The organism is Flavobacterium macrobrachii (assembly GCF_014486675.1).
GTDB lineage: Bacteria > Bacteroidota > Bacteroidia > Flavobacteriales > Flavobacteriaceae > Flavobacterium > Flavobacterium macrobrachii.
Genome location: NZ_JACTAC010000017.1, coordinates 1 through 52,159, shown reverse-complemented (window position 1 = coordinate 52,159; position 52,159 = coordinate 1). Strand labels below are relative to the sequence as shown.

General features: G+C 34.3%; 52 protein-coding genes. 14 read left to right on the top strand and 38 right to left on the bottom strand.

Going from position 1 to position 52,159, the window contains the following annotated elements:
- The first annotated feature begins 130 nt into the window (after positions 1-130).
- From IAI56_RS05945 to IAI56_RS05905, 9 genes are all read left to right on the top strand, one after another.
- Positions 131-394 carry a hypothetical protein gene (locus tag IAI56_RS05945; protein ID WP_187657008.1) on the top strand — a complete coding sequence of 88 codons (264 nt, stop codon included), beginning with the start codon at positions 131-133 and terminating at the stop codon, positions 392-394.
- Between the two features lie 15 nt (positions 395-409).
- Complete coding sequence (gene hemF, locus IAI56_RS05940; RefSeq protein WP_187657007.1) at positions 410-1,312, top strand: oxygen-dependent coproporphyrinogen oxidase; 903 nt, start codon at positions 410-412, stop codon at positions 1,310-1,312.
- A 69-nt stretch (positions 1,313-1,381) separates the two neighbouring features.
- A complete protein-coding gene (gene hemB, locus IAI56_RS05935; RefSeq protein ID WP_187657006.1) occupies positions 1,382-2,380 on the top strand; it encodes a porphobilinogen synthase in 999 nt (332 codons plus the stop codon).
- Positions 2,381-2,506: 126 nt separating this feature from the next.
- A complete protein-coding gene (locus tag IAI56_RS05930; RefSeq protein ID WP_187657005.1) occupies positions 2,507-2,881 on the top strand; it encodes a c-type cytochrome in 375 nt (124 codons plus the stop codon).
- Positions 2,882-2,937: 56 nt separating this feature from the next.
- Positions 2,938-3,408 carry a methylated-DNA--[protein]-cysteine S-methyltransferase gene (locus tag IAI56_RS05925; protein WP_187657004.1) on the top strand — a complete coding sequence of 157 codons (471 nt, stop codon included), beginning with the start codon at positions 2,938-2,940 and terminating at the stop codon, positions 3,406-3,408.
- 65 nt (positions 3,409-3,473) lie between these two features.
- Positions 3,474-4,187 carry a 3'-5' exonuclease gene (locus tag IAI56_RS05920; protein WP_187657003.1) on the top strand — a complete coding sequence of 238 codons (714 nt, stop codon included), beginning with the start codon at positions 3,474-3,476 and terminating at the stop codon, positions 4,185-4,187.
- Between the two features lie 67 nt (positions 4,188-4,254).
- The gene (locus tag IAI56_RS05915; protein ID WP_187657002.1) at positions 4,255-5,694 is read left to right on the top strand and encodes a nucleoside recognition domain-containing protein; all 1,440 of its coding nucleotides are present in this window, start codon (positions 4,255-4,257) and stop codon (positions 5,692-5,694) included.
- Positions 5,695-5,817: 123 nt separating this feature from the next.
- On the top strand, positions 5,818-7,419 hold the full coding sequence (locus tag IAI56_RS05910; RefSeq protein WP_187657001.1) for a fumarate hydratase: 1,602 nt from the start codon (positions 5,818-5,820) through the stop codon (positions 7,417-7,419).
- Between the two features lie 96 nt (positions 7,420-7,515).
- Positions 7,516-7,911 (top strand): hypothetical protein, encoded by a 396-nt coding sequence (locus tag IAI56_RS05905; RefSeq protein ID WP_187657000.1) that lies wholly within the window; start codon positions 7,516-7,518, stop codon positions 7,909-7,911.
- A gap of 43 nt (positions 7,912-7,954) precedes the next feature.
- Here the strand turns inward: IAI56_RS05905 and IAI56_RS05900 are convergent, their stop codons facing one another.
- The 28 genes from IAI56_RS05900 to IAI56_RS05765 form a co-directional block, all read right to left on the bottom strand.
- Positions 7,955-9,121 carry a class I SAM-dependent rRNA methyltransferase gene (locus tag IAI56_RS05900; RefSeq protein WP_187656999.1) on the bottom strand — a complete coding sequence of 389 codons (1,167 nt, stop codon included), beginning with the start codon at positions 9,119-9,121 and terminating at the stop codon, positions 7,955-7,957.
- Between the two features lie 50 nt (positions 9,122-9,171).
- On the bottom strand, positions 9,172-9,828 hold the full coding sequence (locus IAI56_RS05895) for a CoA transferase subunit B (protein ID WP_187656998.1): 657 nt from the start codon (positions 9,826-9,828) through the stop codon (positions 9,172-9,174).
- Between the two features lie 78 nt (positions 9,829-9,906).
- Entirely contained in the window at positions 9,907-10,605 is a 699-nt protein-coding gene (locus IAI56_RS05890) for a CoA transferase subunit A (protein WP_187656997.1), read from the bottom strand.
- A gap of 138 nt (positions 10,606-10,743) precedes the next feature.
- Positions 10,744-13,050 (bottom strand): penicillin-binding protein 1A, encoded by a 2,307-nt coding sequence (locus tag IAI56_RS05885; protein WP_187656996.1) that lies wholly within the window; start codon positions 13,048-13,050, stop codon positions 10,744-10,746.
- Between the two features lie 4 nt (positions 13,051-13,054).
- Complete coding sequence (locus IAI56_RS05880) at positions 13,055-13,540, bottom strand: gliding motility lipoprotein GldH (RefSeq protein WP_187656995.1); 486 nt, start codon at positions 13,538-13,540, stop codon at positions 13,055-13,057.
- Complete coding sequence (locus IAI56_RS05875) at positions 13,524-14,705, bottom strand: PSP1 domain-containing protein (protein ID WP_187656994.1); 1,182 nt, start codon at positions 14,703-14,705, stop codon at positions 13,524-13,526. The genes IAI56_RS05880 and IAI56_RS05875 overlap by 17 nt, the downstream gene beginning before the upstream one ends.
- Positions 14,706-14,878: 173 nt before the next feature.
- Positions 14,879-16,237: an oxygen-dependent tRNA uridine(34) hydroxylase TrhO gene (trhO, locus tag IAI56_RS05870; RefSeq protein ID WP_187656993.1), complete on the bottom strand. Its 1,359-nt coding sequence runs from the start codon at positions 16,235-16,237 to the stop codon at positions 14,879-14,881.
- A 139-nt stretch (positions 16,238-16,376) separates the two neighbouring features.
- Positions 16,377-16,769 carry a hypothetical protein gene (locus IAI56_RS05865; protein WP_187656992.1) on the bottom strand — a complete coding sequence of 131 codons (393 nt, stop codon included), beginning with the start codon at positions 16,767-16,769 and terminating at the stop codon, positions 16,377-16,379.
- A 116-nt stretch (positions 16,770-16,885) separates the two neighbouring features.
- A complete protein-coding gene (locus IAI56_RS05860) occupies positions 16,886-17,296 on the bottom strand; it encodes a BrxA/BrxB family bacilliredoxin (protein ID WP_187656991.1) in 411 nt (136 codons plus the stop codon).
- 104 nt (positions 17,297-17,400) lie between these two features.
- Entirely contained in the window at positions 17,401-18,174 is a 774-nt protein-coding gene (gene trpA / locus IAI56_RS05855; RefSeq protein ID WP_187656990.1) for a tryptophan synthase subunit alpha, read from the bottom strand.
- The gene (trpB, locus tag IAI56_RS05850; protein ID WP_187656989.1) at positions 18,164-19,357 is read right to left on the bottom strand and encodes a tryptophan synthase subunit beta; all 1,194 of its coding nucleotides are present in this window, start codon (positions 19,355-19,357) and stop codon (positions 18,164-18,166) included. Before trpB ends, trpA begins: the two co-directional genes overlap by 11 nt.
- Positions 19,354-19,980 carry a phosphoribosylanthranilate isomerase gene (locus IAI56_RS05845; protein WP_187656988.1) on the bottom strand — a complete coding sequence of 209 codons (627 nt, stop codon included), beginning with the start codon at positions 19,978-19,980 and terminating at the stop codon, positions 19,354-19,356. The genes trpB and IAI56_RS05845 overlap by 4 nt, the downstream gene beginning before the upstream one ends.
- A complete protein-coding gene (gene trpC, locus IAI56_RS05840; RefSeq protein ID WP_187656987.1) occupies positions 19,977-20,765 on the bottom strand; it encodes an indole-3-glycerol phosphate synthase TrpC in 789 nt (262 codons plus the stop codon). The genes IAI56_RS05845 and trpC overlap by 4 nt, the downstream gene beginning before the upstream one ends.
- Positions 20,762-21,754 (bottom strand): anthranilate phosphoribosyltransferase, encoded by a 993-nt coding sequence (gene trpD, locus IAI56_RS05835; protein ID WP_187656986.1) that lies wholly within the window; start codon positions 21,752-21,754, stop codon positions 20,762-20,764. Before trpD ends, trpC begins: the two co-directional genes overlap by 4 nt.
- Positions 21,755-21,756: 2 nt before the next feature.
- Positions 21,757-22,317, bottom strand: coding sequence for an anthranilate synthase component II (locus tag IAI56_RS05830; RefSeq protein ID WP_187656985.1), 561 nt, complete (start codon positions 22,315-22,317; stop codon positions 21,757-21,759).
- Between the two features lie 3 nt (positions 22,318-22,320).
- A complete protein-coding gene (locus IAI56_RS05825; RefSeq protein WP_187656984.1) occupies positions 22,321-23,709 on the bottom strand; it encodes an anthranilate synthase component I family protein in 1,389 nt (462 codons plus the stop codon).
- Positions 23,710-23,943: 234 nt separating this feature from the next.
- Entirely contained in the window at positions 23,944-24,534 is a 591-nt protein-coding gene (gene hisIE, locus IAI56_RS05820; RefSeq protein WP_187656983.1) for a bifunctional phosphoribosyl-AMP cyclohydrolase/phosphoribosyl-ATP diphosphatase HisIE, read from the bottom strand.
- A complete protein-coding gene (gene hisF, locus IAI56_RS05815) occupies positions 24,531-25,283 on the bottom strand; it encodes an imidazole glycerol phosphate synthase subunit HisF (RefSeq protein WP_187656982.1) in 753 nt (250 codons plus the stop codon). The genes hisIE and hisF overlap by 4 nt, the downstream gene beginning before the upstream one ends.
- Positions 25,277-25,990, bottom strand: a complete 714-nt coding sequence (gene hisA / locus IAI56_RS05810; RefSeq protein ID WP_187656981.1) for a 1-(5-phosphoribosyl)-5-[(5-phosphoribosylamino)methylideneamino]imidazole-4-carboxamide isomerase — start codon at positions 25,988-25,990, stop codon at positions 25,277-25,279. Before hisA ends, hisF begins: the two co-directional genes overlap by 7 nt.
- 106 nt (positions 25,991-26,096) lie before the next feature.
- Positions 26,097-26,675, bottom strand: a complete 579-nt coding sequence (gene hisH / locus IAI56_RS05805) for an imidazole glycerol phosphate synthase subunit HisH (RefSeq protein WP_133532213.1) — start codon at positions 26,673-26,675, stop codon at positions 26,097-26,099.
- Positions 26,672-27,763: a bifunctional histidinol-phosphatase/imidazoleglycerol-phosphate dehydratase HisB gene (gene hisB / locus IAI56_RS05800; protein ID WP_187656980.1), complete on the bottom strand. Its 1,092-nt coding sequence runs from the start codon at positions 27,761-27,763 to the stop codon at positions 26,672-26,674. Before hisB ends, hisH begins: the two co-directional genes overlap by 4 nt.
- Positions 27,760-28,773 carry a histidinol-phosphate transaminase gene (gene hisC / locus IAI56_RS05795; protein ID WP_187656979.1) on the bottom strand — a complete coding sequence of 338 codons (1,014 nt, stop codon included), beginning with the start codon at positions 28,771-28,773 and terminating at the stop codon, positions 27,760-27,762. Before hisC ends, hisB begins: the two co-directional genes overlap by 4 nt.
- Positions 28,766-30,055, bottom strand: coding sequence for a histidinol dehydrogenase (gene hisD, locus IAI56_RS05790; RefSeq protein WP_187656978.1), 1,290 nt, complete (start codon positions 30,053-30,055; stop codon positions 28,766-28,768). The genes hisC and hisD overlap by 8 nt, the downstream gene beginning before the upstream one ends.
- 15 nt (positions 30,056-30,070) lie before the next feature.
- Positions 30,071-30,928, bottom strand: coding sequence for an ATP phosphoribosyltransferase (gene hisG / locus IAI56_RS05785; protein ID WP_187656977.1), 858 nt, complete (start codon positions 30,926-30,928; stop codon positions 30,071-30,073).
- A gap of 258 nt (positions 30,929-31,186) precedes the next feature.
- Positions 31,187-32,326, bottom strand: coding sequence for a lycopene cyclase family protein (locus IAI56_RS05780; RefSeq protein WP_187656976.1), 1,140 nt, complete (start codon positions 32,324-32,326; stop codon positions 31,187-31,189).
- Positions 32,327-32,371: 45 nt separating this feature from the next.
- Complete coding sequence (locus IAI56_RS05775; RefSeq protein ID WP_187656975.1) at positions 32,372-34,423, bottom strand: TonB-dependent receptor plug domain-containing protein; 2,052 nt, start codon at positions 34,421-34,423, stop codon at positions 32,372-32,374.
- A 114-nt stretch (positions 34,424-34,537) separates the two neighbouring features.
- Positions 34,538-35,776: a GTP-binding protein gene (locus tag IAI56_RS05770; protein ID WP_187656974.1), complete on the bottom strand. Its 1,239-nt coding sequence runs from the start codon at positions 35,774-35,776 to the stop codon at positions 34,538-34,540.
- On the bottom strand, positions 35,773-36,123 hold the full coding sequence (locus IAI56_RS05765) for a MerC family mercury resistance protein (RefSeq protein WP_187656973.1): 351 nt from the start codon (positions 36,121-36,123) through the stop codon (positions 35,773-35,775). The genes IAI56_RS05770 and IAI56_RS05765 overlap by 4 nt, the downstream gene beginning before the upstream one ends.
- 79 nt (positions 36,124-36,202) lie before the next feature.
- On the opposite strand from IAI56_RS05765, the gene IAI56_RS05760 reads away from it, so the two are divergent.
- The 3 genes from IAI56_RS05760 to IAI56_RS05750 all read left to right on the top strand — a co-directional run bounded on the left by IAI56_RS05760 (position 36,203) and on the right by IAI56_RS05750 (position 38,111).
- On the top strand, positions 36,203-36,577 hold the full coding sequence (locus IAI56_RS05760) for a Fur family transcriptional regulator (RefSeq protein WP_187656972.1): 375 nt from the start codon (positions 36,203-36,205) through the stop codon (positions 36,575-36,577).
- Between the two features lie 65 nt (positions 36,578-36,642).
- Positions 36,643-37,290, top strand: a complete 648-nt coding sequence (locus IAI56_RS05755) for a metal-dependent transcriptional regulator (RefSeq protein WP_187657010.1) — start codon at positions 36,643-36,645, stop codon at positions 37,288-37,290.
- A gap of 2 nt (positions 37,291-37,292) precedes the next feature.
- Positions 37,293-38,111, top strand: coding sequence for a ZIP family metal transporter (locus tag IAI56_RS05750; RefSeq protein ID WP_187656971.1), 819 nt, complete (start codon positions 37,293-37,295; stop codon positions 38,109-38,111).
- Here IAI56_RS05750 and IAI56_RS05745 read toward each other — a convergent pair.
- The 5 genes from IAI56_RS05745 to IAI56_RS05725 all read right to left on the bottom strand — a co-directional run bounded on the left by IAI56_RS05745 (position 38,108) and on the right by IAI56_RS05725 (position 43,637).
- On the bottom strand, positions 38,108-38,233 hold the full coding sequence (locus IAI56_RS05745; protein ID WP_187656970.1) for a FeoB-associated Cys-rich membrane protein: 126 nt from the start codon (positions 38,231-38,233) through the stop codon (positions 38,108-38,110). The two genes, IAI56_RS05750 and IAI56_RS05745, sit on opposite strands and share 4 nt — an antisense overlap.
- Before the next feature lie 46 nt (positions 38,234-38,279).
- On the bottom strand, positions 38,280-40,493 hold the full coding sequence (locus IAI56_RS05740; protein WP_187656969.1) for a TonB-dependent receptor family protein: 2,214 nt from the start codon (positions 40,491-40,493) through the stop codon (positions 38,280-38,282).
- Positions 40,494-40,630: 137 nt separating this feature from the next.
- Positions 40,631-42,658 (bottom strand): ferrous iron transport protein B, encoded by a 2,028-nt coding sequence (gene feoB, locus IAI56_RS05735; RefSeq protein WP_187656968.1) that lies wholly within the window; start codon positions 42,656-42,658, stop codon positions 40,631-40,633.
- Between the two features lies 1 nt (position 42,659).
- The gene (locus IAI56_RS05730; RefSeq protein ID WP_187656967.1) at positions 42,660-42,890 is read right to left on the bottom strand and encodes a FeoA family protein; all 231 of its coding nucleotides are present in this window, start codon (positions 42,888-42,890) and stop codon (positions 42,660-42,662) included.
- Between the two features lie 78 nt (positions 42,891-42,968).
- Positions 42,969-43,637 (bottom strand): SCO family protein, encoded by a 669-nt coding sequence (locus IAI56_RS05725; RefSeq protein WP_187656966.1) that lies wholly within the window; start codon positions 43,635-43,637, stop codon positions 42,969-42,971.
- A 137-nt stretch (positions 43,638-43,774) separates the two neighbouring features.
- On the opposite strand from IAI56_RS05725, the gene IAI56_RS05720 reads away from it, so the two are divergent.
- Entirely contained in the window at positions 43,775-45,823 is a 2,049-nt protein-coding gene (locus IAI56_RS05720; RefSeq protein ID WP_187656965.1) for a M13 family metallopeptidase, read from the top strand.
- Positions 45,824-45,906: 83 nt separating this feature from the next.
- Complete coding sequence (locus tag IAI56_RS05715) at positions 45,907-46,626, top strand: GLPGLI family protein (protein ID WP_187656964.1); 720 nt, start codon at positions 45,907-45,909, stop codon at positions 46,624-46,626.
- A gap of 1 nt (position 46,627) precedes the next feature.
- Here IAI56_RS05715 and IAI56_RS05710 read toward each other — a convergent pair whose 3' ends face one another.
- From IAI56_RS05710 to IAI56_RS05690, 5 genes are all read right to left on the bottom strand, one after another.
- Positions 46,628-47,437: a Rossmann-fold NAD(P)-binding domain-containing protein gene (locus IAI56_RS05710; protein WP_187656963.1), complete on the bottom strand. Its 810-nt coding sequence runs from the start codon at positions 47,435-47,437 to the stop codon at positions 46,628-46,630.
- A gap of 63 nt (positions 47,438-47,500) precedes the next feature.
- A complete protein-coding gene (locus IAI56_RS05705; protein WP_239106979.1) occupies positions 47,501-49,897 on the bottom strand; it encodes a M28 family peptidase in 2,397 nt (798 codons plus the stop codon).
- Positions 49,898-49,907: 10 nt separating this feature from the next.
- Positions 49,908-50,252 (bottom strand): hypothetical protein, encoded by a 345-nt coding sequence (locus tag IAI56_RS05700; RefSeq protein ID WP_133532229.1) that lies wholly within the window; start codon positions 50,250-50,252, stop codon positions 49,908-49,910.
- A gap of 90 nt (positions 50,253-50,342) precedes the next feature.
- On the bottom strand, positions 50,343-50,960 hold the full coding sequence (locus tag IAI56_RS05695) for a DUF998 domain-containing protein (protein ID WP_187656962.1): 618 nt from the start codon (positions 50,958-50,960) through the stop codon (positions 50,343-50,345).
- Between the two features lie 19 nt (positions 50,961-50,979).
- Positions 50,980-51,909, bottom strand: coding sequence for an ion channel (locus tag IAI56_RS05690; RefSeq protein ID WP_187656961.1), 930 nt, complete (start codon positions 51,907-51,909; stop codon positions 50,980-50,982).
- Between the last annotated feature and the right edge of the window lie 250 nt (positions 51,910-52,159).

The window sequence follows — 52,159 nt, the reverse complement described above, 5'->3', positions numbered from 1 at the left end:
AGTTGTTTGATGACAAAGAAAATTTTATTTTTTATCATAAACAAAGAAAAGACAAGTTAACCGAAGAGTACACTTTTGAATAAAACAGTAATACCTACAAGGTTTTAAAAACCTTGCAGGAAACATCAATATGAAAAATAAATTCCTTTCCTATATCCAAAACCATTCTGCGGAAAATCAATTCTTTCCTGCGGAAATTAATTTTTGGTCGAAGGAATCTAATTTTCAACCAACGGAAACTCAATTTTGGTTCACGGAAATTAAATTCAAACCTACGGAAACTGATTTCGCATCTGCGGAAACTAATTTTCAATCGACGGAAGATAAATTCACGCCTACGGAAGAACATTTTTATTCGGCGGAAACTAATTTCGCATCGGCGGAAACCCTATAAACACTGACATTTGAAATGAAAGACAAATTCCTAAAATACATTCAAAACCTCCAAAACCAAATCACTTCCAAACTAGAAGAAGTGGATGGCGTTGCCAAATTCCGCGAAGACAACTGGGAACGACCAGAAGGTGGTGGCGGACGAACACATATCATCGAAAACGGAGAAGTTTTTGAAAAAGGCGGCGTAAACATCTCAGCCGTTCACGGAAAATTACCCGATTCTATGCAAAAGTTATTCAACGTTGGTGAAGCCGATTTCTTTGCTTGTGGATTGAGTTTAGTAATTCATCCTAAAAGTCCGATGGTGCCAACGGTTCATGCCAATTGGAGATATTTTGAAATGTACGATGAAAATGGTGAAATTATAAATTCGTGGTTTGGCGGCGGACAAGATTTAACACCTTATTATTTATTTGAAGAAGACGGAAAGCATTTTCATCAAACGTGTAAAACGGCTTGCGACAAACACAATCCAGAGTTTTATCCAAAATATAAAAAACAATGCGATAACTATTTTTGGAACGCACATAGAAACGAAGCTCGTGGACTTGGCGGATTATTCTTCGATTATTGCAAAGAATCCGAAGAAATGACAATGGAAGATTGGTACAATTTCGTAACCGAAGTTGGTAACAGTTTTCTAGAGGCGTATGTTCCAATTGTAGAAAAAAGAAAAAATTTAGAATACACAGCCGCACAACGTATGTGGCAAGAAATCTGTCGTGGTCGATATGTAGAATTCAATCTAGTTCACGACAAAGGAACTTTATTCGGACTAAAAACCAACGGACGAATTGAAAGCATATTAATGTCTTTGCCACCACATGTACAATGGGTTTACGACCATCATCCAGAAGTTGGCAGCGAAGAAGAAAAATTAATTAAAGTATTAGAATCACCGGTTGACTGGATATAAATTAAATCAGTAAGGTAGTAAGAAAACTTAATGAAACTTAATACCTTAATGGTTCAAAAAACAAAAAATATGTTTCCATTACAAAGAAATCGTCGTTTAAGAGTAAACGAATCCATAAGAAGTTTAGTTCGCGAAACTACATTAAGTCCAAGCGATTTTATGTTTCCAATGTTCATCGCAGAAGGCGAAAATTACAAAGTTGAAATCCCATCAATGCCTGGAATTTTCCGTCGTTCAATAGATTTAACTGTCGAAGAAGTTAAAGAACTTTTCACTTTAGGAATTCGCGCTGTAAACATTTATGTAAAAGTAGATGAAAGCCTAAAAGACAACACCGGAAAAGAAGCTTGGAATCCCAACGGATTGATGCAACGCGCCATCAAAGCAATAAAAACCGCTTGCCCAGAAATGATTGTAATGCCAGATGTTGCTCTTGATCCATATTCCATTTACGGTCACGACGGAATTATAGAAAACGGCGATATTGCTAACGATGCAACCAATGAAGCTTTAGTAAAAATGGCTGTTTCTCACGCACAAGCTGGTGCCGATTTTGTAGCACCAAGCGACATGATGGACGGAAGAGTTTTGCGTTTGCGTCAAGGTCTAGACGCTGCGGGATTTCCAAATGTTGGAATTATGAGCTATTCTGCTAAATACGCTTCGGCATTTTACGGACCATTTCGCGATGCTTTAGATAGCGCGCCAAGAGAAGCCGACGTTGTCGTTCCAAAAGATAAAAAAACCTACCAAATGGATTACGCCAACCGCATTGAAGCCATCAAAGAAGCGCTTTCTGATGTAGAAGAAGGCGCCGATATGGTCATGGTAAAACCAGGAATTGCTTATCTTGACATCGTTCGCGAAGTCAAAAACGCTGTGAATGTTCCCGTTACCGTTTTCCATGTTTCAGGCGAATATGCCATGATTAAAGCCGCTTCTGAAAGAGGTTGGCTCGACCACGACAAAATCATGATGGAACAATTAATGTGCATCAAACGCGCTGGAGCAAGCCTAATATCGACTTATTTTGCCAAAGAAGCCGCCATTTTGTTAAACCAAAAATAGGAGCGAATCGTTCGGGATTTATCAGTAATCCATTTTCCTGCTGCCTTTCCAAAGCTCGCCAAAAAAAGGCGAGGCTTTTCCCTTGCATCAGGGCTAAAAAGTAAAAGAATTGAATTTTTGTAAACTATGAAAAAATACATACTAATCGCTTTAATCACAACATTGGTGTCGTGTAAAAAAGAAACCGAAACCAATTTTGATCAACCAAAACACGATGAAACTTCTGTTGCAGTTTCAGGCGAAGAATTATTTTCAGGCAAAGGAACCTGCACCGCTTGTCACTTACCCGACCAAAAAGTAATTGGTCCAAGCATTACCGAAATTGCTAAAATCTACAAAGAAAAAAACGCCAGCATAGTTTCTTTCCTAAAAGAAGAAGCCGAACCCATCGTTGATCCAAGTCAGTACGAAGTGATGAAAGCTAACTTCGCCATCACCAAGCAAATGAGTGATGAAGAACTAAAAGCATTGGAAGAGTATATGTTAAGTTTTGCAAAATAAATCTTAGCGAACCTTGCGCTTTCTTCGCATACTTTGCGGTAAAAAAATTTTATAGGATGAAAACCTGCTTTATCAATTCACCACTTGGAATTACCAAAATCGTCGGCGATGAAAACGGCATTACAGAAATATCCGTTACATCAGAAGGAGTAATTTCAGAAATAATTCCAACTGAATTACAAGAAGCAGCAGCACAGCTAAGCGACTATTTTGATGGAAAACGTAAACATTTCAACTTCAAATTAAACCCAAAAGGAACCGATTTTCAGCAAAAAGTGTGGCAAGAATTACTCCAAATTCCTTTTGGAAAAACCATTTCATATCTCGATTTATCAAAAAAACTCGGTGGTGTAAAAGCCATTCGTGCTGTTGCTTCTGCTAATGGCAAAAATCCACTTTGGATTGTAGTTCCGTGTCATCGTGTCATTGGAACTGATGGTTCACTTACTGGTTATGCTGGAGGTTTGTGGCGAAAGAAATGGCTCTTGGAACATGAAAACCCATCAACCCAACAATCCTTATTTTAAAAATTTTCTTTCATAATTCAAATAGATTTCCTAATTTTCACTCATTAGTTTTAAAATTAATAGCCATGATTGAAAAAGTAAATCTCAATAATATTCTTTTTCTAGACATAGAAACTGTTCCACAGGAAGAACATTTTAATAGTTTAGATAATGAATTAAAAGAACTTTGGGAACAAAAAACCCAATATCAGCGAAGAGAAGATTTCACTCCTGAAGAGTTTTATGATCGAGCCGGAATTTGGGCAGAATTCGGAAAAATCATCTGTATTTCCGTGGGCTATTTTGTCAACAAAAGTGATATTCGAAACTTTAGAGTTACTTCTTTTTTTGGCGATGAAAAGAAAATTTTAAAAGATTTTTCAAATTTATTAGACACACATTTTAATCAACCACAACACATTTTGTGCGGACATAATGCCAAAGAATTTGATATTCCGTTTATTGCCCGAAGAATGATTATCAACCAAATTGCAATTCCAGCCAAACTGAATTTATTTGGAAAAAAACCTTGGGAAATTCCACATTTGGACACATTAGAATTGTGGAAATTTGGCGATTACAAACATTTTACATCATTGAAATTACTAACCAAAATCCTCGGAATTCCATCTCCAAAAGGAGATATCGATGGAAGTCAAGTGGGTCACGTTTTTTATGTAGAAAAAGATATTGACCGAATTATTACCTACTGCGAAAAAGATACCATTGCCGTGGCACAAATATTTCTTCGTCTTAGAAGAGAAGATTTATTAATTGAAGATGAAATAATTCATGTTTAAATTTTAGACGTGACAGGTTTTTAAAAACCTGTCACGTCTTTTTATTACTTTTACAAAAAAACAAATCATGGTTCTCAGTAGATTTTGGCTCGTAATTTTCATTTCGTCAATTGTTTTTATCGTTTTTGGTTTTTTTATCGGAAACAGTTATTCCGTTGATTATGTGTTAAACGGGAAAAAAGACGATCCCATTTTAATTTCGGAAAAATACTTAAATGAAATTCCTAAATTCATTCAAGATAGTATTCAAAAAAACGAGGAAAAAACATTTGTCATCAATCTTGATACCATTAATGCCGATACAACTTACGTTTATAAAAATCAAACTGTAAAAATTTATAGCGGCGTTCAAAAAACCGATGGTTTACTACCAACATGCAAAAGCAGTTTGTTTGATTTAATCCTACCGTTAATGGCCTATCTTGCCTTTTTCTGTGGATTAATGGAGTTACTGATTATTTCTGGCGCAGCCGAAAAATTAGCCAAAAAACTAAGTCCTGTTTTTGCTCAAGTATTTCCTTCAGTACCAAAAAATCACGAATCAATCTCGTATATGACTCTGAATTTTGCCGCCAATTTCCTTGGATTGGATTCTGCAGCAACTCCATTTGGATTGAAAGCCATGCAAAGTTTACAAGAAATCAATCCCGAAAAAGACAAAGCGAGTGATGCTCAAATCATGTTTATGTGTTTGCACGCTGCGGGTTTAACTTTAATACCTACATCAATTATTGGTTATCGTGCCGCCGAAAATGCCGCCAATCCAGCTGATGTGATGTTACCATGTATCGTTACTTCCTTCATTGGAACAATTGCTGCAATGATAATTGTTGGCATTAGACAAAAAATTAACTTTTTAAGCGCGACATTACTCGTTGCTTTAATGACGGTAATCGCCGCTATTGTTGGATTATTATTTTATATAAACGGATTAGATTTGGTTGGAAAAAACTTTTTTACTGCCAATCTTTCTGGATTAATGTTAGTAGCTATTATAGGTTTTACATTGGTTTTTTCTTTTATCAATGAGAAGAAATTTAGCGAAAAAAGCACAACTGTCTTTGATGCTTTTGTATCTGGAGCCAATAACGGATTGCAAACCGGAGTTAAAATTTTCCCTTATGTAATGGGAATGTTAGTAGCGATTTCATTTTTCAGGAATAGTGGTTTATTTGAAATTATGTCCGATGGAATTTCGTTTGCTTTTTCGAACATTGGCGTAAGCAAACAAATTACAGACTCGCTTCCTGTTGCTATGCTTAGACCATTTAGTTCTGGTGGTTCACGCGGTTTTATGATTGATGCGATGCGAAATTTTGGTCCCGATTCATTCACCGGAAGATTGAGTTGTATTTTCCAATGTAGTGCTGAAACAACCTTTTATGTAATTGCCGTTTATTTTGGTTCAGTAAATATCAAAAACACTCGCTATACATTAGGAACAATGCTTTTGGTAGATTTAATTTGTGTGATTACAGCGATTTTTGTGGCGAGTTGGTTTTTTTAAAACTTTTCTGCATAATCTTTTTTGACTTTGAGGATATAAATGTTAAAACTACGATAAACTAATTCACTAGGTTTTGGAAACCTTGCAGGTTATACTTAACTTTACATTTCAATAAACAAACAAATGGACTTCATATACCAAGAACCTTATCCGATTTTAAAAGACGATACACAGTACAAAAAACTCACTTCCGACTATGTTAAAGTTGAACAACTTGGCGATAGGGAAATACTTACTATTGATCCAAAAGGATTAGAACTTTTGGCACAAGAAGCGATGATTGATGTATCGTTCATGTTGCGAACATCGCATTTAAAAAAATTAGAAAATATTCTTCACGATCCAGAAGCAACGGACAACGACCGATTTGTAGCTTATAATTTGTTGCAAAATGCTGCTGTTGCTGTTGAAGGCGAATTACCTTCTTGTCAAGATACTGGAACTGCAATTGTCATGGCAAAAAAAGGCGAAAATATTTTTACAGGAGTTGATGATGCCGAATGGTTATCCAAAGGGATTTTTAATTCCTACCAAATAAAAAACCTTCGTTATTCGCAAATTGTTCCGATTTCGATGTTTGAAGAGAAAAATTCAGGTTCCAATCTTCCAGCACAAATTGATATTTATGCCAAAAAAGGAAACAGCTATGAGTTTTTATTTTTAGCCAAAGGTGGTGGAAGTGCCAATAAAACATTCTTATACCAAAAAACAAAATCACTTTTAAACGAAAAATCATTAGACGAATTCGTTCGTGAAAAAATTAAAGATCTAGGAACATCGGCTTGTCCGCCATATCATTTGGCGTTAGTAATTGGTGGAACATCTGCTGAAGCCAACCTTGCTGCCGTGAAAAAAGCATCTGCAGGATATTTTGACGAACTTCCAACTACAGGAAATATGGCTGGTCAAGCATTTCGTGATTTAGAATGGGAGAAACGAGTATTACAAATTTGTCAAGAAAGTGCCATTGGAGCACAATTTGGCGGAAAATATTTTGCTCATGATGTTCGCGTAATTCGTTTACCGCGACATGCTGCTTCTTGTCCAGTTGGACTAGGCGTTTCGTGTTCGGCAGATAGAAATATCAAAGGAAAAATCACAAAAGACGGTATCTTTTTGGAACAATTAGAAACCAATCCGAAGCAGTTTTTACCCGAAGTTCCTCCACATTTAGAAGAACCAGTTATTGTAGATTTAAATCGTCCGATGGTTGAAATTTTGGCTGAATTATCAAAATATCCAGTTACCACTCGATTGAAATTAAACGGAACGGTTATTGTAGCAAGAGATATTGCTCATGCTAAAATTAAAGAATTACTTGATTCAGGAAAACCAATGCCAGAGTATTTCAAAAATCATCCTGTATATTATGCTGGACCAGCAAAAACACCAGAAGGAATGCCATCAGGAAGTTTTGGACCAACAACTGCCGGACGAATGGATGTGTATGTGGATGAATTCCAAAGTCATGGCGGAAGCATGATTATGCTTGCCAAAGGAAACCGTACAAAAGAAGTAACTGATGCTTGTAAAAAATACGGCGGATTTTATTTGGGTTCTATCGGTGGACCAGCTGCGATTTTGGCAAAAGAAAATATTCTTGCTGTTGAGGTTGTTGATTTTGAAGAACTTGGAATGGAAGCCGTTCGTAAAATTACTGTGAAAGATTTCCCAGCATTCATTATTACTGACGATAAAGGAAATGATTTCTTTGCTAACTTATAAAATTTAGTTTTCCTGCAAGGTCTTTTTTTGACCTTGTAGGTATATCAAAAAAAACCTACAAGGTTTTGAAAACCTTGCAGGATTAATAACAAAAAAATGCCTTTTAAAGAAACATTTTCAGAGTTTTATTCTAAAGTCAAACTGAGTTTAGAAGATGGAACTTTTGCGAAATTGACATTAGCAAAAACCATTGGAAATACCGATTTGATGAATATTTATGTTCGTCCGATTTTAGATGAAAACACTTTAAAATTGGAATTGAAATTCAAATTTCAGCGAGAAGAGTTATTTGAAATTCACACTATTGACAGTGCTTTTTCTCGATTATTGGAATTTATAAACAATCCTTTTTTATCGGCTATTCTTTTTTCAACCGAGTTTGATTTGACTTATAAATTAAATAAAAAACGAGCGGTTTCAGTAATTGAACAGTTTCCGAGTTTCACTCATGCTTCGCCAGTAATTTTGGAGTATTTGGAGCGTAAAAGTTAAAAAAAGCATGTCAAAGTTTAAAAATGACATGCTTTTTTAGCTTTTATTCCACATATAAAACCAATCCTTTTAAGTAATGACCTTCGGGATGGTAAATATTGGTTGGATGATCTGAACCTTGTTCTAATTTATGTAAAACTCTAATATTTCTACCTGTTTCGATAGCTGCTGCGGCAACAGTGTTGTAAAACAAAACATCATCAATTACTTGCGAACACGAAAAGGTAAACAAAATTCCTTTTGGTGCCAAAGCTTTTAAACCAGCAATATTCAATCGTTTATACGCTTGGGTTGCGGTGTGTTTACTTTTAATACTTTTGGCAAAAGCCGGTGGATCAAGTACAATTACATCATAAATTTGATGATTTTCTTTCATGAAATTAAACACATCATCCGCAATGGCTTTATGATTGGCATTTGGAAAGTTCAATTCCATATTTTTGGCTGCTAAATCCACAGCTTTTTGTGAAATATCAACAGAAGTAACTAATTCGGCTTGTGCTTGCATGGCATAAATAGAAAAACCTCCAGTATAACAAAATGTGTTGAGTACTTTTTTCCCTTTGGAAAATTCGCCTAAGAGTTTTCGGTTGTCTCTTTGGTCAAGAAAGAAACCTGTTTTTTGACCTTCAACCCAATTTACTGAAAATAAAATACCGTTTTCTTTGGCAACTGTTTCTTCATTGGTTCCAAAAAGAAAATAATCAGTTCCTGTATTTGGCAATGTTCCTGAGCTTTTGCAATAAATGGTTTTACAATATTCAGGAAAATTAGTTTGTATGGCTTCGGAAATTTTGTCTATTTGAAGAAAAACACCAGTTGAATGGGCCTGAATTACCCAATTTTTATCATAATAATCTATGATTAAACCCGAAATTCCATCGCCTTCGCCGTGAATTACACGAAACGCATTGGTTTGTTCAAAATCCAATAGTTGCGTTCGTAATTCCCAAGCCGATTGTAATTTTTTTTGCCAAAAAGTAGAATCAAAAATTTCTTGTCCAAAAGTTAAAATTCGAACCACAATACTTCCTTTGTCGCTGAAATATCCTGTTCCTAAATGATTGTTTTTTGAGTCAACAACATCAACCATTTCACCATCATTGATTTCTCGGCTTACGCCAAAAACTGCTCCGCTGAAAACCCAAGGATGTCGACGTTGAATAGATTTTTCTTTTCCTGATTTTAATATAACTTTTGGGAAACTCATTTTTTATTAAATTGAAAAACCTGTCAGGTTTGTGTTGTAATCTGGTTTTATTAATCAATCTTCATTTCAGGAATTTCTCCTTCGATGATTAAGTCAGCTTCAGTTGATTTTATAATTTCTTCTACTGAAATTCCTGGTGCGCGTTCTAATAATTTGAAACCTTTTGGAGTAATTTCCATAACGGCTAATTCTGTTACTACTTTTTTAACACAACCAACACCAGTTAATGGAAGCGTGCATTTTTTTAGAATTTTACTTTCCCCAGCTTTATTGACATGCATCATGGCAACGATAATATTTTCGGCAGAAGCTACTAAATCCATTGCTCCGCCCATTCCTTTAACCATTTTTCCTGGGATTTTCCAGTTGGCAATATCACCATTTTCGGCAACTTCCATTGCGCCAAGAATGGTTAAATCTACTTTTTGAGCACGAATCATTCCGAAACTAAAAGCCGAATCGAAGAAACTTGCGCCAGGTAATGTTGTAATGGTTTGTTTTCCTGCGTTGATAATGTCCGCATCTTCTTCGCCTTCAAATGGAAATGGTCCCATTCCAAGAACGCCATTTTCACTTTGAAATTCTACAGAAATGTCATTGCGAACATAATTGGCAACCAAAGTCGGAATGCCAATTCCTAAATTTACATAATAACCATCTTTTACTTCTTTGGCTATTCGTTTTGCTATATCTTCTTTTGATAACATAATTGACTGTTTTTAATCATTAAGTTATTAAGGTTCACTAAGTTTTATTTTAACTGAACACTTAAAACTGAATACTGATTACTTTTTTCTAACCGTTCTTTGCTCAATTCGTTTTTCAAATTTTTCTCCTTTGAAAATACGTTGAACCATAATTCCAGGAATGTGAACTTCGTTTGGATTTAAGCTTCCAGCTGGAAGTAATTCTTCTACTTCGGCGATGGTTATTTTTCCTGCGCCAGCCATAACTGCGTTGAAATTTCGAGCTGTTCCTTTGAAAATTAGGTTTCCAGCTTCGTCGCCTTTCCATGCTTTTACGATTGAGAAATCAGCTTTATAGGCTAATTCCATTACGTGCATTTTTCCGTTGAACTCACGAGTTTCTTTTCCTTCGGCAACTTCGGTTCCAAATCCTGCTGGTGTGAAGAATGCTGGAATTCCGGCTTGTGCAGCGCGGCATTTTTCGGCCAATGTTCCTTGTGGTGTAAGTTCAACGTCTAGTTCTCCAGAAAGCATTTGGCGTTCGAATTCGGCATTTTCTCCTACGTAGGAGGATATCATTTTTTTGATTTGTCTTTTTTGAAGCAATAATCCCAATCCGAAGTCATCAACTCCAGCATTGTTTGAGATACAGGTTAGATTAGTAACGCCTTTTTTTACTAGTTCGGCGATGCTGTTTTCGGGAATGCCACAAAGTCCGAAACCGCCAAGCATGATGGTCATGTTGTCTTCGATGCCTTGTAGTGCTTCTTGAACAGAGTTTACTTTTTTGTTAATCATATTGTGTTAGTTTGTTTCAGTTTTAGCCCTGATGGAAGCGGCATCCTTTTTTTGTTTTGTTAGAAATTGCCCTTTGACTGCGCTCAGGGTGACAAAACAAAAAAGATATAGCGTACAGCAGGAATCAGCTTCTAAAAATTATAATCCGAATTCGTCGATATCTTGTTCTTCGGTATCAACTGCTGTGGAATCGGTTACTACTTTTCGAGGCGTCCAACAATCTACTTTTATGGATAAATTATCTGGTCGTTCAAATGGATCTTTGGATACTTGTAAATCTTTGTCTTCGTAGCATTTTTTCATGAAATATCCCCAAACTGGTAAAGCTGCTGTTGCGCCTTGACCATAGGTTATGCTTTTGAAACGAGCAGAACGATCTTCGCAGCCAACCCAAACTCCGGTTACGAGATTTGGTACCATTCCGATGAACCAACCATCGGATTGGTTTTGGGAAGTTCCTGTTTTTCCTGCAATTGGATTGGTAAATCCATAAGGGTAACCTGTCCAACGATTGTCGCCACTTCCGCCACCTTCTGTTCGAAGTCGAACTCCTGAACCGCTTTCGGTTACACCTTCTAGAAGTTTTATTACAGCAAAAGCTATGTCTTTGTTTAATACATCTCGAGAATCTGGGATTGTTTCATAAAGAACAACGCCATTTTTATCTTCAATTCTTGAAATAAATTGAGGTTTCATGTAAACGCCTTGATTGGCAAATGTGCTGTATGCAGCAACCATATCTTGAACGGTAATTTCAACTGCTCCAAGCGCAATGGAAGGTTGGTTTGGAATTTCGGAGTTAACTCCTAGTTTTTTGGTTAAAGCTACAACGGCTTCTGGACCAGTTTTGTCGATTAATTTGGCGGAAACGGTATTGATAGAAAGTGCCAGAGCGCGTTTTAGTGTTACCATTCCACGGTATTGTCGGTCGGAATTTTTTGGTTCCCAATCTTCGGTTACGTGATGTCTTCCTTTGTGAATCATAAACGGACTGTCGATGATTGAATCACATGGCGACATTCCTAATTGTTCGATTGCTGTAGCGTAAACAAAGGGTTTGAATGTTGAACCTACTTGTCTCGCGCCTTGACCAACGTGATCGTATTGAAAATATTTGTAATTGATTCCGCCAACCCAAGCTTTGATATGACCAGTTTGTGGTTCCAATGACATTAAACCTGCTTGAAGGAAATGTTTGTAATAACGAATGGAATCCTTTGGAGTCATAACGGTATCGATTTCACCTTTCCATGAAAAGATTTTCATTTTGGTTTTTACATCAAATGAAGCGATGATTTCGTCTTCGGTTTTGTCTAAATCTTTCATCACGCGCCAACGTTCTGAGTTTTTCATAGCATTGGTTATGATGCGATTGGTTTCGGCATCAGTAATGTTGATGAATGGTGCGTTTTTATTGTCTTTTTGCTGATGAAAAAATTCTTGTTGTAGATTTTTCATGTGCTCTTGAACCGCTTCTTCGGCGTGTTCTTGCATTTTGGAATCGATGGTTGTGTAGATTTTTAATCCATCGGTATAGATGTCATAATCTTCGCCGTTTGGTTTTTTGTTTTCTTTTACCCATTTTTTCATGTATTCACGAAGGTATTCGCGGAAATAGGTTGCGATTCCTTCTTTGTGAGTTTGGAGTTTGAAATCCAATTTGATTGGTAAATTGCTCAGTTGTTCTTTTTGTGATTGCGTAATAATTTTTGATTTCAGCATTTGCGAAAGCACCACATTTCGTCTGTTTTTTACACCAACAGGATTTCGAACCGGATTGTAAAGCGAGGAATTTTTGAACATTCCGACTAAAATTGCCGCTTCGTCTATGGTTAAATCTTTGGGTTCTTTTGAAAAATAAGTTTTGGATGCTGAACGAATTCCAATAGCATAATTGTTGAAATCATAGACATTGAAATACATGGCAATGATTTCATTTTTAGTATATTGTCTTTCAAGTTTGATGGCGATAATCCATTCTTTTACTTTTTGAATTATACGAAAAACTTTGAAACTTGAACCTTCGCCGTGAAATAATTGCTTGGCTAACTGTTGCGAAATTGTACTTGCTCCACCATTTGAACCCAATTGAACTGCTGCACCAAAAGTTCTTTTTGCATCAATTCCTGAATGTTCGTAGAAACGTTCGTCTTCGGTTGCGACTAATGCGTTTACTAAATGTGGTGGCAAATCTTCAAACTTGATTGGCGTTCGGTTTTCGTTGTAGAATTTACCAATAGTTACACCATCAGAAGAGATAATTTCTGTGGCTAAATTCGATTCAGGATTTTCTAAATCTTCAAAGGATGGCATTGCGCCAAAAAATCCCCAAGAAGCCAACAAAAAGAATAGAATTACTGCTCCAGAACTATAGAAAAATAGTTTCCAAAATTTCTTTTTGTAGTAGTTTATGTCTTTTACGGTTGTATTATTTTTTTGAGCCATACATTTATTCTTTTGATTCTATTCTAAAACCGACATCGGTAATACCTTCGAGATTTTTTACGCCTTCAATTTTTCCGGTTTGTCTCACGGCGTGTTTGATGGTTACCTTGTAAACGCCTTTTTGGTCAAATTTTTCGTTTGCTTTATAGAATAATTTACTTTCTTTAACATCGGTAAAACCTTCACCAAGAAGTGTGCCGTCAGGATTTGTCATGATGTATTCGAGCGTATCTACTTTAACTTTTCTATTGGGTTGTTCTAATGAAACGATTAGAAATAAATTGCTGAATTGGTAATCATCATTGTTTCTAACGTTTACAAACATATCATAGTTTTTATTACTATCGAGTTGAGGCAATTCAAAAGAAACAATACTGTCTTTATCCCATGATTTTCCAACGGATTTGTATTCGTCAAAAACTCTCTTTTTGTCACAAGAGAATAAAAAACAGCATAATAAAACAAGAATTAAACTATTTTTTTTGTTCATTTCGGTTATTGGTTGATGGCTTTTTATTTTGATTGTTTGGTCTTCTTTTTTTGTTGTTGTTTTTTTTCTTTTTGGGTTGGTCAAAACGAGTAAGACTCTCTTGTCCCATGGCGTTACTAAACGTAGTTTCTGGTTCAATTACAATTTCTTCGGCAAAATCTTCGAGTGCAGAAACTCTAATTTTTTGTTTGTTTTGAGCAATGATTTCTTTTACCTGATCAATTTTTAACACATGCCAATTGGCAAAATTATCGGTATATGCAAACCACATTAACCCTTTGAAAATATCTTGTTTTTGGCAAATAGCATCGCCTTTTTCGGTATAAAGTTTGGTTTCAAAATCGGGAAAATCTTTTAGCGCATCCATGTAAGTGTCTAATTCATAGTTTAGACAGCATTTCAATTTTCCGCATTGACCAGCCAGTTTTTGTGGATTTAGCGAAAGTTGTTGGTAACGCGCTGCTGATGTATTCACGCTTCTAAAATCGGTTAGCCAAGTAGAACAGCATAATTCGCGTCCACAAGAACCAATTCCACCAAGTCGTGCAGCTTCTTGACGAAAACCAACTTGTTTCATCTCGATTCTGATTTTGAAAACTTGAGCAAACTCTTTGATTAATTGTCTAAAATCTACCCTATCTTCGGCGGTGTAGTAAAAAATCGCTTTTGAACCATCACCTTGAAATTCGATGTCGGAGATTTTCATTTGAAGTTTTAAAGCAATAGCAATTTCACGAGCTTTTACCTTCATTGGTTCTTCTTTGTCTCGTGCTTCACTCCAAATATCGATGTCTTTTTGGGATGCTTTTCGGTAGATTTTTTGAATTTCGGCAGAAGTAGGATTTACACCTTTTTTCTTCATTTGGATTTTCACCAATTCACCTGTAAGAGTAACAATACCTATATCGTGTCCTGGCGAAGCTTCAGTAGCAACAATATCGCCAATGCTTAATGTTAATTTTTCTGTGTTTCGATAAAACTCCTTTCTTCCGTTTTTAAAACGTACTTCAACACAGTCAAAAGGTATTTCTCCATTTGAAGGACTCATGTTAGAAAGCCAATCAAAAACTGTTAATTTGTTGCAGCTATCGGTGCCGCAAGTCCCATTATTTTTGCATCCTCTAGGCGAACTGCCATCAGACGTTGAACAACTTGTACATGCCATAATTTGAATATATATTGGTCATCTCGATGTATAACCGAGACTACTTATCATAGATAACGTTAAAAGTGTAAAGATAGTATTTTTAACTGTTAAAAAACAAAACAGAAATCCCAAATTCCAAAACAGTATTTGTATTGAAATCTGGGATTTTGAAAGGTTTAATTTTAAACTATTTATCCTAAAATCTTAAATAATTTATCTGATAATCTTACTCTAAACGGCACTTCGAATGTTATTTTGTCTCCCACTTTTGCAGATGAATTTTCACTTCCGTTGACGAACATTTTTTCTAAAACCAATTCCTGATTTCCAGTTGTTGGTCCAGAAATTAAGATTTTGTCGCCAAGTTGTACTTCATTTTTTTCTAGAATAAAAAGTGCAACTTGTGCTTTTACAAAGTAATGTTCGGCTTTGCCAAGTAGTGATTTTTTTACTTTTATTTTTTGACGAATATCTTTTATTTCTTGTGCTTTTGCTAAAGCAGTATCCGAAAGTTCTCCTGAATGTTTGAATTTCAAATTTTCTGATTTTCCTTTTCTGAAAACTTTATTACCCACTTGTTTTCCTCTGCGAAGTTTTACTTGTTCGGCTAATGGCAAATGTGTGATTTCTAAACATTCGGTTGAACAACAATTTTCCATTGCTGCTTTACATTCATCACATTGAATAAACAATAAATGGCAACCATCGTTTAAACAATTGGTGTGATTGTCGCAAGGTTTTCCACATTGATGGCATTGCGAAACGATATCGTCTGTAATTCTTTCCCCTAATCGATGATCAAAAACGAAATTCTTTCCTATAAATTTACTTTCTAAGTTTTCTTCCTTGATTTGTTTAGCATAATTGATAATTCCGCCTTCAAGCTGAAACACATTTTTAAAACCTTGGTGTTTAAAATAGGCTGATGCTTTTTCGCAACGAATTCCTCCAGTGCAATACATCACTAAGTTTTTATCTTCTTTAAAATCTTTTAATTGCTCGTTGATGATTGGTAAACTTTCTCTAAAAGTTTCTACATCTGGCGTAATCGCACCTTTAAAATGACCAATCTCACTTTCGTAATGATTTCTAAAATCTACTACAATGGTGTTTGGATCTTCTAATATTTGGTTGAATTCCTTTGCTTTCAAATGCACTCCAATATTGGTAACATCAAATGTTTCATCATTCAAACCGTCGGCTACAATTTTGTCGCGAACTTTTACAGTCAATTTCAAAAACGAATGATCGTCATGTTCTACGGCAACATTCAAGCGAATGTTTTTCATGAAATCATAGGCTTCTAAAGTTTCTCTAAAAGCTTCGATATTCTCGGCTGGAATACTCATTTGAGCATTGATTCCTTCCTTGGCTACATAGGTTCGACCAAGAGCATCGAGTTTATTCCATTGGACAAATAAATCGTCGCGAAATTTTTTGGGATCTTCAATTTTGGCGTACGCATAGAAAGATAATGTAAGACGTTGTTGTCCGGCTTCATCAATAAGTTGAGCTCTTTCTTCTGCGCTTAAGGTGTTATACAGTTGCATGCTATAAACGTTTAAGTGAGAAATAGGTATTGAACTCTAAATGGAAGAATTCGAGGCAAATTTACATCTTTTTTCAAATAAAAAAACCCTAACAATTTTTCAATTGAAAGGGTTTCTTTTTCATAGCAATTCTTAATTTTTAATTTATAACCACACAATCACCGTTTACGCATTCTACAGAAGTTGGCGGTAATTCAACAGCACAATCTGATACGGCATTAGTTTGGATGTTATATTGATGATCCATTTCATTGAACTCTGTAACCATTTGTTGTAATTGAGTAAGATTTACCGAACTTGGAAAAAGCAAATATTCTTTTGGTCCACCACATGGTTTGCTTCCAAAAGCAATGTAGTTACAACTTCCTGAGCAATCAAAACTGTTTATGTAATTGGTTATTTCAGCTTTTTTTGCATCCAATATTGGTTGCGTAATTACTTCATCATTTAAGACTGAGTTATCATCAGAGCCAGAACATTGAAATGATAAAAATGCGACTAAAAGTACGAATGTTTTAAAAAGAGTTTTCATTGGTTTTTGGGTTAGGTCAAACAATTTCAAAGCAATTTTTATTATTAGATATAAAAACTTCAAAAAGGTTGCGTTAAAAATGAAAAAATCCTTTCAACTGAAAGGATTTTATTTTTTTAGCAAAATTCTGAGTAAGCATCTTTAAGGTTTTCTGCTATCATTTCAGCAGGTCGACCTTCTATATGATGACGTTCTAGCATGTGAACCAATTCGCCATTTTTAAACAAAGCCATACTTGGCGATGATGGAGGAAAAGGAAACATTTCTTCTCTTGCAGCATCAACCGCTTCTCTGTCAACTCCTGCAAAAACAGTCACTAAATGATCTGGTTTTTTAGCTCCATCCAAACTCATTTTTGCTCCTGGACGAGCATTTCTTGCAGCGCAACCACAAACAGAATTCACAACAACTAATGTTGTTCCCTCAGCTTTGATAGCGTTTTTCACTTCTTCTGAATTATATAAATTTTGAAAACCTGCATCTGTTAATTCAGCACGCATTGGTTTTACCATTTCTTCTGGATACATAATTTTAATATTAGATTTTAGATATATGATATTAGATTTTAAAAATCTTGTACAAAGGTAATGAGAATTCTAATTTTTCGAATAGTTGTTTTCATAAAGATTTGTTATAGTTTAATCAGATTAACAAATCTACTTATTGATTCTTTGGAAACACCATTTTCATTCAAATGTGTGATAAAAGCACTTCCAATAATTGCTCCAGAACCAAATTCGCAAACCGTTTCAAAAGTCTTTTTATTATGAACGCCAAAACCAATTAGATGCGGATTTTGTAGCTTCATATTCTGAATTCGCTTATAATATTCTGTTTGAAAAGTAATCGCATTGGTACTTCCTGTAATGCTATTGGACGAAACCAAATAAATAAATCCAGAGGAATAACTGTCCAATTGCTTGATGCGTTCTTCTGAAGTTTCTGGTGTTATTAGCAACACATTTGAAACTTGATTTACTTCACACAATTCTTTAAAATTCGAAAGATAATAATGCAATGGCATATCGGGAATGATAATTCCGTCAACACCAACTTGTGCACATTTTTCTATGAATGCTGCCTCTCCAAATTGCAAAACCACATTCAAATAACCCATCAATATAATTGGTTTTTGAGTGATGCTTCGAAGCGATTGCAATTGTTCGAATAAAAGATTTAAGGTCATGCCGTTTTCAATCGCTTGACCACTACTTTCTTGAATAACTGGTCCATCTGCTAATGGATCAGAATACGGAAATCCAATTTCAATCATATCAACATCACTTTCATCTAAATGTTTTAAAATAGTTAGCGTATCGTTCAAATTTGGAAATCCTGCTGTAAAATAGAGTGACAAAATGTTCTCTTTTTTAGTTTCAAATAAAGATTGAATTCTATTGTTCATCGTTTCTGTAATTTTGTAATGTTGCCAAATCTTTGTCGCCTCTTCCTGATAAATTTACGACTACAACATCGGTAGTTTTTAGTTTCATTTTATGCAAATAAGCCAAAGCATGTGCCGACTCAATCGCTGGAATAATGCCTTCGTTTCGAGATAAATCATATGCGGCTTGCATGGCTTCATCATCAGTAATTGAAACCACTTCCGCCTTTTTTGTATCGTGTAAATAAGAATGTATCGGACCAATTCCGGGATAATCCAATCCTGCCGAAATCGAATGTGGTTCTACAATCTGACCATCATCAGTTTGAATTAAATAGGTTTTACTTCCGTGGATAATTCCTTTTTTACCCAAAGCAATTGTAGCTGCCGTTTTTCCAGAATGAACACCTAAACCGCCAGCTTCCACAGCAATTAATTGTGTTTTTCCATTGTCAATAAAATGATAGAAAGCTCCAATAGCGTTGCTTCCGCCACCAAGGCAAGCCACAACATAATCTGGGTTTTCATCGCCTGTTTTTTCTTTCAATTGGATTTTGATTTCTTCACTGATAACCGATTGAAATTGCGCCACCAAATCGGGATAAGGATGCGGACCAACCACCGAGCCAATAATATAATGTGTTCCAACTGGATCATTTATCCAAGCTCTGATAGCTTCATTTGTTGCATCTTTCAAGGTTTTACTTCCGCTCGTTGCAGGTTGAATTTTTGCACCTAAAAGACGCATGCGTTCTACATTTGGTTTTTGGCGTTCGATGTCAATTTCACCCATGTAAATCGTGCAATCCAAACCTAATAATGCACAAGCAGTAGCAGTCGCAACTCCATGTTGTCCAGCGCCAGTTTCAGCAATAATTCGTTTTTTATTGAGTCGTTTGGCTAACAAAACCTGACCAATTGCATTGTTGATTTTGTGTGCGCCAGTATGATTCAAATCTTCTCTTTTCAGATAAATTTGCGCTTGGAATTGTTCCGATAAATTCTTCGAAAAATACAACGGTGTTGGTCGCCCAACATAATCTTTCAATAACAATTTGAATTCGTTTTGAAAGTCTTCGGTTGCTATGATTTGCAAATAATTTTTTTGTAATTCCAAAACGTTAGGATACAACATTTCGGGTACAAATGCTCCTCCAAATTCGCCATAAAATCCGTTTTCATCTGGTTGTAAAGTCGTTTTCATCGTCTTCTTATTTTTTCTATTAATTCGCTCACTTCTTCAGTGATTTTTTTAGTATTTGTATCTTCTAATCTGCTATTGAAATCCAATCCTACTAACATCGGATAATTAGCGTATTTAATCTTTCCGATGCTATGAATGCTTAATCCGCCACTTAAAAAAAAGGGTTTGGATAAGGTGTAATTTTCTAATAATTCCCAATCAAATGGTTGCCCGCTTCCGCCATATTTTGGAGTTTTTGTGTCAAATAAAAAGTAGTCGCAAATCGTTTCATAAGCCACAACATCATTAAAGTTGAAATAATTATCTACCGAAAATACTTTGATAATTTTGATGTTATTTTCTTTTAAAATTTCACATTCAGCAACCGTTTCATTTCCATGTAATTGAATAAAATCAAACGAAAATTCATTTTGAATTTCGATAATTCGATTAACATCTTCATTTACAAAAACAGCAACTTTTTTAATGTTTTCAGGTAATTTTTCTAACGATTTGAATGAAAAATCTTCACCAACATAACGCTTCGATTTTGGGTAAAAAATAAATCCCATATAATCGGGTTGCAATGCTCCGACTTCAAGTATATTTTTTGGAAATTTCATTCCGCAGATTTTAATCTTCATCCCTTCAATTTTTGAATTAGTTCATAACATTTTACAGCAGGTTGTTCTTCTTTCATAAAATATTCTCCAATCAAAAAACCATCAAATCCATTGGCTTTTAATAGTTGAATTGTTTCCAAAGATTGAATGCCACTTTCTGCAATTTTTAAACTCGATTTTGGAAGTAATTGCGCCAATCTAATGCTGTTTTCAACCAAAACTTCAAACGAATTTAAATTGCGATTGTTAATTCCAATCAAATCAAAATTCAAATCAAGATTATCCAAAATTTCAGCTTCGTTTTGGGTTTCTAGAAACACTTCTAATCCGAGTTCGTGAGCCAAATTGGTATACGACTGCAATTGTTTTTTGGTCAAAATTTTAGCAATCAATAAAATAACATCGGCACCCATAGCTTTTGATTGAAATAATTGATATTCATCTACAATAAAGTCTTTTCTCAAAATAGGAATAGCATTATTTTGTCGCGCCAATTCAAAATCGGTTGGTTTTGCTCCAAAGAAATTTTCATCACTTAAAACCGATAAACCCGACACCAATGCTTCGGTATAACCTTGCGTAACTTCAACCACATTCGCATCTAAATTGATGTTTCCTTTGGCAGGTGATTTTCGTTTGAATTCGGCAATAATTCCACCAGTAACCGAACTTGTAATGGCTTTTTTTAACGAACGTGTTGCCGATTGAAACAAAGGAAATTGCTCTAATGCTTCAATAGGAATTGTAGATTTTAAAGCGGCAACTTCTTTTAATTTTTGTGCTTTTATAGTATCTAAAATAGTCATCGAATTTCAGTTAAAATGGTTAATGATTGCTTCGCTTTCTGTTCAAATAAGGAGATTTTTGCTAGTTCAAATGCTTCTTGAAAATCTAAATTTTGATGATAGGTTTGAATGGCCACAGCGGCGTTCGACAACACTACATTATTTTGTGACGTTGTTCCTTTTCCGTTGATGATGGTCGTAAAAATTTCTGTAGCTTCGGCAACGGTATTTCCGCCAAATAATTGATCATAATTTACTTTAGGCAATTGAAAATCGGATGCATTTAAAATGTGCTCACCGTCATTTTGAATAATTTTGACGCTATCCGTTAAAGTGATTTCATCAAAACCATCCAAACCATAAATAATACTATAATTGGAATTATTATTTTGCAAAATGTAATGGTACATTCGAGCCAATTCTAAACTAAAAACACCACTCATTTGTACTTTTGGTTCTGCAGGATTAACCAATGGACCTAACATATTGAAGAAGGTTTTTACTCCTAATTCTTTTCGGATTGGTCCAACAGTTTTCATTGCTGGATGAAACAATGGAGCGTGTAAAAAAGTGATATTCGCTTCTTTAATTTGGGTTTCGATAACGGCATTATCGGTTGGAAATGCAACGCCCAAACTTTCTAAAACATTAGACGAACCAGAAACCGATGAAACACCATAATTTCCGTGTTTGGCAACAGGAATTCCTGCTCCAGCAACCACAAAAGAAGTTAAAGTTGAAATGTTAAACGTGTTTTTTCCATCGCCACCAGTACCGCAAACATCCATCGGATTGTAAGCTGATAAATCTACTTTATGACACAACGAAAGTAAGGCTTCTCTAAAACCAATTAGTTCGTCAAGCGTGATATTTCGCATGATGAAAACCGTCAAAAAAGAAGCAATTTGACTTGAATTGTATTTTCCTAAAGCTATATTTTCTAGAACTTCTTTGGCTTCTTCTTTAGAAAATGTTTTGTGTGCGTATAAGTAGTCTAATATATTTTTCATGTCTAATTCTTTAACCAATTGTTGATAATTTGCGCTCCGTGTTCTGTCAAAACGGACTCGGGATGAAATTGTACACCACGCCAATTGAATGTTTTATGTTTGATTGCCATAATATTTTGATTTTCATCTTTGGCTAATATTTCAAAATCGGCGGTGTTTGAAGGTGCTACAACCCACGAATGATAATGACCAACTTTGAAATTTTTCGGAATATTTTCAAACAAATAATCGTCTTTTTCGATAGAAATGGTAGAGGCAATTCCGTGTAAAGGTTCGCTTAAATTGTGTAAAAATCCACCAGAAAATTCGGCAATAGCTTGATGACCTAAACAAACTCCGAGTATAGCAACCGATTTATTTTTTTCTAAAACTTCCATCATTTTTCCAGCATTTACTGGAATTCCTGGACCAGGAGAAAGCACTATTTTATCATACAAATGAAAGGTTTCAAAATTTATTTTATCATTTTTCACAACATCGATTGTGGCATCAACCAAATTATGCATCATACAAACTAAATTGTACACAAACGAGTCGTAATTGTCTATAACTAATACTTTCATAACTTATATTATTTGCGCCAAATCAATTGCTTTTCGCAATGCCGTTAGCTTGTTATTTACTTCATTAAGTTCCGATTGCGCATCCGATTTTGTTACAATTCCACATCCAGCTTGATAAGTCAATTCGTTTTTATAACTCAAAAAAGAGCGAATAAAAATGGCGTGATTGAAGGTTTTATCTAATCCAATAATTCCAATCGCACCACCATAAAAACCGCGACTATCGGGTTCGTTTTCGTCAATAATTTGCATCGCTCTATGCTTTGGCGCACCCGATAAAGTTCCTGCTGGATACGTATCTCCAAGAATTTTAATAGGATTGAAATCGTCTTTAAGTTGTGCACTAACTTTAGAAACCATATGAATTACGTGCGAATACAATTCGATTTCCTTAAATCGTTCAACGGTTACTTCAGTACTGTTTTTACTCAAATCGTTTCGTGCCAAATCGACCAACATGATGTGTTCGGCATTCTCTTTCGGATCCATTTGCAAAGCTTCCGACAATACTTTATCATCATCTGAATTTCCAGTTCTTTTAAACGTTCCTGCAATTGGGTTGATAATGGCTTTTTGATTGTTTATCGTCAATTGTGCTTCTGGCGATGAACCAAAAATTTTAAAATTTCCATAATCGAAGTAAAATAAATAAGGCGATGGATTTATGGAACGCAAAGCTCTGTAAACATTGAATTCATCGCCTTGAAATTGTTGTTTGAATTTTCGCGAAAGCACTACTTGAAATACGTCACCTTGAAAACAATGTTGCTGACCAATGGCAATTTTTTCTAAAAATTCTTCATCATTGAAATTAGACGTTTCGTCGTTTATTTTCTTAAAATGAAAGGTTGTTACCGCACGATTGGCTACCAAATCAACGAGTTCGGATAAATTTGATTTTTGATCGGGCAAAAGATTTTCTAGGATAAATAACTCGTTATTAAAATGATTAAAAACAATGGTAAATCGGAACAAATGATACTGCATTAACGGTAAATCAAACGACTGATTTTTAAATTCAATGTCTTCAAATAACGGAATAGCATCATAAGAAGTATAGCCAAATAAACCGTTGGTGACAAATCCCAAATTCAAATCTTCCGACTGAAAAGAAGTGGTGAATTGATGTAATTCTGAAGCAATTTCAACAGCATTAGTTGGTTTTACTTGACTAGTTCCATCAGGAAAATCAAGTGTTGCCGTTTCTTTTTTTACCACAAACGAAGCTATTGGTTGAAAACACAAGTAGGAAAAACTATTTTCTTTACTTTTATAATCAGAGCTTTCCAATAAAAGACTTGTTGGAAATTTATCGCGCAACTTCAAGTACAATTCTACTGGTGTGTGCGTATCGCTTAGCGTTTTTTTAAATTTTGTTTGAAAAGAATACATATATTTTAAATTGTTTTGGAAAAATTAGACATAAAAAAAACCCGCTTGGAAAAGCGGGTTTGACGATATTGTAGAAATTTACAAATAGCAATTACCAACCAATTCCAAGAACGGAGTTAGTCATGTGCCACCAATTTGTATTTTGTATTTTGTTCATCATAATCGGTACAAACGTATTGAATTATTTTGTTGCAATTGCACTATTTTTTAAATTTTAACATTTGTTCTATGAAATTATTTCTTCATTCTGCGCATCAATTCTTGTTCTATATCATTTAATTTCATGTTTTTAGCTTGAAGTAAAATCAAATAATGAAACAATAAATCGGCAGCTTCACCAATAAACAAATCTTTATTGTCATCTTTGGCTTCGATTACCAATTCAACTGCTTCTTCACCAACTTTTTGGGCCATTTTGTTGATGCCTTTTTGATAAAGTGAAGCAACATACGATGCTGAACTTGGGTTCGAAATGCGGTTTTCAATGACGTTTTCCAATTCGTTTAGAAAAGAAATTTGATGTTCTGTTGCAAAACAAGAAGTCGTTCCGTTGTGGCAAGTTGGTCCGTTGGGAATGACTTGAATCAGCAACGCATCTCGATCGCAATCTTCTTTTATGGAAACTACTTTTAGAAAATTTCCAGACGTTTCACCTTTGGTCCACAAACGATTTTTGCTACGGCTGAAGAACGTTACCACATTTTCTTCTTGTGTTTTTTGCAAGGCTTCTTCGTTCATGTAACCCAACATTAAAACCTGTTGCGTTTCGCTATTTTGGATAATTACAGGAATTAATCCGTTGTTTTTTGAGAAATCTACCTTCATCTGATGGGAATATTTTGAGTTTTTAAAACGTTTTTTAATTCGGAAATAGGCACTTCATTAAAGTGAAAAATACTTGCTGCTAATCCGGCGCTGACTTCAGTTTTGGTAAATAAATCTATAAAATGCTGCGAATTTCCTGCGCCACCAGAAGCGATAACTGGAATAGAAACGGCTTTACTGATTTCATTTGTAATTTGTAATGCAAATCCATCTTTGGAACCATCGTTGTTCATTGAAGTTATTAGTAATTCGCCTGCACCTAATTTTTCGACTTTTTTTGCCCAATCGATAGCTAAAATTCCAGTTGATTCTGTTCCGCCTTTGATGAAAACAAACCAATCATTTTTCACTTTTTTGATGTCGATAGCAACGACTAAACTTTGACTACCAAAAGCATCTGAAATTTGCGTAACTAACTCAGGATTTAAAACGGCAGCCGAATTGATACTCACTTTATCAGCACCAGATTGCAATAATAATCGCGCATCATCAACCGATTGAATGCCGCCACCAACTGTGAATGGAATATTGATTTCTTTGGACAATTGTGTGACCATTTCGGCTAATGTTTTTCGCTTTTCCAATGTTGCAGAAATGTCTAAAAACACCAATTCGTCCGCACCATTTTTAGAGTAAAACGAAGCCAATTCTACAGGATTTCCTGCGTCTTTTAATTCCAAAAATTGAACGCCTTTTACAACGCGTCCATCTTTAATATCCAAACACGGAATAATTCTTTTCTTTAACATAATTCGCGTAGATTTTCAATTTTGATTGTGCCTTCATACAATGCTTTTCCGATGATGGCACCTTCGCAACCTATAGTTTTTAATAGTTCTAAATCGGAAATAGTTGTAACGCCACCACTGGCAATTAAATTGACTTTTGTTTTTTCTAAAATATTAGAATACAATTCATTAGAAGTTCCTTGAAGCATTCCATCTTTGGAAATATCAGTACAAATAACTGTTGAAATTCCTTTTGAAACGTAATCAGAAATATAATCGACGACATCAATTTCGGATGTTTCTAACCAACCATGAGTAGCAATTTTTCTATTCAAACAATCGGCACCCAAAATGATTTTGTCACTTCCAAATTCAGTCAACCATTCTAAAAATTCGATTGGATTTTTTGCAGCAATGCTTCCGCCTGTAATTTGATTGGCTCCGTTTTCAAAAGCAGTTTCGAGGTCTTTTCGTTGTTTCAATCCGCCACCAAAATCAATTTTCAAATTAGTTTTTGTTGCAATTTGATACAATACTTTATGGTTGACAATTTGGTTTGATTTTGCGCCATCCAAATCCACTAAATGCAAGTATTGTATGCCGTTATCTTCAAAATATTTGGCAACTTCCAACGGATTTTCGTTATATATTTTTTGTGTGGCATAATCGCCTTTGGTCAATCGGACGCATTTTCCGTTGATGATGTCTATGGCTGGAATAATTCTCATAATTTTTTTACCATTTAATTTTTTTTAAAACCATTAAGTGATTTAAGAAAATTAAGTATGAATCTGAAGGAAACTTAATATCTTAATGGTTAAATTTTTTGCGTATTTATAATTTCAAAAAGTTTAATAATAATCGTTCGCCAACACTAGATGATTTTTCAGGATGAAATTGTGTAGCATAGAAATTATCCTTTTGCATCGAAGCACTAAACGGAACGATATAATCGCAAACCGCTGTGGTTTCTTCACTTATTTCGGCATAAAAACTGTGTACAAAATAGAAATTTTCATCGGCTGAAATTCCGTTATACAATTCAGAATTTAACTTTGAAATGTTATTCCAACCCATGTGTGGCACTTTTAATTTGGGTTCAAATTTCTTTACAGTTGCTTCAAAAATTCCTAAACATTCTGTGTTGCCTTCTTCTGAAAATTGGCACATCAACTGTTGCCCAAGGCAAATTCCTAGAACTGGTTGTTTGAGGTTTTTTATGACTTCATCCAAACCTTTTTCTTTAAGATAATTCATCGCCGAACTCGCTTCGCCAACGCCTGGAAAAATAACTTTTTCGGCTAACTTCAAAATCGTTTCATCATCGGTAACGATGCAAGAATAACCCAATCGTTCGATGGCATTTTTCACCGAAGTGATGTTGCCAGCGTTGTATTTTACTATTGCTATCATAGGATTCCTTTTGTGCTTGGTATGCCGTTTGTTCCATCTTTTTGAACTGCCATTTTTATCGCTTTTGCAAATGCTTTGAAAATAGCTTCTATTTTGTGGTGTTCGTTTTCGCCTTCACATTTAATATTCAAATTGCATTTGGCACCATCACAAAACGACTTAAAAAAGTGCGAGAACATTTCGGTGGGCATTTCTCCAATTTTTTCACGTTTGAATTCGGCATTCCAAACCAACCAAGAACGACCGCCAAAATCTAGTGCTACTTGCGACAAACAATCGTCCATTGGAAGTAAAAAACCGTAACGCGTAATGCCCTTTTTAGAACCTAAAGCTTGTGAAAAAACATCTCCTAAAGCAATTCCAACATCTTCGATTGTGTGGTGTTCGTCAACGTACAAATCGCCTTTTACATCAATGTTTAAATCGATGTTTCCGTGTTTGGCAATTTGGTCGAGCATGTGGTCAAAAAATCCTAAACCAGTATTGATGTTGCTTTTTCCGTTGCCATCCAAATTGATTTCGACCGCAATTTCGGTTTCTTTTGTTGTTCGAATTAATTTTCCAACTCGAGGTTGTTCCTTTAAAAATTGATAAATAGTTTCCCAAGAAGTCGTTGATAAAACCGCTTTTTCATGGGCTGTAGCCGAAATAAAAATCGCCTGACTTCCTAAATTTTCTGCTAGTTGAATATCAGTAACTCTATCTCCAATTACGAAGGAATTTTTTAAATCGTAATTGCCTTTCACATATTGTTGCAACAAAGCAGTTCCAGGTTTTCTTGTAGGCAAATTTTGCTCTGGAAAAGAAACGTCAATAATAACATCAGAAAATTGAATTCCTTCGTTTTCAAATGCTTTCATCATTTTATTTTGTGCTGGCCAAAACGTGCTTTCCGGAAACGAATCGGTACCCATTCCGTCTTGATTGGTCACTATAACCAACTCATAATCGAGTTCTTTAGCAATGCATGATAAATACTGAAAAACCTGAGGATAAAACTCCAATTTTTCCAAACTATCCACTTGAAAATCGATTGGCGGTTCAATGATTAACGTGCCATCTCTATCTATAAATAATACCTTCTTCATGACATAACTAAATTTAAAGCATACAATAATTGTTGGTTTTCTCGTGGTGTTCCAATGGTAATTCGAATGGTGTTTTCAACTACCGAACTACGGTTGCGTGTGATGATTTGTTGTTCAATTAAACTGTTGTAAATGGCAGTGGCATTTTCCATTTCGACTAGTAAAAAATTGGCATCTGAAGGATAAATTTTAGTAACAAAATCCAATGCCAAAAGTGATTGTTTTAAAAGTTCTCGTTCAGAAATAATAAGTTGTATTTTCGATTTAAAATCATCATCACTAGCTAGTGATTTTACCGCTGCTTCTTGGTTTAACTGACTGATATTATAAGGCGGTTTTACTTTGTTCATCATCGAAATAATGTTCTCATTGGCATACGCAATTCCTACGCGAACTGCTGCCAAACCTCGTGCTTTACTAAACGTTTGTGAAACTATTAAATTTGGAAATTGTTTGATTTTGGAAACCAAAGAAGGTTGTTCACTAAAGTCAATATATGCTTCGTCTAAAAACACAATTCCGTTGAAATTTTCAATGATGTATTCTAGATTTTCTAATGAATTTCCTGTTGGATTGTTGGGCGAACACAAGTACAAAACTTTGGCATTTTGCGCTAAAATTGCTTCCGAATTCAACTGAAAATCTTCGGTTAGTGGAATGGAAATAATTTCTAGATTATTAATATTTCCGTAAACTTCATACATGCCATACGTTGGCGGACAAATGATTATTTTATCTTCGTTGGGTTCGCAAAAAACACGCTGGACTAAATCAATAATTTCATCACTTCCATTTCCAATTAATATGTTTTCAATTCCGACTTTTTTCTGACTGCTTAAAATTTGCTTCAAGCGCCATTGGTATGGATCAGGATAACGATTTAAATTTCCAAACGGATTTTCATTGGCATCCAAAAAGATACCTTGATTGCTTTTGTACTCGTCGCGCGCACTCGAATAAGGCGTAAGCGAGAGAATATTTTTTCGAATTAAATTGGTGATATTATCCATTTTGTATTTTTTTTAATCGGATGGAAACGGCGTTTTTGTGTGCGTCTAATTGTTCGGCAGCAGCCATAATTTCTATTGTTGGTCCTAGGTTTTGAATTCCTTGCGAAGTCAGTTTTTGAATTGTAATTTTCTTCACAAAACTGTCTAACGAAACGCCGCTGTAATTTTTAGCATAACCATTTGTCGGTAAAGTGTGATTGGTTCCGCTGGCGTAATCTCCGGCACTTTCGCAACTATAATTTCCTAGGAAAATTGAACCTGCATTTTCGATTAAATTGATTTTATCTTCAGCATTTTCAATAGCCAAAATTAAATGTTCTGGTGCGTAAAAATTACTGAATTCAATTGCTGTTTTAATATCTTCAAAAACCAAAGCACGACTGTTTTCTAATGCTTTTTCTACTGTTGCTTGTCTTGGTAAAATGGCTTTCTGATTTTCGATTGCTACACTAACTTTCGATACAATTTCTTCTGAATTTGTAACCAAAATCACTTGACTATCACCACCATGTTCCGCTTGTGAAAGTAAATCGGAAGCTACGAATTCTGGATCACAACTTGCATCGGCAATTACTAATAATTCACTTGGTCCAGCTGGCATATCGATAGCTAATCCTAATTGTTGAGCATATTGTTTGGCAGCAGTTACATACTGATTTCCGGGTCCGAATATTTTTGAAACTTTCGGAATTTCATCGGTTCCAAAAGTCATTGCTGCAATGGCTTGAATGCCGCCAACTTTATACATTTGAGTTACACCTGTCAATTGTGCCGCATACAAAATCGCTGGATTGATGTTGCCGTTTTTATCTGGTGGCGAACACAAAATTATGTTTTTGCAACCTGCCAATTTAGCCGGAATTGCCAACATTAAAACCGTTGAAAAAAGTGGTGCTGTTCCGCCAGGAATGTAAATTCCGATGGTATCGATGGCACGACTTTCTCTCCAACAAAAAACACCTGAAGTGGTTTCGATTTTAGTCGGAATTTCTTTTTGAGAACTGTGAAATTTCGAAATATTATCTGCTGCAATTTGGATTGCATTTTTTAATTCGGTTGGAATTTGGGCAACCGCATTTTCAATTTCTGATGGAGTTACTGCAAAATTTTCTATTGATACACCATCAAAATAACTGGTGTATTTTTTTACAGCTTTGCTTCCGTTTTTTTGGATGTCGTTAAAAACAGCTTTCACGGTTTCGTTTAAATCGGCAGTAGCAACGGTTTTGCGTTTTGCCAATTCGTTCCATTGTTCTGCATTTGGATTTATGTAAGTTTTCATGATTATTTTATTGAATTATCGAATCATTTTTTCTATTGGAATAATTAAAATTCCTTCGGCACCAAGATTTTTGAGTTGTTCAATAATTTCCCAATAATCGTCTTCTTTTATAACCGAGTGCAAACTGCTCCAATCTTTATTGACTAGTGGTAAAATGGTTGGTGATTTCATTCCGGGTAATAATGAACAAATTTTTTCGATAGCAGAATTTGGTGCGTTCAACAAAATATATTTGTTCTGTTTACCTTCGCGAACGGCTTGCATTCTGAACAATAATTTATCAAGAATTGCTTGATTTTCTGGTGTTAGATTTGGATTTGAAATTAAAACCGCTTCACTTTTAGTAACGGTTGCTACTTCTTTCAATCCGTTCATTAAAAGTGTACTTCCTGTACTTACAATATCAAAAACGGCATCGGCAAGACCAATACTGGTAGCGATTTCAACACTTCCGCTAATTTCTTCAACAAATACAGAAATGTTTTTTTTGACAAAAAAATCAATCAGAATTTTTGGGTAACTTGTGGCAATACGCTTGCCTTCGAAATAGTTTAAATCGGTATAGATTTCGTCTTTTGGTATAGCCAACGACATTCTACAACCTGCAAAACCTAATTGTTGGATAATTTCGACTTCTTTGTCTTTTTCCCAAACTTCATTTTCGCCTAGAATTCCGATATCAGCAACGCCTTGTTCTACATATTGCGGAATATCATCGTCACGCAAGAATAAAATTTCGATAGGAAAGTTTTGGGCAACAGCTTTCAGTTTTCGTTCGCCATTAGAAATTTTGATGCCACATTCTTCTAGAAGTTGGAGTGATTTTTCACTCAGTCGGCCACTTTTTTGAACCGCAATTTTTAAAGTACTCATTTTTTAATTTAGAATAAAATCTGAGTATATCACGAAGTGTATAAATACAAAAAACCCGTCTTGATATACTCAGACGGGTTTTTAATTATGTTATTTGATTAGCTACAATACATCATTAACTCGCCTGGTTGCAAGAATGATGATGATGTAATTGTGAAATAATCGTGTTCATTGTTTTATTTTGATGGCACAAAACTAGACATAACTTTTGGATTGAAAACTACATTTTATAAAATTTAACATTTGTAGAAGTATTCATTATCGAAATAATCTTTCCAATAAAGCTCTAATGAAAAGACCTTTTGGGCATTTCCAAATCACTTGTAAATCTTCCCAAAAAGAGGTTTCTTCATCTAAAAATTTGAAAATTAATGTTGGATTTCCTTTTTTAAATAACGCTGAGAACACGGTTGAACCTAAGTCATTTCTTCGGAATAAAACATCAATAAAGAGTAAATCATACAACCAAAATTTGTCTTTTTTATTGAATTTTCTAAAGTCATTTTCAGAAGAAATAAATCGAATTAATGCTTTAGATTTTTTTATAGTATTGGCAAAAGTATAACCTGTACTTGCTTTTGTCCATCCACCAGCAGAACCAATATTGACAATGTTTTTAGTGTTGTGTTTCCAGAAAGCATAACATGTCATTGGAATATTTCCTTGTTCTTTTTCGATGATTTTATAGTTGGTAATTCCTATTTTTTTGATGTAATCTTGAATTTCGTTTTCATATTCTTCTTTGGATAATAAATCTTTTGAAAACAAAGTATATTCTAACAAAGCCTCGGTTTCGGAAGTTGGCAAGACATACATAAATCGGGTATTTCCTTTTTGTTCCACAGAAAAATCCATAAAAGTTGCCTTGGCTGGATTGAAAACTTTTTCTTCGGATTGTATAAACCAACCTATAAAATGCTGTTGCAACAACGGATATTTCGTCTGATTTTTTACAATTTCGGGATGATAAATGGAGTTGAAAATTTGATTGCATGTAAAATTTTCACTTTCTGTTTTTACCACACAATGATTGCCAAGTTCTTCAAATTCAATTACTTTTTCGTTTGCAAATCGGATATTTTTTTGCTTTGAAATTAGATCGAAAACCAGATTGTAAAAATCCAATCCGCGAACCATTTTATATTGATACGGATGCAAATCTAAATCTCTTCGAAAGGTTGCATCGGCAAAAAGTGCCACATCCCATTTTTTTGAAACTATTTCATCAAAAGATTGTTTCTCATCCCAAAAACACCAAGTTCTGTCGTTGTTTTTTTTGGGGTTTTGATCAAGTATTAGAATGGATTTATCGTTAAATTTCTTTGATAAAATCATTTCATAAACCGTCATCAACGCCGATAAACCTGAACCTGTAAAAATGTAATTATAGTGTTGCATGGTTCAAAAATAAGCAATCTAAAGGAATTTGAAATCAAACAAATGTTAATCAATATGATATCGAAATCCTAGAAAAAATCGAATTCCTTGATTTGGTCCATAAGCATAGGTTGGATCAAATGTCAAACCATATGGATTATCAGCAGTTGGAACTGCATTTCCATTCATATCAAATTGTACATTTTGATCGAACGGATCATTGGCACGGGCAATTAAAAACGGATTTCCACGATTGGGTGTCCAATCAAAAAGATTTTTTATTCCCGAATAGATTTCAAGATTATGAAATTTTTTATAAGTAAACTGTATGTTTTGAATACTAAATGATTGCGAATAGTTGCGTCGTGGGTCAAGTTCACTAAGCAATGGTAATCGCATCGGACCAGTAAGATTTCCTGTATAATCAAAGGAAAGATACCATTCAGGAATTTCATAATTGATTGCCCAATTCAAGGAATATTTCTCTGTAAACAATGGAACAAAACTAACACCATCTTGTTGCGTAATTGGATCAAAATAGCTGGCTCCAACAGTTGCTTTTAGACCAAATGGCGTAATCCAATCGGCATTGGCACTAATTCCAAAAATTTTCGAAAAACCATTCAAGTTTTCATAAACAATTTGATTAGGGTTGAGGTCATAATTAGCAAATATCCGATTAGTAAAATAGGTGTACCATGATGACATTTCTAAATTCAGAACTCCTAAGTTTTCCAATTTAAATCTTTTTAGATAATTTAAATTGACATTATAAGATGTTTCTGGTTTTAAATTATCAACTAAAACTACTTCTCTTGCACCTGAAAGTGCTTGATGGTCTTCGGTAAAAAGATTGACTACTCTAAAACCGGTACCAAAATTCAGTCTTAAAATATCATCCTGAGTTGGTTTCCATTTTAGGGCTATTCTTGGAGTAAAAATAGAACCATGAACCGAGTTATAGTCGTAACGTGAACCAAGAAGAAGACCTGTTTTTTCAGAAAATTTTATATCGTCTTGCACAAAAAGGCTGTAAATTTTTGAATGGTCAGAAGTGGCAGTTGCAGGTGTATTATCGTTATAAAATTGATAGCGAAAAGCACTGCCGAATAGGAGTGAATGATTTTGGATATTTTTATCCCAAAGGAATTGCCCGAACCCTATTTTTTGATTGGCTAAATAAAATGAATTTCCATATACCGAATTTTGGTCATGACCTATAAACGAAAATTGCAGATACATTTTTTCTTTAACAGGTAACTCATATTTTCCTAACAGCTCAAATCGCGAGGTATAAATGCTTTCGCCATATACTTCATCACCTCCACGAAAACCTTTGTTCCATTGCATTTCGCCACCCCAACGATCTTCATATAAGTAACGTCCAACAATACTAAACTCTTTTTCTGATTTTCGGTTAATATTCCATTTACTAAAAAAGGAAACTCGGTCTTGTAATGCAATATCAGTAAAGTTATCGTTATTGTTATCAATTGGGTTATTGTAAGAGAAATAATTGACACCAAAAAGAGCGTCCACTTTTTTGCCAATGGTAGCCTTATAACCTAAGTCAATATTATTTTCGAGCCAAGAAGTAGAAAACATATCGGCAGTAAATAAAGAGGCAGTCTTGGATTTTTTTGTAATGATGTTAATCAAGCCGCCGACTGCTTCACTTCCATATAAAGTGGATGCAGCACCTTTTACCACTTCAATTCGTTCAATCATAGAATTTGGAATTCCCGATAAGCCATAAACAGTTCCAAGCGCACTTACTATTGGCATTCCATCAATAGTAACCATGGTATAAGGACCATCTAGACCATTTATTCTAATGTCACCTGTACCACATACATTACAATTATTTTGTGGTCGCAAGCCATTAACATTTTGTAGTGCATCAAAAATGTTGCTAGTTGGATTTTGCTTTAAGAAAGTGGCAGTAATTATTTCAACAGGAACAGGATTTTCCAATCTTTTTACTGCTTTTAAAGTTCCTGATACAACTACTTCATTGAGTTCCAATTCTTTTTTTTCTTTTTTAGGCAAAGAATCTGTTTTTGTTTGTGCAATAGTATATTGAGTAATACAGAATAGTAAGAATATTATTTTTTTCATTTATAAACAAAAAATTTAGACAAAACTAAAAATAAATTTTTATTAACACAAATAAAATCGGCTTGCTATTTAAACAAGCCGATTAATCACTAATTTAACCAAAAACCAAGTGATTTAGTCATGAAAAACTACACGCCCATTATTATTTTCGTAAAACTGTTTTGGGACAGGAAAGGGATCTTTATGAGAGAAGAATCCGTCTTGTAAATCCATAAGTTCATCAGCAGTGCAAATGGTACTTTCGAGTTGCTTTCTAATATCTGCTTCGTTCATAGTAATACCAATAAACACCAACTCGTTCAATCGATCACCAAAATCCAACGACCAGCGTTCTTCTATTATTTCTTGATTGTCTACAAAATTTTGAAATTTAATACGTTCAGAAAACGGCATGCTTGCCCACCAAACGCCGGCACCTTCTGATCTAATGGAGCCGCCAGCTTGTGACCAGTTTATTGCTTGATCGGGCCTTGAAGCAATCCAAAATAACCCTTTGCTCCGGATAATTGCGGTTGGGAAATTGGAAATAAATTCCCAAAAGCTATACGGATCAAATGGGCGATGATCTCTAAACACAAATGAAGTGATGCCATATTCTTCGGTTTCGGGAGTATGAATTCCTTCTAATTCTTGAATCCAACCAGCGGAAACTTCGGCTTCTTCATAGTTGAATAATCCAGTATTAATTATTTCATTGGGATGTACTTTTCCCATTTGGGAATGCAAAATTTTAGCTACTGGATTTAGTTTGGTTATGGATGCTTGTAAAATCTCTAATTGTTTTTTTGAAACTAGATCGGTTTTATTCAGAATGATCACATTGGCAAATTCAATTTGATCTACTAACAGGTTTACGATTGTTCTCTCATCATTTTCTATGTCTGATGCGTTTCTGTCCTTTAATGTTTCGGCACTTCCATAATCTTTAAAAAAGTTAAAAGCATCAACAACCGTAACCATAGTATCTATATAACTAAATTTAGAAAGATCGATGTTTTCTTCTTCGTTAACAAACGTAAAAGTTTGCGCTACAGGAATAGGTTCTGAAATTCCAGTACTTTCAATTAATAAATAATCAAAACGATTTTCTTTTGCTAGTTTTTCGACCTCGAGCATTAAATCTTCGCGCAGCGTACAACAAATACAACCATTGCTCATTTCTACTAATTTTTCTTCAGTACGAGACAGAGTATTTTCGGCTTTAACTAAATTAGCATCGATATTTACTTCGCTCATGTCATTAACAATCACAGCAACTTTTAATCCTTCTTTATTATGAAGAATATGATTGAGTAACGTGGTTTTTCCGGCGCCAAGAAATCCTGACAATACGGTAACGGGTAATTTTTTCATAAATGTTTATGCTGACTAAAGTTTAATAAATGACCAATGATTAAACCAATTCCTCCTAACAACATTCCTTCAAAATGAGTATGTAAAATGATTTCAATCATTACACTAACCAGAATGATCGAAATAGAAATACCTAAAATAATTTTGACAGTTCTACTTGCGTTCGACATTAGTATTTTTGATGTTGCAAACAAAGCAATACCGCAAAAAATGATATCTATCCAAATGCTCTTAAAAGTACTCAAAGGAAGAATTGCAAGAAAAGGAACTACTAAACAATGAACCAAACATAAAGTTGCGCTGGAAATTCCTAAAAAATCATATAATTTTTGAGTTGTGTGTTTCATTTTTATACCTTTGTTAATGCAATTGAGTTGCAAATATAAATATTTTTTGTTAATGCAACAATGTTGCAATAATATTTTTATGAAACAATTTAGAAACACCACAGCCAAAACCACTATTTTAAATGTATTGAAAAATGCAGAAGCAGCTTTATCTCATGCTGAGTTATTAACTTTAACAAATGGTGTGTGCGATAGAGTTACCATTTACAGAGTTCTTGAACGATTAGTTAATGAAGATAATGTTCACAAAGTGGTAACTTCTGATGGTATCATAAAATATGCAGCTTGTAATCATTCTGCACACCATTCTCATGATCATGTTCATTTTAATTGCGAAAAATGTAAGACTACAACTTGCATAGAAATGGTACTACCCGTTATTCAACTTTCAAACGATTATACCGTTAAATCATTTAATTTCACCGTTACAGGTATTTGTCCAAAATGTAATTAATTTTTAGATTTATCTAAATATTTTATTTGTACTTCTAAAAATTTGTATTTTTGATAAAAAATCGAATGACGACTTCAGAAGAAAACTATCTTAAAGTAATTTATCATCTATCACAAGTTTCACCAAAAGGAGTGAATACCAATGCTATTGCCGGAATGCTAGATACCAAAGCCTCTTCGGTTACCGATATGTTGAAAAAACTTTCAGACAAAGATTTAGTTTCCTATCAAAAATATCAAGGTGTTACCCTAACTGAAAATGGTTTTCGATCTGCCAAAATGATTGTGCGAAAGCATCGTTTGTGGGAAGTTTTTTTGGTAGAAAAATTGGGTTTCGCTTGGGATGAAGTCCATGATATTGCAGAAGAATTGGAACACATAAAATCGGAAACTTTAATCAATAAATTGGATGAATACCTTCATTTCCCTTCGTTTGATCCACATGGTGACCCAATTCCGGATGTTAACGGAGTAATGAAAAAAGTAAACAAATTGTTGCTCTCAGAAGTGGAATTACACAAAGAATATCAATGTGTTGGTGTAAAACATTCTTCGTCTGAATTTTTGCAATATCTTGATAAACAAAAAATTGCATTAGGTTCAAAAATTGTTGTCAAAGAAAAAGAGAGTTTTGATGATACGTTACTTGTCGAAGTCAATTCGAAAGAAATTACAATATCCAATAAAATTGCTAATAACTTATACGTTCACTGATTATGTTTGAAACAATAATAGACTATTTCGAAAGCATAAATCCGGTTTTGGCGGCTTTTTATGCTACAATGTTTACTTGGTTTTTAACGGCACTTGGTGCGTCGTTTGTATTCTTTTTCAAAAACATGAACCGCGTTGTTCTTGATGGAATGCTAGGTTTTACTGGTGGAGTAATGATTGCTGCAAGTTTTTGGAGCTTATTGGCGCCAGCCATTGAAATGAGTAAAGGCGAAGGTTTTATAAAAGTAATTCCAGCAGCTGTAGGGTTTGCTTTAGGTGCTTTATTTATTTTTGGATTGGATAAATTGCTTCCTCATTTACACATTAATTTTAAAGAAACGGAAGGTGTAAAATCACCATGGCAACGAACGACATTGCTAGTTTTAGCGATTACGTTACACAATATTCCGGAAGGTTTGGCGGTTGGAGTGCTTTTTGGTGGAGTTGCTGCTGGAATTCCAGAGGCATCGATAGCGGGTGCTGTTACTTTAGCTATCGGAATTGGAATTCAAAATTTTCCCGAAGGTATTGCCGTTTCTATGCCATTGCGCAGAATGGGAATGAGCCGTTGGAAAAGTTTTATGTATGGTCAGTCTTCGGCTATTGTTGAACCCATTGCTGGAGTTTTAGGAGCAGTTGCCGTTATCTTTTTTATACCAATTTTGCCATATGCTTTAGCTTTTGCCGCTGGTGCAATGATATTTGTAGTAGTGGAAGAAGTAATTCCAGAAACACAACAAGATAAAAATACTGATATCGCTACTTTGGGATTAATTGGCGGATTTATTGTGATGATGACCTTGGATGTTGCTTTGGGTTAACTACAACCACAATCGCCATTACCACAGTTTTTCTTTGATTTTGATTTCCAAAAAAACTTTCGCACAAGAAAACCAAGCGCCACAATTACAAGTATATAAACCAATATTTCTTGAAAATCCATAGTACAAAAGTAAAAGGTTCTCCAAAATTAGAGAACCTTTTTTATGTTAAAGTTTAGCGCCTATCGAAATATAGAATGTTCGTCCTTCGCCTGGCAAAATTCCTGGTCCAGGATATCCACCAGCTCTTCGCGTCGCATATTCTTCATCAAATAAATTATTAATTCCGGCACGAATGTTATAGTTTTTCAAGAATTTATATTCAGTCGATAAATCAAAAACACGATAATCGTCTAAAATTCCTGTTACGCCATTAGCTGATGGTGTTACTGTATTATTAGCATCGGTAAATATTCGACCAGACATTCTGTATTGTGCTGTTGCTGATATGTTATTATTACTCCAAGAAAGTCCAAAATTATGAATATATCGCGGTGCGTTTTCTACGCGATTGCCCGAAAGATTGGTTTCTGTTATAGTTACATTTGGCGCAGTTCCTGAAGCGTTAAAAATTCTAAAATCGGTATAACGACTGTCAATAAAACTCACTGATGCAAAGAAATCTAGATTTCCAAAGGGTTTTTCAATTTCGAATAATCGTGTAATATTTAAGTTGGCAAATCCTTCAATTCCTTTATTTATTGTTTCTCCAAGATTAGTTCTAAAAAGGAAAGTGCCTTGAGTAGGATCATTGTTTACAAACTGTCTGATACCGCCAATTCTATTGTTGTAGCTTAGATAGAACAAACTAAAATCAAAGTTTAAGTAGTTTTTAAAAGTTCCTCTAAAACCTAAATCGGCATTGAAACCGCTAGCATCTTTTAGATTTGGATCAATTACGTCAGTAACCGCTGGCGGTGTAAAATCTGAAAATAAAACAGGTCTAAACGCTTGTGTAATATTGGCATAAATATTGGTCGTTCTAAATTTATACTCCAATCCTAGTCCAAATAAAGGCTTACTTCTCGAAATCGTTTTGTCTGGAAAAGGCACATCATTTCCACTACTGTTAATTCCAAATCTTCCTTCGCCTGTGTTCTGAATGTACTCATAACGAACACCTGGCGTTACACTGAATTTATCGGAAACTTTAAATTGATTTTCAGCAAAAACAGCCACATTTTCGGTTGTGAAATCTAAATCTCGAACATATCTTCCATCAATTGATATATCAAAATCGGAACCTGTTGTACCACGACCATCTTGAAGTCGTTGCGTATTGGCTTTGTATAAACGAACTCCAAAGGCAAGATTATTATTGATTTTCCCTAATTTGTATTTATAAATATTTCTGTTTTCTATTCCATAATTTTCATAAAGATCACGATCTACTCTTCGGTTTGCTAAATCATCTACAACATTTGGCGTACCAATAAAACCCACACTATTTCGTTCACCAATAAGTCCAAAAAGTTTGGTGTTTGAAGTTAATTTATCATTTATTTTAGTGTCAAAATTTACCGAAAACACATTCCAAGGTGTGCCAAACCAATTTCGTTCTCGTAAAGATTGTCTTGGATTTGCGTTAAATTGTTCATCGGTTAAACCTCCTGCTTGTTGCATTTGATAATCCATGTTGGTGTATTCTGCTGATAATTTGGTGTTTTCTGTGAAGCGATATTCTACAAATGCGTGTGTATTTCGAACCGTGTATTCACTGTTTTCTCTCCAACCATCGGCGCTACGAGAATGATTGTAAACATAATAGGAGAACCTTTTAAAAGTACCGCCAATAGCGTTGTAACTACTCATTAGACCATAACTTCCAACGGTGTTTTGAGTTTCAAATGAAAATTTCTTTTTGGTTTCTCTTTTCAACACATAATTTAGCATTCCGCCAAATTGTGGTCCAAATTGTAACGAAGAACCACCACGAACCAATTCTATAGTTTCAACTGCTTCTAACGGCGGATTGTAATACGCTTCGGGATAACCAAAAACATCGGATGAAATGTCGTAACCGTTTTGTCTTGTGTTTAATTCCCAACTTCTGTTTGGACTTAAACCTCTCACACCAACATTGATTTGAATACCTGAACCTTCATTTTCCCAAATAGTAACACCCGGAATTCTAGCAAAAATTTCTCTGGCATTATTAGTGGTGAAATTTCCATTGATATTGGAAAGTTTTAAAACCTCATTTTTTTTACCAGAAAAAAGTACGTTTTCTTTTATTTCGGGCATTCTTTCAGGGCTTTGTTGTTTTGGTGTAAGAATTACTGGAGCAAGTCTTTTTATTGTGTCATTGAAAGCTAAATCGTTTTCTTGAGCAAAAAGAATTGTACTAAAACTAATAAACAATAGTGATAAGTTATATTTCATTTTTATTTAGATTAAATCTATGTTGCAAAAATACTATCTAATATTTATTTAGACAAATTATAAATTGTAAAAATTTAAAGTGTTTTATAATTAACTGATAATCAAAAGAAATATTTCAATATTTAACTTTTGTTAAATTAATGTAGTACTTGATATGCAACTAATGCAGCTAAATAAGCCATAATTCCTAGTCCGAAAAGTTGCAGTAAAGCCCATTTCCACGAGTTAGTCTCGCGTTTTACAATGGCAACGGTTGCGCCACATTGCATGGCAATTGCATAAAAGAATAACAATGATATTCCCGTTGCAGTAGTAAATACTTTTTCACCATTTGAAAACGTTGCGGTTTGCATTCTCGATTTTATCGTTCCTTCGTCTTCAGCATTTTCAACACTATAAATGGTTGCTAATGTGCCAACAAAAACTTCTCTTGCGGCAAACGATGTTATGATGGCAATTCCAATTTTCCAATCGTAACCCAATGGTTGTATAACAGGTTCAATGGCTTTTCCCATAGTTCCAATATAGGAATTTTCTATTTGAAAAGAGGCAATTTTTGCATTCAGGTCGGCTTCGTTCAGCTTTTGATTTTCGAGTTGATTACTCACGATTTTTTCAGCATTATCAAAATTTTCGCCACCATGAGAAGCCAAAAACCAGAGCACAACCGAAACTGCCAAAATGATTTTTCCTGCATCAATCACAAATGATTTTGTCTTTTCAAAAACAGTGTAAAAAACATTACGAAGCAATGGCATTTTATAAGAAGGCATTTCTATTACAAAATAAGATTTGCTAGTGGCTTTAATGATTTTGGTCAAAATAATAGATGAAATTAATGCTAAAACAATCCCAAAAACATACATTCCTAACAAAGCTAATGCTTGCGAATTGATAAACCTGAAGATTTTTTGTTCGGGTACAATTAGCGAAATTAATATGGTGTAAACCGGTAAACGTGCGGAACAAACTGAAAATGGCGTAACTAAAATAGTGATTAATCGTTCTTTCCAATCTTCGATATTTCTTGTTGCCATAACCGCTGGAATAGCACAAGCATTTCCGGAAATTAATGGCACGATACTTTTTCCGTTCAGTCCAAATTTTCGCATGATTTTGTCCATTAAAAACACAACTCTCGACATATAACCACTTTCTTCTAAAACAGCAATGAAGAGAAATAGCATGGCAATTTGAGGAACAAAAATCACAATTCCGCCAATTCCCGGAATAATTCCTTGGCTAATGAGTTCGTTAATTTTTCCTTCGGGTAAAATTGAAGCTATAGTTTCAGACAAAGAAGCAAAACTTTCGTCAATGAAATCCATAAACGGTCCAGACCATGCAAAAATTGCCTGAAACATAAGCATCAACAATACTATAAAAATAACAAATCCAAAGAATTTGTGAGTTAATATTTTGTCTAATCTTGAATCAAAATCGATTGCTTTGGTCTTGTCTTTTTCAAAATTTCCTTTTAAAACCGAATTGATAAATTGGTATCGTTTTATAGTTTCTTGATGTTGTTCTTTTTTTACATCAATTTGTTTTTGCTTGTCTTCAATGTCAATTAAACCAATTTTATAGGTAGAAGTAAGCCAATTTTTATAGGTAGAAATATCGCTGGAAAACACTGGCTTTTCCGATAGTTTTTCAAAATTCTGAATAGCATTTTTCAGTTCAGAAATTCCTGTATTATTTCGTGTACTGGTTAAAATAATTGTTGTATCGAGTTGTTTTTCGAGATTTTCTTTGTTTATCGAAATTCCTTTCAACTGCATTCTGTCTGCCATGTTGATGACCAAAATAGTTGGAATCCCTAAATCTTTTATTTGTGTAAAAAGCAACAGATTTCGCTTTAAATTTTCGGCTTCGGCAACAACTACGGCAACTTGAGGAAAATTTTTGTCTTCGTTGTTTAACAAAAATTCAGTGGTAACACTTTCGTCAATCGAACTCGGATTTAAACTATACGTTCCAGGCAAATCGATAACGGTAACTTTTTGATGATTTTCTAAATGTAACGAACCTTGTTTTTTTTCAACCGTGATTCCCGGATAGTTTCCTACTTGCTGGCGCAAACCTGTAAGTGAGTTGAACAAAGACGTTTTTCCAGTATTTGGATTACCAACTAAAGCTATTTTTAAAGTGTCGTTTTTTGTCATTTTACTTTTGTATTTCCACAAAAATCCTGCTTGCCATTTCTTTTCTAATAGCAAGTTTTGTGTCATTTACTGATAAAAAAATCGGATCTCCAAGTGGCGCAATTTGAATTACTTCTACAAAATTTCCTTCCATGCAACCCATTTCTATGAGTTTCAACGGAATGATAGCGTCGTCAAATGAAAGTATGACTGCTTTTTGTCCTTTTTGAAGTGTGTCGATGGTTGTTTGCAAATCTTATTTAGATTGAATTAAAATACAAAGATAAAAAATAGAAAAGGAAAAAGGATTATAATTATCAATTTAGCCAAATTAATCGTGTTCCAATAACCAATTGATATCTTCAATCAATCGCTGAACGTCTTCTTTTTTTGTTCCGTCGTAAAAACCGCGAACTCTTCGTTTTGTATCAACTAAAACAAAGTTTTCGGTATGAACCATATCATACATTTCTTCAGGTTTACCCGTTTTTACTGCTAAATAAGATTTTCTTGCAATGTAATAAATGTCCTTTTTATCGCCAGTAACCATATTCCATTTGCTATCATTAACTCCTTGTTTCAAAGCATATTTTTTTAAAACTGGAACACTATCAATTTCAGGTGTAACGGTATGTGATAAAATCATCACGTTTGGATTGTTGCTAAATGCTTTTTGAACTTCAGTCATGTTTGTCGTCATGATTGGACAAATCGTTTGACAAGTAGTAAAGAAAAAATCAGCCACATAAATCTTTCCTTCATAGTCTTTTTGAGTAACCGTTTTTCCGTTTTGATTGGTGAAAGAAAAATCGGCAATCGTATGATATTTTCCAACATGTTGAACTGTGCTATCAACCAATTCTGAATTTACATCTGCTGGATTAAAAATTGGCAACACTTTTTCTGGTTTCAAAGCATTATAAAATAAAGCAATGGTTACTACCGAAAATAGAAAAAGTCCGAGGAAGAAAAGCCTATATTTTTTAAAAAATGAAAGCATATTATTTTTTTTGCAAAAGTACGAAAGCCTAATTTCAAAATGGAACTTTTACTTGTTTATCAAGTCATATAATTTTGTTAAAAATGATAAAATCGCTTTATTATCGGTAAATTTGTGAAAACCTCAATTATTGAATTATGAAAATAACAACTACTAAACTTTCATTAGCATTGTTAATTGCTTTTGGCATTAATGATGCAAATGCACAGCAAAACCATTCGGGAATTAATACATCGCTTATGGATAAATCTGTAAAACCAAGCGATGATTTTTTCCGTTTTGTAAATGGAACTTGGTTAAACAATACCGAAATTCCTGCCGATAGAACACGTTGGGGAAGTTTTGATGAGCTACGTCAAAAGACCGATATCGATGCATTACGAATTTTGGATGAAGCTTCAAAAGATCCAAAATATACTTCGGCTACCGATCAAGGAAAAGCTGTAAATCTATACAAAACTATTATGGATACCATTGCCAGGAATAAAGCGGGAATAAAACCGTTAAAACCTTATTTGGCAAAAATTAATGCAGTAAAAAATGTTGCTGATTTACAAAAATTAATGATCGAAATGGCACCACAAGGTGGAATTGGTTTTTTTGGTGTTGGCGTTGGAACAGATGCAAAAGACAGCAACAAAAATGTGGTAAACGTTGGTCCAGGTTCGGTTGGTTTACCCGATAGAGATTATTATGTTTCTGACGATGCCGATTCTAAAGAAAAACGTGAAAAATATGTAAAACACGTAGCTCGAATGCTAGAATTTATTGGCGATAAACCAGCAGTTGCTCAAAAAAATGCAGAGAAAATTTTGGCTTTAGAAATTGCTATGTCTAAACCACGCTTTGACCGAGTAGAACGTCGCGATAGAAGAAAATCATACAATCCGATGACGATTGCCGATTTACAAAAATTGACAAATTCAGTAAATTGGGAAAAATACATCACCGGAATTGGTTTGCCAAAAGTGGATACGTTAATTGTTGCGCAACCTAAATACATGCAAGCTTTAGAAACTCTTTTTGTAGAAAATAAAGTTGAAGATTGGAAAGCGTATATGCGCTGGACATTGCTAAACAGTTCGTCAAGCCGACTTTCGACTGAAATTGAAAAAGCTAATTGGGATTTCTACAGCAAAACACTAAGCGGAGCAATCAAACAAAGACCAAGAAACGAAAATGCTTTGCAAGTTGTAAATGGTCCAACTGGAGAAGCTTTGGGTAAATTATATGTAGAAAAAATGTTCCCAGCAGAAGCCAAAGCCAAAGCCGAAAAAATGATTAAAAACGTTATTCGAGCATACGAAATCCGTATCAATAATTTGCCTTGGATGTCTGAAGCTACCAAAAAACAAGCCATTGAGAAGTTAAATAAAATGACTGTAAAAATTGGTTATCCAGACAAATGGAAAGACTATTCAGCATTAACAATTAAAAGTCCAGCAGAAGGCGGAACTTATTTTGATAATTCAACTTCAATTGCTAACTGGAATTTCAAGAAAAATATAGAAAAATTAGGCAAACCAGTTGACAAAACCGAATGGGGAATGTCGCCACAAACTGTTAACGCTTATTTCAATCCGTCAAACAATGAAATTGTATTTCCAGCAGCGATTTTACAACCGCCATTTTATGATTACAAAGCTGATGAAGCTGTGAATTATGGCGGAATTGGAGCTGTAATTGGTCACGAAATCTCACACGGATTTGACGATTCAGGTTCACGATATAATGCCGATGGAAACTTGGTCAACTGGTGGACAGACGAAGATTTAAAACAATTCACAGCACTTGGAACTGCTTTAGCTGACCAATATTCTGCTTTAGAACCATTACCTGGAACAAAAGTTGACGGAAAATTTACGTTAGGTGAAAATATTGGTGATTTAGGTGGAATTAATGCTGCTTATGATGGTTTACAATTGTATTTAAAAGAAAACGGAAACCCAGGATTAATCGATGGATTTACGCCAGAACAAAGACTTTTCATTTCATGGGCAACGATTTGGAGAAGCAAAATGCGTGACGAAGCTATCAAAAATCAAGTGAAAACCGATCCGCATTCTCCAGGAATGTATCGCGCTTATGTTCCGTTGTTGAACTTGGAAACATTTCATCAAGCGTTCAACATAAAACCTGGCGACGGAATGTATTTAGCTCCGGATAAACGCGTAAAAATTTGGTAATTACAAGTTAATGAAATTTTAAACCTGACAGGTTTTCAAAACCTGACAGGTTTTTTTATTATCTTGTATGAAATTTTTCAATTATGAACAAAGTACTTTTTATTTTCTTTTTATTTTCAGGTATAGCTTTTTCTCAAGGTAAATTAGAGTTAACCTATAAAGTTAAAAGTCATGGAAAACCACTTGAATTTGATTCAACTATAGAACCTGAAATATTGCCTTATCTTGTATCGATGGAAAAGCAGTTGGAAGATTTGACATTTACTTTATATATAAAAGGAAAGGAATCGCTTTGGTTTTTAAACAATCGCGATACTTATTCGACTTCACATATGGGAAAAGCATTTGCGGGAAACACAACTTATTATTTTGATTCTAATCAGAACGAATATAATACTCAAGAAGAATTTTTAGGCAGTTTATTTTTAATTAGTAAAAAACCTAAAGAAATAAAATGGGAATTAGTCGATGAAACCAAAACCATTTTGGGATACGAATGTAAAAAAGCAGTTTACAAAGTAACCAAAGAAATTAATGGAGAAACCAAAGAATTTGTAACCGAAGCTTGGTATTGTCCAAAACTCAAATACAAAATTGGACCGCAAGATTTTGGAGGTTTAGATGGTTTGATTTTAGAACTAACCGATAAGCGAAGAAGGTTTTATTGTGCTGAAATTTTAGAAGGAACAGAAACTTCACTCTTTGTAATTGAAAAACCAAATAAGGGAAAGCTAATAAAAGAAGAAGAATATATGGAAGAAATGAGAAAAATAGCAATTCAAAGAGGTTTACCTCACGATTAAATTACAACTCAGGTCTCTGAAATTCATATCCTAAAACTGTAGACACTTTTTCCGAAGAAATAGTTTTTCCAACCGAAGGTTTACTTTCGTCAAATTTTGGTAATGGTAAATTCAGTTCTTGTGCTTTTTTAGAATAATACACTTTTCGAGAAGGATGAAATAGCGCAACAGCGTTAAAAATTTCTCCAAAACAATTTTTCTCTAAAATTCCTTCTAAAATTCCGATGCAATCCAATTGATGAATTAAATTAATCGGTCCATCAGGATTTTCGAGATTTTCTCTCCCAGCTAAAAACTTTATTGGATGTCTATCTTCGCCAATCAATCCTCCAAAACGAATGACAGTAGTTGTAAAATTGGAATTATTTTGCAATACTTTTTCGGCTTCCAAAAGTTGTTTTCCGCTTTCTGTATCAGGATTTGGAATGGTCATTTCAGTTATTAAATCTATTGAAATAGCATCAGAATAAACCGAAGTCGAACTCACAAAAATCACTTTTTCAACCGATGATTTTTCTATAAACGGAATTAGATTTTGAATTTTAGCAACAAAATTTTCGTTAAAATTTCCTCTTAATTTCGGTGGAATATCAATAATTAAAATTTGGGAATGAGATAAAAAGCTGTCAATATCACCATTAATTTCTTCTTCAGATAAAGCAATTTGAAAAGCATTGATTCCAGCATTTTCCAAAACCGACATTTTCTCCAAAGTTGTCGTCGAACCTTTTACCAAAAAACCTTTCTGCAATAATGATTTTGCCAAGGGAAAACCCAACCAACCGCAACCTAAAATTGAAATTTGTTTCATAATTAAAAATTAAAGCTTTGCCACAAAGCCACGAAACAGCAAAGTTTATTTGTAAAAATCTGTCTAATCCGTATAATCTGTGGTTGATTGTTTTAATGTATCAATTGCAGTATTTATTGGGTTTTTTGGAGGTAAATAATTGACCATAATTTTTGGTTTTTCGCTGGCTTTTACTTTTTCTTTCACGATAACAGCATTATTTAAAACAAAAGGAGTTGAAATCATCCAATCTTTTCTTTTAGTAGCAGTAAATTGTGGATTGGTTAGTAAATCAAACGAACTTTCCACCAAATTCAAATCGAGTTTATCCTCTTTTGAAATTGAAAAACTCAAAACCAAAGGTTCGTTATTAACCACATAATAACTCAAAATTTTCTCCGAGTCACTTCCGCTGATGTTGCTTTTGAAATCAATTGCTTTTGCACCATTAGCAACTAAATTATGAAGTGTTACTTCATTAGCATTGAAAATATCATAACGGTTAACAGCACGATTTGGCGTAATTTTTATTTGATACAAACGTTGGTTTCCTTTCAACGTATCACGAAGAAATTCAATCGTTGGTTGTGCAATATTTTTGTTTGGTGCTTCGCTCATGAATGTGAATTCCGAACCATATTTGCTATACAATTTATTCGTATTCAAAATTTTGGCGCTTTTAGGATTTTCGCCTAAATAACCTTTTGTCCATTCGTCTAAATTCAAATCATACGTTGTCCAATAGGATTTTTTTACATCCGCATCATGAAGGTAAACCAAGCTGTTTGGTTTTGGTCGTTCAATTGTATAATCCGAAGCTTGATGTGCTTTTACAAATAAACCAATGCTCAGCAAAAAGAAAATGGCCGACCAAATTCCTTTTTTGTTAAACGAACCAAAAATAGGTAACAATAATCCGAAAGTTAAAACAGTTAAAATAGCACTTCCATAAAGGATTTTTAAACCCAAACCAACAGGAAACATTTGAATAAATGGCGGAAGAATTACTAAAGTTGGAATGGCTAAAATGCAATTGATTAACCAATTTGATTTTTGTGTTAAAACATAAATTCCTAGCATCAATGCGCTTGAAATTAATGGAATGATTAAAAATCCTGCACCTTTTAAGAAAATTGCAATTCCAACATTTAGAAGCAACCAAAGAAATAATGGTGCGAAAAACTGGTTCATTTCGGCATTTCGTTTTCCTGAATTTTGATAAAAAAGAAAACAAATCGCTATCGATAAACTCGTGAAAGCATGAATATAATCGTGTCCGTTATAAGTAAATTTGTGAAGAATGTCTTGATATTGTGGATAAAATTCAAGTAATAATTTCCATCCGATAAACGTAATTCCTCCAGAAACAAGAAGCGATAACAATAGCGGAACGAAACCTTTCAACACTTCATCAATTCGCAAAACGTGTTTTCCTAAACCAATGAATAAAAAGATAAAAATCAATCCGAAAGCAACGATTACCATTGGAATAATCCACGAAAACGGATAGTTTACAAAACCAAATGGAACGTTGAAGTACACATTATCATCCTCCGAATTTAAATTGGACAAATCCGCATTTGAAAAATAATTCAACAACGGAAAAAGATAACTTCCTTGGTGTGCCAATGTTTTTGGACTAAGATTTTCAAAATTATCTCTTTCGGTATGATAGTTAAAATGACTGTCGATAAACGCAAAATTGAAACCTTGAATTTTTCCTTGTTCTCTAAAAACGGTTAAATCCGTATCGTTTGGCAACATTTTGTAAATGCTATACATCAGCGAATTAGAAACAGGATATTTGGTTTTTCCATCAGTAAACGCTTTTACCATTGCAGCATTTCCTCTGTTGGTTTCCATCAACATATAACTTGGACCAGAACTGCCACGCGCTTCAAAATTTAAAACTGTGCCAACTTCCTTTGCCCATTTATGTTGGGTTACAAAAAGTGCTGCACCGTTTAAACCTAATTCTTCTGCATCAGAAAAAAGAATGATAATATCATTTTTATGTTGGGTTTTATTGTAAAGAAAAGCCCGAACACTTTCGAGAATTGTGGCAACTCCAGAAGCATCGTCACTTGCGCCAGGCGAAAACGAATGTGGTGCAGAATCATAATGTGAAAGTAAAAGCAAAGCTTTATTGCTTGAACTACCTTTTATTTTAGCAATAATATTTTTAGATTTTACTAATGTTCCACCATCAGAAAGTGTAAAACCTTCTTGAATTGTAGGCGATAAACCTAAATTTTTTAATTCTTTGATGAGGTATTGAGCAACAACTTCGTGATTTTTTGAGCCTACAAAATGAGGTTTTTGGCTGATCGCTTTCACTTTTTCTAAAGCACGTTTGGTAGAAAATTCAGAAAGCGATGCTTCACTTTGATCATAATCTTGTGGCATCATAAAATAGAAAACACCAAAAATGACTAGTAACAGAAAAAAGAAAGATAGAATAGGTTTTTGGTTGGTTTTCATAGCAGTGAATTTAATCTTTTTTTACCAACATATAGAAATCGTTGTCGAGAAGCATGTATCCTTGGTCGTAAACAAAATAATAAGTATTACCCGTTTTGGTCGTCAGAATATTGGTAAAATACTCAAACGAAAAACCTTTGGATAATAACTTGGCTTTGGTGGCTTTTGCTTTTCCTTCTACATTTATTTCAGAAAGTATGCGATAATTTTTGCGAAGCTTGTTATTGATATTTCGCATAATATTAGTAGAATCCTTGTTCATTCTATTGTTGTAGTTGTTACGACAACCATCGCTGCAAAACTTCTTGTCTTCGCGTCCGAGGATTTTATCGTTACATTCTAAACAATTTCTCATAGAAAAAAGTATAATTTTTTAACTCTATTTGACTAAATTAATAAAAAAAGGTTATAAATTAGAAAGAAAAAATAAATTGGTTTTATTTACTTACGCTTTTTTTATGTAATAAGCACAAGCTACAATCCAAGTGATAAAAGCTAATTCAACTATTCGTTGGTATAAACCCGCAAGACTAGAAGTTGGAGCTGAAAATAAAATAAAACTAAATAACAAACTAATTGTCCCACAACCCATACCAATAGTGACCAAACTAGAAGTTGATTTGACTTGTCGCAAGCCAATAGCGATTAAAAAAATACTAATTGGAACAAAAACATAAGTCAAAAAACCTGTTAGATTATGAATAAGTTGCGACAGAGTTGGGTCTAAAAATTCTTTGTTACATCCTTTGTCACAAGGAAAAAATCCAACAATGATTGTGGCAATACCATAAAAAAGGCCAATTCCCATAAAACCTATTTTTATCAATCTTGATTTTGGAAATAGTTTTATACTAGTAAAGGCAAAAACAGTTAAAAGCAACCCACTAGGAAGGTAACCTAAAAAGCGTAAATATTTTCCATATTGTGTATCAATAGCATACGTTTCGCTAATAAATTGTGATAATGGATTGTAGTTTTCAATATATAAACCACCAATTGTAGAGGAAATTATAAATAATATTACTCCTGAGAGTCCAATCCAAAATAATACAGTTTTGTTCATTTCATTATTTTCTTATAAATTAAATTTCTACCCTATCATACTCGTTCAGTTTGTGATGCTCCACAATAGAACCTTTTCCATTTGGGTCTTCATAAAAAGCCGGTTTGAACTTGGCACCAAAAACTACTTCTTCATGCGTGTAGCTTGTTCGTTTGACAACTGTACTCGAAAAATCTTCATCATAAGCACGAACATAAACCAGAATTTCTAAATCTTTGTTTGTCATTTCGTCGAAATTCATTTTCCACAACGGACTTTGCTCATCAATTGGATGAACGATTGTCCAAGTAGTAACAAAAGTATCGAGCGTATCTATTTGAAGTGGTAAGTTGAAAAACTTATTGATTAATTTACCGTTTTCTTTGAGCATCAAACTAACGGTAACTCTAACCATCATGTTGCTAAGCGATGCGTTTTTGATTGGTACCAACCGAAACATTAGTGCGGTATTTTCTTTGAATGGTGCAATAATGGCATTGTGACTAAATTTCAAATGTGCTTTGGGTTTTACAAATCTTCCATAAAGCAAACCCGTATTAATCGCTAACGTTAAAATACCAATTAGTGCTTCGGATGCTGCAATGGTATTGGTAAAAATGCCAACAGGACTTATTCTTCCATAGCCAACTGTGGTGAGTGTTTGTGCGCTAAAAAAATAGACTTCTTGAATATTTTGCCAATTAGAACCCTGAATTAACCCCATCAAATTTGGGATACAAAAGAAATAGTAAATCAATGCGAAAACAAAATTGATAAAAAAGTAAAATATGAATACAAGTGCCAAAAATTTCCACCACGAAATATTGATTAGCTTGCTGTATAAACTGTTTCGTTCTTTTATTGGTCGACCAACGTGAATTACATTGTGCGAACCGTCTTTGTTGATAAATCGAGCGTATTTTTCGGTAACCGAAGTGCCAAAACCCGTATTGTCTATATTTTTATCCATTGGCTTTAATTGTTTTTTGGGTAAAATAAATTATTTGGAAAACACAATGTGTTATATCAAATATACGAATTGTAGGTTTTAGGAGAATTCTATTTTGGGGTTTTAGTGAAAATTAAAAATACAACGTTTTGCGTCTTCAAGAAGTGGCGATGAACCAAGACCAAGACTTTACAAATGTAAACAAAACTTTAAATTAATAACCTTTCCAATTTCTGATAAATCCTATGCCACGCCATTTCTTGAAACCGCT

Excerpts from the sequence above, each read along its gene's own strand:
- IAI56_RS05775 (WP_187656975.1), bottom strand. The coding sequence starts at position 34,423 with ATGAAAAAAATAATATTCTTACTATTCTGTATTACTCAATATACTATT.
- trpB (WP_187656989.1), bottom strand. The coding sequence starts at position 19,357 with ATGAAAACGACTTTACAACCAGATGAAAACGGATTTTATGGCGAATTT.
- IAI56_RS05895 (WP_187656998.1), bottom strand. The coding sequence starts at position 9,828 with ATGTTATCAAAAGAAGATATAGCAAAACGAATAGCCAAAGAAGTAAAA.
- IAI56_RS05930 (WP_187657005.1), top strand. The coding sequence starts at position 2,507 with ATGAAAAAATACATACTAATCGCTTTAATCACAACATTGGTGTCGTGT.
- IAI56_RS05690 (WP_187656961.1), bottom strand. The coding sequence starts at position 51,909 with ATGGATAAAAATATAGACAATACGGGTTTTGGCACTTCGGTTACCGAA.
- IAI56_RS05900 (WP_187656999.1), bottom strand. The coding sequence starts at position 9,121 with ATGAGTTTCCCAAAAGTTATATTAAAATCAGGAAAAGAAAAATCTATT.
- IAI56_RS05945 (WP_187657008.1), top strand. The coding sequence starts at position 131 with ATGAAAAATAAATTCCTTTCCTATATCCAAAACCATTCTGCGGAAAAT.
- IAI56_RS05760 (WP_187656972.1), top strand. The coding sequence starts at position 36,203 with ATGAAACAATTTAGAAACACCACAGCCAAAACCACTATTTTAAATGTA.
- trhO (WP_187656993.1), bottom strand. The coding sequence starts at position 16,237 with ATGCAACTGTATAACACCTTAAGCGCAGAAGAAAGAGCTCAACTTATT.
- IAI56_RS05825 (WP_187656984.1), bottom strand. The coding sequence starts at position 23,709 with ATGTATTCTTTTCAAACAAAATTTAAAAAAACGCTAAGCGATACGCAC.
- IAI56_RS05755 (WP_187657010.1), top strand. The coding sequence starts at position 36,643 with ATGACGACTTCAGAAGAAAACTATCTTAAAGTAATTTATCATCTATCA.
- IAI56_RS05885 (WP_187656996.1), bottom strand. The coding sequence starts at position 13,050 with ATGGCTCAAAAAAATAATACAACCGTAAAAGACATAAACTACTACAAA.
- hisD (WP_187656978.1), bottom strand. The coding sequence starts at position 30,055 with ATGAAAACTTACATAAATCCAAATGCAGAACAATGGAACGAATTGGCA.
- trpA (WP_187656990.1), bottom strand. The coding sequence starts at position 18,174 with ATGAACAATAGAATTCAATCTTTATTTGAAACTAAAAAAGAGAACATT.
- IAI56_RS05765 (WP_187656973.1), bottom strand. The coding sequence starts at position 36,123 with ATGAAACACACAACTCAAAAATTATATGATTTTTTAGGAATTTCCAGC.
- IAI56_RS05715 (WP_187656964.1), top strand. The coding sequence starts at position 45,907 with ATGAACAAAGTACTTTTTATTTTCTTTTTATTTTCAGGTATAGCTTTT.
- hisA (WP_187656981.1), bottom strand. The coding sequence starts at position 25,990 with ATGAGAATTATTCCAGCCATAGACATCATCAACGGAAAATGCGTCCGA.
- IAI56_RS05710 (WP_187656963.1), bottom strand. The coding sequence starts at position 47,437 with ATGAAACAAATTTCAATTTTAGGTTGCGGTTGGTTGGGTTTTCCCTTG.
- trpC (WP_187656987.1), bottom strand. The coding sequence starts at position 20,765 with ATGACTATTTTAGATACTATAAAAGCACAAAAATTAAAAGAAGTTGCC.
- hisB (WP_187656980.1), bottom strand. The coding sequence starts at position 27,763 with ATGAAGAAGGTATTATTTATAGATAGAGATGGCACGTTAATCATTGAA.
- IAI56_RS05925 (WP_187657004.1), top strand. The coding sequence starts at position 2,938 with ATGAAAACCTGCTTTATCAATTCACCACTTGGAATTACCAAAATCGTC.
- IAI56_RS05910 (WP_187657001.1), top strand. The coding sequence starts at position 5,818 with ATGGACTTCATATACCAAGAACCTTATCCGATTTTAAAAGACGATACA.
- trpD (WP_187656986.1), bottom strand. The coding sequence starts at position 21,754 with ATGAAAAATATATTAGACTACTTATACGCACACAAAACATTTTCTAAA.
- hisG (WP_187656977.1), bottom strand. The coding sequence starts at position 30,928 with ATGAGTACTTTAAAAATTGCGGTTCAAAAAAGTGGCCGACTGAGTGAA.
- IAI56_RS05750 (WP_187656971.1), top strand. The coding sequence starts at position 37,293 with ATGTTTGAAACAATAATAGACTATTTCGAAAGCATAAATCCGGTTTTG.
- IAI56_RS05920 (WP_187657003.1), top strand. The coding sequence starts at position 3,474 with ATGATTGAAAAAGTAAATCTCAATAATATTCTTTTTCTAGACATAGAA.
- hisH (WP_133532213.1), bottom strand. The coding sequence starts at position 26,675 with ATGATAGCAATAGTAAAATACAACGCTGGCAACATCACTTCGGTGAAA.
- IAI56_RS05740 (WP_187656969.1), bottom strand. The coding sequence starts at position 40,493 with ATGAAATATAACTTATCACTATTGTTTATTAGTTTTAGTACAATTCTT.
- IAI56_RS05780 (WP_187656976.1), bottom strand. The coding sequence starts at position 32,326 with ATGCAACACTATAATTACATTTTTACAGGTTCAGGTTTATCGGCGTTG.
- IAI56_RS05725 (WP_187656966.1), bottom strand. The coding sequence starts at position 43,637 with ATGCTTTCATTTTTTAAAAAATATAGGCTTTTCTTCCTCGGACTTTTT.
- feoB (WP_187656968.1), bottom strand. The coding sequence starts at position 42,658 with ATGACAAAAAACGACACTTTAAAAATAGCTTTAGTTGGTAATCCAAAT.
- IAI56_RS05875 (WP_187656994.1), bottom strand. The coding sequence starts at position 14,705 with ATGGCATGTACAAGTTGTTCAACGTCTGATGGCAGTTCGCCTAGAGGA.
- IAI56_RS05700 (WP_133532229.1), bottom strand. The coding sequence starts at position 50,252 with ATGAGAAATTGTTTAGAATGTAACGATAAAATCCTCGGACGCGAAGAC.
- IAI56_RS05865 (WP_187656992.1), bottom strand. The coding sequence starts at position 16,769 with ATGAAAACTCTTTTTAAAACATTCGTACTTTTAGTCGCATTTTTATCA.
- IAI56_RS05695 (WP_187656962.1), bottom strand. The coding sequence starts at position 50,960 with ATGAACAAAACTGTATTATTTTGGATTGGACTCTCAGGAGTAATATTA.
- IAI56_RS05845 (WP_187656988.1), bottom strand. The coding sequence starts at position 19,980 with ATGAAGATTAAAATCTGCGGAATGAAATTTCCAAAAAATATACTTGAA.
- hisF (WP_187656982.1), bottom strand. The coding sequence starts at position 25,283 with ATGTTAAAGAAAAGAATTATTCCGTGTTTGGATATTAAAGATGGACGC.
- IAI56_RS05770 (WP_187656974.1), bottom strand. The coding sequence starts at position 35,776 with ATGAAAAAATTACCCGTTACCGTATTGTCAGGATTTCTTGGCGCCGGA.
- IAI56_RS05860 (WP_187656991.1), bottom strand. The coding sequence starts at position 17,296 with ATGTATCCAGAAGAAATGGTAAAACCAATGCGTGCTGAATTAACAGAT.
- IAI56_RS05830 (WP_187656985.1), bottom strand. The coding sequence starts at position 22,317 with ATGAAAGTATTAGTTATAGACAATTACGACTCGTTTGTGTACAATTTA.
- IAI56_RS05915 (WP_187657002.1), top strand. The coding sequence starts at position 4,255 with ATGGTTCTCAGTAGATTTTGGCTCGTAATTTTCATTTCGTCAATTGTT.
- IAI56_RS05905 (WP_187657000.1), top strand. The coding sequence starts at position 7,516 with ATGCCTTTTAAAGAAACATTTTCAGAGTTTTATTCTAAAGTCAAACTG.
- IAI56_RS05745 (WP_187656970.1), bottom strand. The coding sequence starts at position 38,233 with ATGGATTTTCAAGAAATATTGGTTTATATACTTGTAATTGTGGCGCTT.
- IAI56_RS05705 (WP_239106979.1), bottom strand. The coding sequence starts at position 49,897 with ATGAAAACCAACCAAAAACCTATTCTATCTTTCTTTTTTCTGTTACTA.
- hemF (WP_187657007.1), top strand. The coding sequence starts at position 410 with ATGAAAGACAAATTCCTAAAATACATTCAAAACCTCCAAAACCAAATC.
- IAI56_RS05720 (WP_187656965.1), top strand. The coding sequence starts at position 43,775 with ATGAAAATAACAACTACTAAACTTTCATTAGCATTGTTAATTGCTTTT.
- hisC (WP_187656979.1), bottom strand. The coding sequence starts at position 28,773 with ATGGATAATATCACCAATTTAATTCGAAAAAATATTCTCTCGCTTACG.
- hisIE (WP_187656983.1), bottom strand. The coding sequence starts at position 24,534 with ATGAAGGTAGATTTCTCAAAAAACAACGGATTAATTCCTGTAATTATC.
- IAI56_RS05890 (WP_187656997.1), bottom strand. The coding sequence starts at position 10,605 with ATGATTAACAAAAAAGTAAACTCTGTTCAAGAAGCACTACAAGGCATC.
- hemB (WP_187657006.1), top strand. The coding sequence starts at position 1,382 with ATGTTTCCATTACAAAGAAATCGTCGTTTAAGAGTAAACGAATCCATA.
- IAI56_RS05880 (WP_187656995.1), bottom strand. The coding sequence starts at position 13,540 with ATGAACAAAAAAAATAGTTTAATTCTTGTTTTATTATGCTGTTTTTTA.